The sequence below is a fragment of the Rhizobium sp. FKL33 genome, from assembly GCF_005222915.1.
Taxonomy (GTDB): Bacteria; Pseudomonadota; Alphaproteobacteria; order Rhizobiales; family Rhizobiaceae; genus Rhizobium_E.
In genome coordinates, this window is sequence record NZ_STFX01000016.1 from 1 (window position 1) to 56,468 (window position 56,468).

54 protein-coding genes (1 of these 54 running past the window's edge) are annotated in these 56,468 nt (G+C 62.4%); 29 read left to right on the forward strand and 25 right to left on the reverse strand.

Annotated elements, in window-relative coordinates:
* Positions 1-82: 82 nt before the first annotated feature.
* Together E8Q41_RS09690 and E8Q41_RS09695 are read left to right on the forward strand one after the other, a co-directional pair.
* Complete coding sequence (locus E8Q41_RS09690) at positions 83-2,284, forward strand: type ISP restriction/modification enzyme (protein WP_137155336.1); 2,202 nt, start codon at positions 83-85, stop codon at positions 2,282-2,284.
* A gap of 3 nt (positions 2,285-2,287) precedes the next feature.
* Positions 2,288-2,548, forward strand: a complete 261-nt coding sequence (locus E8Q41_RS09695) for a hypothetical protein (protein ID WP_137155337.1) — start codon at positions 2,288-2,290, stop codon at positions 2,546-2,548.
* 24 nt (positions 2,549-2,572) lie between these two features.
* On the opposite strand, the gene E8Q41_RS09700 is transcribed toward E8Q41_RS09695, so the two are convergent.
* The gene (locus tag E8Q41_RS09700) at positions 2,573-3,172 is read right to left on the reverse strand and encodes a hypothetical protein (RefSeq protein ID WP_137155338.1); all 600 of its coding nucleotides are present in this window, start codon (positions 3,170-3,172) and stop codon (positions 2,573-2,575) included.
* A gap of 165 nt (positions 3,173-3,337) precedes the next feature.
* On the opposite strand from E8Q41_RS09700, the gene ade reads away from it, so the two are divergent.
* A complete protein-coding gene (gene ade / locus E8Q41_RS09705; protein ID WP_137155339.1) occupies positions 3,338-5,035 on the forward strand; it encodes an adenine deaminase in 1,698 nt (565 codons plus the stop codon).
* Between the two features lie 58 nt (positions 5,036-5,093).
* On the opposite strand, the gene E8Q41_RS09710 is transcribed toward ade, so the two are convergent.
* Both E8Q41_RS09710 and E8Q41_RS26110 read right to left on the reverse strand, forming a co-directional pair.
* Positions 5,094-5,462, reverse strand: coding sequence for an Atu4866 domain-containing protein (locus E8Q41_RS09710; RefSeq protein ID WP_170976431.1), 369 nt, complete (start codon positions 5,460-5,462; stop codon positions 5,094-5,096).
* Positions 5,455-5,589 carry a hypothetical protein gene (locus tag E8Q41_RS26110; protein WP_281405303.1) on the reverse strand — a complete coding sequence of 45 codons (135 nt, stop codon included), beginning with the start codon at positions 5,587-5,589 and terminating at the stop codon, positions 5,455-5,457. Before E8Q41_RS26110 ends, E8Q41_RS09710 begins: the two co-directional genes overlap by 8 nt.
* A 202-nt stretch (positions 5,590-5,791) precedes the next feature.
* Here E8Q41_RS26110 and E8Q41_RS09715 point away from each other — a divergent pair, with 202 nt between their 5' ends.
* From E8Q41_RS09715 to E8Q41_RS09725, 3 genes are all read left to right on the forward strand, one after another.
* The gene (locus E8Q41_RS09715; RefSeq protein ID WP_137155341.1) at positions 5,792-6,691 is read left to right on the forward strand and encodes an AraC family transcriptional regulator; all 900 of its coding nucleotides are present in this window, start codon (positions 5,792-5,794) and stop codon (positions 6,689-6,691) included.
* 74 nt (positions 6,692-6,765) lie between these two features.
* Positions 6,766-7,122: a hypothetical protein gene (locus tag E8Q41_RS09720; protein WP_137155342.1), complete on the forward strand. Its 357-nt coding sequence runs from the start codon at positions 6,766-6,768 to the stop codon at positions 7,120-7,122.
* A gap of 59 nt (positions 7,123-7,181) precedes the next feature.
* Positions 7,182-8,567, forward strand: a complete 1,386-nt coding sequence (locus E8Q41_RS09725) for a multicopper oxidase domain-containing protein (protein WP_137155343.1) — start codon at positions 7,182-7,184, stop codon at positions 8,565-8,567.
* Positions 8,568-8,658: 91 nt separating this feature from the next.
* Here E8Q41_RS09725 and E8Q41_RS09730 read toward each other — a convergent pair whose 3' ends face one another.
* Positions 8,659-9,051 (reverse strand): PIN domain-containing protein, encoded by a 393-nt coding sequence (locus tag E8Q41_RS09730; RefSeq protein WP_137155344.1) that lies wholly within the window; start codon positions 9,049-9,051, stop codon positions 8,659-8,661.
* A complete protein-coding gene (locus E8Q41_RS09735) occupies positions 9,048-9,278 on the reverse strand; it encodes a type II toxin-antitoxin system VapB family antitoxin (protein WP_170976432.1) in 231 nt (76 codons plus the stop codon). The genes E8Q41_RS09730 and E8Q41_RS09735 overlap by 4 nt, the downstream gene beginning before the upstream one ends.
* Positions 9,279-9,406: 128 nt before the next feature.
* Between E8Q41_RS09735 and E8Q41_RS09740 the strand changes: the two genes are divergently transcribed.
* The 3 genes from E8Q41_RS09740 (at position 9,407) to E8Q41_RS09750 (ending at position 11,151) form a co-directional block, all read left to right on the forward strand.
* A complete protein-coding gene (locus E8Q41_RS09740; RefSeq protein WP_205910383.1) occupies positions 9,407-9,757 on the forward strand; it encodes a cupredoxin domain-containing protein in 351 nt (116 codons plus the stop codon).
* 4 nt (positions 9,758-9,761) lie between these two features.
* On the forward strand, positions 9,762-10,586 hold the full coding sequence (locus E8Q41_RS09745) for an FTR1 family protein (RefSeq protein WP_137155346.1): 825 nt from the start codon (positions 9,762-9,764) through the stop codon (positions 10,584-10,586).
* Positions 10,587-10,695: 109 nt separating this feature from the next.
* Entirely contained in the window at positions 10,696-11,151 is a 456-nt protein-coding gene (locus tag E8Q41_RS09750; protein ID WP_137155398.1) for a GNAT family N-acetyltransferase, read from the forward strand.
* A gap of 2 nt (positions 11,152-11,153) precedes the next feature.
* Here the strand turns inward: E8Q41_RS09750 and E8Q41_RS09755 are convergent, their stop codons facing one another.
* From E8Q41_RS09755 to E8Q41_RS09770, 4 genes are all read right to left on the reverse strand, one after another.
* Positions 11,154-11,585 (reverse strand): potassium channel family protein, encoded by a 432-nt coding sequence (locus tag E8Q41_RS09755; RefSeq protein WP_137155347.1) that lies wholly within the window; start codon positions 11,583-11,585, stop codon positions 11,154-11,156.
* Between the two features lie 44 nt (positions 11,586-11,629).
* Positions 11,630-12,943 (reverse strand): guanine deaminase, encoded by a 1,314-nt coding sequence (guaD, locus tag E8Q41_RS09760; RefSeq protein WP_137155348.1) that lies wholly within the window; start codon positions 12,941-12,943, stop codon positions 11,630-11,632.
* A 110-nt stretch (positions 12,944-13,053) separates the two neighbouring features.
* A complete protein-coding gene (locus tag E8Q41_RS09765) occupies positions 13,054-14,115 on the reverse strand; it encodes a hypothetical protein (protein ID WP_137155349.1) in 1,062 nt (353 codons plus the stop codon).
* A gap of 123 nt (positions 14,116-14,238) precedes the next feature.
* Positions 14,239-15,474, reverse strand: a complete 1,236-nt coding sequence (locus E8Q41_RS09770) for a urate hydroxylase PuuD (RefSeq protein ID WP_137155350.1) — start codon at positions 15,472-15,474, stop codon at positions 14,239-14,241.
* A gap of 244 nt (positions 15,475-15,718) precedes the next feature.
* Here E8Q41_RS09770 and E8Q41_RS09775 point away from each other — a divergent pair, with 244 nt between their 5' ends.
* Positions 15,719-16,804 carry a DUF1176 domain-containing protein gene (locus E8Q41_RS09775; protein WP_137155351.1) on the forward strand — a complete coding sequence of 362 codons (1,086 nt, stop codon included), beginning with the start codon at positions 15,719-15,721 and terminating at the stop codon, positions 16,802-16,804.
* 9 nt (positions 16,805-16,813) lie between these two features.
* On the opposite strand, the gene E8Q41_RS09780 is transcribed toward E8Q41_RS09775, so the two are convergent.
* The 4 genes from E8Q41_RS09780 to xdhA are packed head-to-tail and all read right to left on the reverse strand — an operon-like array spanning position 16,814 to position 22,081.
* Positions 16,814-17,401 carry a tetratricopeptide repeat protein gene (locus E8Q41_RS09780; protein ID WP_170976433.1) on the reverse strand — a complete coding sequence of 196 codons (588 nt, stop codon included), beginning with the start codon at positions 17,399-17,401 and terminating at the stop codon, positions 16,814-16,816.
* Positions 17,402-17,456: 55 nt separating this feature from the next.
* A complete protein-coding gene (gene xdhC / locus E8Q41_RS09785; protein ID WP_137155353.1) occupies positions 17,457-18,263 on the reverse strand; it encodes a xanthine dehydrogenase accessory protein XdhC in 807 nt (268 codons plus the stop codon).
* A 6-nt stretch (positions 18,264-18,269) separates the two neighbouring features.
* Positions 18,270-20,606, reverse strand: coding sequence for a xanthine dehydrogenase molybdopterin binding subunit (gene xdhB, locus E8Q41_RS09790; protein WP_137155354.1), 2,337 nt, complete (start codon positions 20,604-20,606; stop codon positions 18,270-18,272).
* A complete protein-coding gene (gene xdhA / locus E8Q41_RS09795; RefSeq protein WP_137155355.1) occupies positions 20,603-22,081 on the reverse strand; it encodes a xanthine dehydrogenase small subunit in 1,479 nt (492 codons plus the stop codon). The genes xdhB and xdhA overlap by 4 nt, the downstream gene beginning before the upstream one ends.
* Before the next feature lie 195 nt (positions 22,082-22,276).
* On the opposite strand from xdhA, the gene glpK reads away from it, so the two are divergent.
* The 9 genes from glpK to sbmA all read left to right on the forward strand — a co-directional run bounded on the left by glpK (position 22,277) and on the right by sbmA (position 30,089).
* Entirely contained in the window at positions 22,277-23,767 is a 1,491-nt protein-coding gene (gene glpK, locus E8Q41_RS09800; RefSeq protein ID WP_137155356.1) for a glycerol kinase GlpK, read from the forward strand.
* 94 nt (positions 23,768-23,861) lie between these two features.
* Positions 23,862-24,113 carry a prevent-host-death protein gene (locus E8Q41_RS09805; RefSeq protein WP_137155357.1) on the forward strand — a complete coding sequence of 84 codons (252 nt, stop codon included), beginning with the start codon at positions 23,862-23,864 and terminating at the stop codon, positions 24,111-24,113.
* Positions 24,113-24,535 carry a type II toxin-antitoxin system VapC family toxin gene (locus E8Q41_RS09810; RefSeq protein ID WP_137155358.1) on the forward strand — a complete coding sequence of 141 codons (423 nt, stop codon included), beginning with the start codon at positions 24,113-24,115 and terminating at the stop codon, positions 24,533-24,535. The genes E8Q41_RS09805 and E8Q41_RS09810 overlap by 1 nt, the downstream gene beginning before the upstream one ends.
* 84 nt (positions 24,536-24,619) lie before the next feature.
* Positions 24,620-25,660 (forward strand): LLM class flavin-dependent oxidoreductase, encoded by a 1,041-nt coding sequence (locus tag E8Q41_RS09815; RefSeq protein ID WP_137155359.1) that lies wholly within the window; start codon positions 24,620-24,622, stop codon positions 25,658-25,660.
* A 48-nt stretch (positions 25,661-25,708) separates the two neighbouring features.
* Complete coding sequence (gene map / locus E8Q41_RS09820) at positions 25,709-26,458, forward strand: type I methionyl aminopeptidase (protein WP_137155360.1); 750 nt, start codon at positions 25,709-25,711, stop codon at positions 26,456-26,458.
* A 71-nt stretch (positions 26,459-26,529) separates the two neighbouring features.
* Positions 26,530-26,859 carry a hypothetical protein gene (locus E8Q41_RS09825; RefSeq protein ID WP_246660147.1) on the forward strand — a complete coding sequence of 110 codons (330 nt, stop codon included), beginning with the start codon at positions 26,530-26,532 and terminating at the stop codon, positions 26,857-26,859.
* 30 nt (positions 26,860-26,889) lie between these two features.
* Positions 26,890-27,372 carry a hypothetical protein gene (locus E8Q41_RS09830; RefSeq protein ID WP_137155361.1) on the forward strand — a complete coding sequence of 161 codons (483 nt, stop codon included), beginning with the start codon at positions 26,890-26,892 and terminating at the stop codon, positions 27,370-27,372.
* A gap of 145 nt (positions 27,373-27,517) precedes the next feature.
* Entirely contained in the window at positions 27,518-28,708 is a 1,191-nt protein-coding gene (locus E8Q41_RS09835; RefSeq protein WP_137155362.1) for a YbfB/YjiJ family MFS transporter, read from the forward strand.
* A 115-nt stretch (positions 28,709-28,823) separates the two neighbouring features.
* Entirely contained in the window at positions 28,824-30,089 is a 1,266-nt protein-coding gene (gene sbmA, locus E8Q41_RS09840; RefSeq protein WP_137155400.1) for a peptide antibiotic transporter SbmA, read from the forward strand.
* Here the strand turns inward: sbmA and E8Q41_RS09845 are convergent.
* The 3 genes from E8Q41_RS09845 to E8Q41_RS09855 form a co-directional block, all read right to left on the reverse strand.
* Positions 30,086-31,063 carry a polysaccharide deacetylase gene (locus tag E8Q41_RS09845; protein ID WP_137155363.1) on the reverse strand — a complete coding sequence of 326 codons (978 nt, stop codon included), beginning with the start codon at positions 31,061-31,063 and terminating at the stop codon, positions 30,086-30,088. The genes sbmA and E8Q41_RS09845 overlap by 4 nt on opposite strands.
* Before the next feature lie 82 nt (positions 31,064-31,145).
* Positions 31,146-31,361, reverse strand: coding sequence for a hypothetical protein (locus E8Q41_RS09850; RefSeq protein WP_137155364.1), 216 nt, complete (start codon positions 31,359-31,361; stop codon positions 31,146-31,148).
* Positions 31,362-31,787: 426 nt separating this feature from the next.
* Entirely contained in the window at positions 31,788-33,443 is a 1,656-nt protein-coding gene (locus E8Q41_RS09855; RefSeq protein ID WP_137155365.1) for an alpha-glucosidase, read from the reverse strand.
* Positions 33,444-33,546: 103 nt separating this feature from the next.
* On the opposite strand from E8Q41_RS09855, the gene E8Q41_RS09860 reads away from it, so the two are divergent.
* Together E8Q41_RS09860 and E8Q41_RS09865 are read left to right on the forward strand one after the other, a co-directional pair.
* The gene (locus E8Q41_RS09860) at positions 33,547-34,455 is read left to right on the forward strand and encodes a sugar kinase (RefSeq protein WP_137155366.1); all 909 of its coding nucleotides are present in this window, start codon (positions 33,547-33,549) and stop codon (positions 34,453-34,455) included.
* 87 nt (positions 34,456-34,542) lie between these two features.
* Complete coding sequence (locus tag E8Q41_RS09865) at positions 34,543-35,613, forward strand: glycosyltransferase family 1 protein (protein WP_137155367.1); 1,071 nt, start codon at positions 34,543-34,545, stop codon at positions 35,611-35,613.
* Here E8Q41_RS09865 and E8Q41_RS09870 read toward each other — a convergent pair.
* The 5 genes from E8Q41_RS09870 to E8Q41_RS09890 form a co-directional block, all read right to left on the reverse strand.
* The gene (locus E8Q41_RS09870) at positions 35,595-36,842 is read right to left on the reverse strand and encodes an aminotransferase class I/II-fold pyridoxal phosphate-dependent enzyme (RefSeq protein WP_246660148.1); all 1,248 of its coding nucleotides are present in this window, start codon (positions 36,840-36,842) and stop codon (positions 35,595-35,597) included. The two genes, E8Q41_RS09865 and E8Q41_RS09870, sit on opposite strands and share 19 nt — an antisense overlap.
* A gap of 46 nt (positions 36,843-36,888) precedes the next feature.
* Complete coding sequence (gene der / locus E8Q41_RS09875; RefSeq protein ID WP_137155369.1) at positions 36,889-38,316, reverse strand: ribosome biogenesis GTPase Der; 1,428 nt, start codon at positions 38,314-38,316, stop codon at positions 36,889-36,891.
* Positions 38,317-38,347: 31 nt separating this feature from the next.
* Positions 38,348-39,019 (reverse strand): tetratricopeptide repeat protein, encoded by a 672-nt coding sequence (locus tag E8Q41_RS09880; protein WP_137155401.1) that lies wholly within the window; start codon positions 39,017-39,019, stop codon positions 38,348-38,350.
* 101 nt (positions 39,020-39,120) lie between these two features.
* Positions 39,121-39,708, reverse strand: coding sequence for an NnrU family protein (locus tag E8Q41_RS09885; protein WP_137155370.1), 588 nt, complete (start codon positions 39,706-39,708; stop codon positions 39,121-39,123).
* A gap of 91 nt (positions 39,709-39,799) precedes the next feature.
* Positions 39,800-43,417 carry a response regulator gene (locus E8Q41_RS09890; protein WP_137155371.1) on the reverse strand — a complete coding sequence of 1,206 codons (3,618 nt, stop codon included), beginning with the start codon at positions 43,415-43,417 and terminating at the stop codon, positions 39,800-39,802.
* 306 nt (positions 43,418-43,723) lie between these two features.
* Here E8Q41_RS09890 and E8Q41_RS09895 point away from each other — a divergent pair, with 306 nt between their 5' ends.
* The 6 genes from E8Q41_RS09895 (at position 43,724) to E8Q41_RS09920 (ending at position 49,931) form a co-directional block, all read left to right on the forward strand.
* A complete protein-coding gene (locus tag E8Q41_RS09895; RefSeq protein ID WP_137155372.1) occupies positions 43,724-45,307 on the forward strand; it encodes a trimethylamine methyltransferase family protein in 1,584 nt (527 codons plus the stop codon).
* Between the two features lie 371 nt (positions 45,308-45,678).
* Positions 45,679-47,538 carry a DEAD/DEAH box helicase gene (locus E8Q41_RS09900; RefSeq protein WP_137155373.1) on the forward strand — a complete coding sequence of 620 codons (1,860 nt, stop codon included), beginning with the start codon at positions 45,679-45,681 and terminating at the stop codon, positions 47,536-47,538.
* A 210-nt stretch (positions 47,539-47,748) separates the two neighbouring features.
* Positions 47,749-48,054: a hypothetical protein gene (locus E8Q41_RS09905; RefSeq protein ID WP_137155374.1), complete on the forward strand. Its 306-nt coding sequence runs from the start codon at positions 47,749-47,751 to the stop codon at positions 48,052-48,054.
* 148 nt (positions 48,055-48,202) lie between these two features.
* A complete protein-coding gene (locus E8Q41_RS09910) occupies positions 48,203-49,180 on the forward strand; it encodes a calcium-binding protein (RefSeq protein WP_137155375.1) in 978 nt (325 codons plus the stop codon).
* Positions 49,181-49,257: 77 nt separating this feature from the next.
* Complete coding sequence (locus tag E8Q41_RS09915) at positions 49,258-49,530, forward strand: antitoxin (protein WP_137155376.1); 273 nt, start codon at positions 49,258-49,260, stop codon at positions 49,528-49,530.
* Positions 49,527-49,931 (forward strand): type II toxin-antitoxin system VapC family toxin, encoded by a 405-nt coding sequence (locus tag E8Q41_RS09920; RefSeq protein ID WP_137155377.1) that lies wholly within the window; start codon positions 49,527-49,529, stop codon positions 49,929-49,931. The genes E8Q41_RS09915 and E8Q41_RS09920 overlap by 4 nt, the downstream gene beginning before the upstream one ends.
* A gap of 67 nt (positions 49,932-49,998) precedes the next feature.
* Here the strand turns inward: E8Q41_RS09920 and adh are convergent, their stop codons facing one another.
* The 4 genes from adh to E8Q41_RS09940 all read right to left on the reverse strand — a co-directional run bounded on the left by adh (position 49,999) and on the right by E8Q41_RS09940 (position 54,950).
* A complete protein-coding gene (adh, locus tag E8Q41_RS09925) occupies positions 49,999-51,507 on the reverse strand; it encodes an aldehyde dehydrogenase (RefSeq protein WP_137155378.1) in 1,509 nt (502 codons plus the stop codon).
* 285 nt (positions 51,508-51,792) lie between these two features.
* On the reverse strand, positions 51,793-52,584 hold the full coding sequence (locus E8Q41_RS09930) for a transglutaminase family protein (protein WP_137155379.1): 792 nt from the start codon (positions 52,582-52,584) through the stop codon (positions 51,793-51,795).
* Between the two features lie 8 nt (positions 52,585-52,592).
* A complete protein-coding gene (locus E8Q41_RS09935; protein ID WP_137155402.1) occupies positions 52,593-53,534 on the reverse strand; it encodes an alpha-E domain-containing protein in 942 nt (313 codons plus the stop codon).
* Positions 53,535-53,540: 6 nt separating this feature from the next.
* Positions 53,541-54,950 carry a circularly permuted type 2 ATP-grasp protein gene (locus E8Q41_RS09940; protein ID WP_137155380.1) on the reverse strand — a complete coding sequence of 470 codons (1,410 nt, stop codon included), beginning with the start codon at positions 54,948-54,950 and terminating at the stop codon, positions 53,541-53,543.
* Between the two features lie 330 nt (positions 54,951-55,280).
* Here E8Q41_RS09940 and E8Q41_RS09945 point away from each other — a divergent pair, with 330 nt between their 5' ends.
* Positions 55,281-55,928, forward strand: a complete 648-nt coding sequence (locus E8Q41_RS09945) for a sigma-70 family RNA polymerase sigma factor (RefSeq protein WP_246660149.1) — start codon at positions 55,281-55,283, stop codon at positions 55,926-55,928.
* Positions 55,925-56,468 carry the 5' portion of a ChrR family anti-sigma-E factor gene (locus tag E8Q41_RS09950; RefSeq protein WP_137155381.1) on the forward strand. The gene runs 110 nt beyond the window's last position, so only the first 544 of its 654 coding nucleotides appear in the window; it begins with the start codon at positions 55,925-55,927; its stop codon lies off the right edge, out of view. Before E8Q41_RS09945 ends, E8Q41_RS09950 begins: the two co-directional genes overlap by 4 nt.

Below are 56,468 nucleotides of genomic sequence, written 5' to 3' on the forward strand. Positions count from 1 at the left end.
CAACCTCTTCAATCGAGCCGAATGCTGGAACTTCTTCAAAGCGGCAGGATGTGCCCCGGATTAATCGTACGATGCTCTAGGCGTGTTGCGCAAGATTGCCGAGACGGTGGCAGGCGACATGGGCGAAGGTGCAGTGCCAGCCGCCATTGCCGCCGCTGCAAATCGTCTGATCGGCTTCGAGCTGCAATTCGGCCCCTTTGCGGTGGCGCAGCTTCGGCTCATCGCCGAGTTTCAGGAATTGATGGTGGTAGGCGAAGGCAAATCGGCCAAACTGCCGGCGCTCAGACTCTTCATCACCGATACGCTGGGTAACCCCTACGTAGAGGATGAGTGGCTGCCGCAGGTCATGCAGCCCATCGCGACCTCGCGCAAAGAGGCCAACGCTATCAAGAAGGGGCAGCCGATTACGGTGGTCATCGGCAATCCGCCGTACAAGGAAAAGGCCGACGGGCGCGGCGGCTGGATCGAAGCGGGCTCAAAGGGACATGCCGCACCAATGGAATGGTGGCGTCCACCAGTCGAATGGGGCGTCTCCGCCCATACCAAACATCTGAAGAACCTTTATGTCTATTTCTGGCGCTGGGCGACCTGGAAGGTGTTCGGGACGGGCAACAATGCGGCCACCGGCGCGCCGGACAAGGATGATGAAGGGGTAATCTGCTACATCACGGTCGCCGGCTTTCTCAATGGCCCCGGCTTCCAGAAGATGCGCGAGGATCTGCGCCGAACTGCCAGTCGGATCTGGGTCATCGACTGTTCGCCGGAGGGCCACCAGCCGGAAGTGGCGACCCGCATTTTCCAGGGCGTGCAGCAACCCGTCTGTATCGTGATCGCAGCCAAAAAGCTCGGTAAGAATGCAGTCCACCCCGCAGACGTGCGCTATCTGCCGCTGCCGGCGGGACGCCGGGAAGACAAGTTCAAGGCGCTCGAAACGCTGTCTTTGGACAGTGCGGATTGGGTGGAATGTCCGGATGGCTGGCGCGACGCCTTCCTGCCCGAAGCCACCGGCGCCTGGGCCGACATGCCGCCGCTGAAGAGCTTCTTTGTCTATGACGGCTCAGGGGTGATGCCGGGGCGGACTTGGACGATCTCCCCAGATGTCTCAACGTTAACAAAGCGCTGGAGCAGACTGAGGCTGGAACAAGATCTCACTAGAAAGGAGTCGCTATTTCATCCTCAACTTAGAAAAGGTGCCGTGGCGAGTCGTCACATTCGTAAAATAGTAAACCAAGATCTGGGCGCTATTCGAACAAGGCAATTATCCATCGCGGAGGACGATGGAGAGATGCCCGAAGCAGTTCGGTATGCTTTTAGGAGCTTTGATCGTCAATGGTTGATAGGCGATGCACGCTTGCTGAATGATTCTCGTCCTCAACTTTGGGATGCATTGTCTAACCACCAAGTGTTTGTGACAGCGTTGGAGGCTTCTTCTCCGGGTGACGGACCTGCCATCACATTTACGGAATTGATACCTGATCAAGACCATTTTAAGGGCTCGTTTGGCGGTCGTGTAATGCCGCTCTGGCGCGATGCCGCCGCCAGTCAGTCGAATATCCGCCCGGAGCTTTTGACCCTCCTCGCCGACGCCTATGGACAGGAAATCGCGCCTGCCGATGTCATGGCCTATATCGCCGCCACACTCGCCCATCCGGCGTTTACGGCGCGTTTCAAGGACGATCTCGTCCAGCCGGGCCTTCGCGTGCCGCTGACGGCGGATGCTGGCTTGTTTTTCGAGGCGGTCGCGCTGGGGCGAGAGGTGATCTGGCTGCATTGCTATGGCGAGCGCTTCACCGACCCCGCAAGCGGTCGCCCCAAGGGACCGCCGCGTTTGCCGCCGGCTGACGCGCCGCGCATTCCAGCCGATGGCGCCATTCCCGGCGCGCCGGAACCGCTGCCGGATGTGATCGACTACCAGCCGGAAAACCGCAGGCTGATCATCGGCAAGGGTTTTGTCGACAATGTGCCGAAAGAAGTCTGGGATTACGAGGTGTCCGGCAAGCAGGTGCTGCGGCAATGGTTCAGCTATCGCAAACTGGATCGCTCCCGCCCCATCATCGGCGACCGCCGCCCGCCGTCGCCGCTGGATAGAATCCAGCCAGATCATTGGCTTGCGGAGTACACCAGCGACCTGATGAACCTTCTGCACGTGCTCGGTCGCCTGGTTCGACTCGAACCGGCTCAAGCCAACCTCCTGCAACGCATCTTGGATAAGCCGATGCTTAGCCTTGAAAAGGCCGGAACAGACGGGGACAATGCGCCTCAGGCAGATTCTGAGACGATGTAAGACATGAGCAGAGCCCAACTCGACTTGTTCGCCCAGCAGGCGGACATGTTTCCCAAGGAGCCGGCCTCCTACAAGCCGAACCCTGATCGGGTGCGCGGCAAGCTCAACGCGGTCTTGACCGAGATGCGTGCCGCGCAATCCATGCCCTGGAACCGCAAGACCCAGGCCTTTCATCAGCTCGTCTTTCCCCAGATGACCCGCTCCCTGCCCGAGGACGAAGCGGCGGCGCTCCGCTTCGCCTCGAAGCCGAATGGCAAAGGCTAACCGGCGACTAACGGTTTCGTCTACTCACTTCATCACCATGTCCCGCCCGGCGTGGTCGCGCAGGCTTTCACGCACCGGCATCGCCTCGATCAGGCTGTAGCCCCGATGATCGTGTGAGAAATAGGCGGTGATCTCGTAGATCCCGCTGTTCAGGCCGCCGATATAGCGGCAGATGGCGACCAGACGCGGGCCGGCGGACAAACCGGTGACGGCGATGTCGCTCCTCGTCTGCACGCTGCCGGAGCGGAGATCGGCAAGCGCGCCGGCATGGACGCGCGGGGCGAGCAGTCGCGCGACATCGGAGGGTTTAGGGCAGATCACCGCCGAGGCGTCGACCAGCCGATAGGCGCGGTTCGGCCCCGCCTTGCGCTCCACCGAGACGGTAAAAGGCCGGGCTTTCGGTCCCTCGGCGCGGCCGACGCATGCCCAGCGCTGCGCCTCCGTGGGGCTGGCAACCGGCAGGCAGCCATAGAGGCGGCTCATGGTGCGGCTCGCGGGTCCGGCTTCGGCGGCGATCGTGCGGTTGATCTCATCGGCCTGGGGCGCGCCGTGACGCGGGGGCATGGCGTCCGCAGCGGTGGCGGCAAGCGTGGCGACGGCAGTCAATGCGAGCAGTTTCAACATCATGGCCTCCTGTTTGGGTGTTGATGACGCCAGTATCGTCAGAGTGCGCGCCCGCGTCTGTCACCCCGGGGACAAGGTTGTGTGGACGCAGATTTCGGATGCGGGGACGTGACCCCCGGCCTCGCCCCCGCTACACTCGCCGAAACAACGGAATCGGAGCAGGCTATGAGCGAACTCGAACGGATGATCGATGCGGGAACGGGCCGCACACCGGCGGACATCGTGCTCAAGGGCGGACGCTTCTATGATCTGGTGACCGGAGACCTGGTCGCCTCGGACATCGCCATCACCGGCGACCGCATCGTCGGGACCTATGGCGACTACAAGGGTGCCGTCGAGATCGACATCACGGGCCGCATCGTCGTGCCCGGCTTCATCGACACGCATCTGCACATCGAGAGTTCGCTGGTCACCCCGCATGAATTCGACCGCTGCGTGCTGCCTTACGGCGTGACCACGGTCATCTGCGATCCGCATGAGATCGCCAATGTGCTGGGCACCGAAGGGCTGCAGTTTTTCCTCGATTCGGCAGCGGAAACCATCATGGACATCCGCGTCCAGCTCTCCTCCTGCGTGCCGGCCACGCATCTGGAGACGGCAGGAGCGGATCTGCCGATCGAGCGGCTGCTGCCCTTCCGCAAGCATCCCAAGGTGATCGGCCTGGCCGAATTCATGAATTTTCCGGGCGTGATCCACAAGGATCCCATCGCCATGGCCAAGCTCGAAGCCTTCCAGGGCGGCCATATCGATGGGCATGCGCCGCTGCTCTCGGGCTATGGGCTGAATGGCTATATCTCAGCCGGTATCCGCACCGAGCATGAGGCGACCTCGGCAGAGGAAGCCATGGAGAAGATCCGCAAGGGCATGCATATCCTGATCCGCGAAGGCTCGGTGTCGAAGGATCTCAAGGCGCTGACGCCGCTGTTCACCGAACGCCTGTCGCCCTTCATCGCGCTCTGCACCGATGACCGCAATCCGCTCGATATCGCCGAGCAGGGCCATCTCGATTATCTCATCCGCACGGCGATCGCCGATGGCGCAGATATCCTCGCCGTCTATCGCGCCGCCTCGATTTCGGCGGCCCGCGCTTTCGGCCTGATGGATCGCGGCCTGGTGGCGCCCGGTCGCCGCGCCGATCTCGTCGTCATCGACAGTCTGGAAAACTGCAAGGCCGATATGGTGTTCTCCGGCGGTCGCAAGGTCACGGAAGCGCTGTTCGCCAGCCGCAAGCCGGTCGCGCCCGTCGGAACCGACAGCGTGCGCGCGCCCGAAATCACGGCGGCCGATTTCGCGGTCCCGGCGCGGCAGGGCGAAAGCTCCGTGCTCGGCGTCATCCCCGGCAAGATCATCACCGAACACCGCCGGCATCGCCTGCCATCTCGAGGGAATCAGGCAAGCGTGGACCTCGAAAACGACATCCTGAAAGTCTCGGTGATCGAACGGCACGGCAAGAACGGCAATCGCGCCGTCGGCTTCGTCCAGGGTTTCGGCCTCAAGAAAGGCGCAATCGCCTCCACCGTCGGCCATGACAGCCACAATATCTGCGTGGTCGGAGCAGACGATGAGGACATGGCGGTTGCGGTCAGGCGCCTCAGCGAAATCCGCGGCGGCTTCGTGGTGGTCGAGGGCGGCAAGGTAACCGGCGAAATCGCCCTCCCCGTCGCGGGTCTGATGAGCCTTGAGCCCTATGAAAGCGTCCGAGACACGCTGCATCACCTGCGCGAGGCGGCTTACGCGCTGGGCTCGACGCTGCAAGAGCCTTTCCTGCAACTCGCCTTCCTGCCGCTGCCGGTGATCCCGCATCTAAAAATCTCGGATAAGGGGCTGGTCGACGTCGACAAATTCGAACTGATCGACGGATGAGGCATGAAAAAAGGCGGGCGCCCCTCGGCCCCGCCTTTTTTCGTCTCTTCGCTTCCATTCAGCGCCGGTAGAAGATCATGCCGGCGTGATAAAGAATGCCATCCTTGTAAGCGCCTTCGCTGCGCAAGCCGGAGTCGTCGTAATAGGCGACCTTGTCGCCGTCGATTTCATAGCGGCCCTGGCGGGTCGGCCTGTCGATCACGGCGTTGCGCTCCACGAAGCGGCCATCCGCGCGCACTTCGCGCTGCACCTGGCCGTCGCCGGTGATCCACATGCCCACCAGACGATTGAGCGTGTCGACCTCCTCGGCGCGAACCTCCTGCTTGCGCTTGACCGTATCGCCGAACGCCTTGCCGAAGATTCCGAATGCCGCGATCATCGAAAACACCACCGCCATTGCATTGATCAAAAATCCACCGTCACCCATTGATCCACCTCGCTTCCGCCTGCCGCTCGCGCTCCTCGTTGAACGCAATGATTTTGTCGCGCAACATCTTGAACATCCTGAGCGGGACATCCCATCTAATGGCGATGTGAAGCTGGTCGTTTTTCATGGTTCTCGCTCCTTCCATCTCAGGTTCGTCGTTTTGTGCAACACGGCCAATATGGGGGAAGAGGCAGCCGCAGCGGTAGACCGATCCTCCGGAAGGATTGCACATTCCTACAAAGGTTAGCATGCAACCATTTCCTGCCCCGATCGGACATGCTAGTAATAAGCCATGAAATCAGGCGAAAAGTGGTTCCCAAGGTGACAAGATGAAGAAATCTCAGGAGCTTGCGTTTCTTATTGCACATTACGCCAAGGAGGACGGCGTCGTCGCCACCAAGGTTCCCAGGCTTTTCACGGCGCGGATCTCCTCGCCGTCCGAGCCGGCGCATGGCGTTCACTCGGCCTCAATCTGCTTTATTGCGCAAGGCCGCAAGCAGGTGGCGATGGGCGATCAGCTGTTTACCTATGGCGCGGGCCAGCATCTGGTGGTGTCGATGGACCTGCCGGTGGTGGGCCAGGTCATCGAGGCGAGCGCGGACCGACCCTATCTTTGCCTAAAACTCGATCTCGATATGGAACTCTGCGCCGAGATGCTGCTCAAATATCCCGGCGGCCCCAAGAACGACGCCAAGCTCGGCGCGGCCTTGGGCGAGACGCCGGAACCGCTGATGGATGCGGCGATCCGCCTGCTGAAGCTGAATGAAACGCCCGATGACATCGCCGAACTCGCGCCGTTGATCGAACACGAGATCATCTATCGGCTGCTGCAGGGGCCGCAGGGTTGCTGCATCCGCCGGGCGCTGACGCCGGAAAATCATCATCGCCACATCGGCCGCGCGATCAACTGGATCAAGGAGCATTACGACCGGCCGATTCGCATCGAGGATGTCGCCTCGGTCTCCGGCATGAGCCCGTCGTCGCTGCACCAGCATTTCCGCGAAGCGACCACGCTGAGCCCGCTGCAATATCAGAAGCGCCTGAGGCTGCAGGAGGCGCGACGGCTGATCCTCACGCAGTCGCTCGACGCCGCCAGCGCCGGCCATACGGTCGGCTATGACAGTCCCTCGCAGTTCAGCCGCGAATATAAGCGCCTGTTCGGCGCGCCGCCGGCCCGCGATATCGAACGTCTCCGGCGCTCGCCGGTCGCGGCGCAGGCCGAGGCGTGACCGCCCGCGACGTCGAAGCGCTTGGCGAATTGGCCATACGGGTCTATGATCGACATCTAAACGAAGGACGAGCCATGCCGCGTCTGCCTCTCCTGCTGATGTTGATAGGCCTGCTGGCGGGGTTGATGTCCCTACCGGGCGCTGGGCGCGCGTCCGGTGTTTCGGCGGCGGCTCCGTCCCATCATGCGATGATGCAGCATGACCACGCGGCTATGGCCGATCCTATCGGCGACCACCAGGCCAACCACGACAGCGCCGCGCAGAAATGCGCCGCCTGGTGCCTGGCGTCGCTCCTGTCGCTGCCGGCTGAACCCTATGTCGACGCAGCGCATGAAGAGAGCGACGCGACACTGTCGCCCGCCCTGCAGGCGCGGCTGACCGGCCGCGATCTCGCGCCGGGGCTCGAGCCGCCGATCCCCTCTTTCGCCTGACATGCCGCTGCGGCGCGGACCGCGCCGTCACGAAAAGCACAAGTCGAAAGAGACACATCATGAAACGCAGAGATTTTCTCGCGGGCGCCGTCGCGCTCGCCGGCGGCGCGGCCCTCGGCCTGCCCGCTCCCGCCCGGGCTGCGGCCCGCGCCCTGACGATTTCCACCCGAACGCTTGAGGTCAGCGGCCGCCCCGCGACCGTCTATGGCCTGACTGGCCCGGACGGGCGCCCGGGCCTGACATTTACGCCCGGCGACGCTTTCCGCGTCGACCTCGCCAACAGGCTCGAGGAAGACACGATCGTGCATTGGCACGGGCTGACGCCGCCGATCGATCAGGACGGCGTCGCCCATACCGGCGGCATGCTGAAGCCGGGCGAGACAAGAGCCTATGACTTCCTGCTCGACCGGCCCGGCACATACTGGATGCATGCCCATACGTTGCAGGAACAGAACCTGCTCGCCGCGCCGCTGATCATCCATTCGAAGCAGGATCTGGCCGCCGATCGCCAGGAGGTCGTCATGCTGCTGCACGACTTCTCCTTCACGCCGGCAGAGGAACTGCTGGGACGCCTGACCTCCGGACAGGGGCATGGCGGCATGACGCATGGCTCCATGGACGACGCCTCCGGCATGAGCGGCTCGATGATGACGATGGACCTCAACGACATCGAATACGACGCCTATCTCGCCAATGACCGCACGCTGGACGACCCCGAAATCATCACTGTCGAGCGCGCGGGCCGCGTCCTTCTGCGCATCATAAACGGCGCGACATCGACCGGCTTCACCATCGACACCGGCGCCCTGACAACTCAAGCGGTCGCGATCGATGGCCAGCCGATCACGCCGATCGAGGGAAAGCTCTTCCCGCTCACCATGGGCCAGCGCATCGACCTCCACGTCGACATCCCCAAAGACGGCGGCGCTTTCCCGATCATCGCCCGCCGCGAAGGGACCCCGCACCGAACGGGACTGGTTCTCGCCACCAAGGGTGCGGCGATCCGGAAAATCGCGTCGATGGGCGAAACCGCCGGGCCGGTTCTCGATCTCGCCTTCGAAGCAAAACTGCAGGCCACCGCGCCGCTTGCGGCCCGCCCCGCCGCAAAGCGCTTCATGGTTCATCTGACCGGCGACATGGCGAGCTACCAGTGGGGCATGGCGGGCGCGGAGGACATCACGACGACTTCAGGTGAAAGGATCGAGATCGCGATGATGAACATGTCGATGATGGCCCACCCCATGCATCTGCACGGCCATCATTTCCAGGTGACCGCCATCGACGGCGCGCCCCTGTCCGGCGCGCTGCGCGACACGGTGCTGGTCCCGCCGATGAAGACCGTGACCATCGCCTTCGACGCCGGAACACAAGGCGACTGGGCCTTTCACTGCCACCATCTCTATCACATGGTTCAGGGCATGATGGCGCATGTGAAGGTGGGCTGATGGCCCTGCCGATGACAGGAACGAGGGCTACCTGACGCCAGCCAACGGAGCGCCGCCGAAGATCGCCAATCATCGGCGGCGCCGACATTTGTCACCATTGCCTTAGGCCGAGATGCTCCACCATCGGCTGATAGTCACGGTCGGAATGGAGAAGAGCGCATCCCTGATCCAGACAATAAGCGCCAATGATCAGATCAGGCGTTTTGCGGACGGTCACGCCTCTGCTCCTCAGAAAGCGAAAACAAGCCGCCGCCGCGACAGCGATATCGACGTTGAGCATGTTGACGACCGTGAAGCGCCGCAACAATCGCTCAAGCTTGGCGGCATGCGCGTTGTCCCGCGCGCCTTGGAGGATCTCCAAGAGAACCAGATCCCCAAGCAACAGCTCATCTTTGTCGACGATGCCGCTGAGCCGCGCCGTCTCTTCCGTGCGCAGATCTCTCAGCCAGTCAATCCAGACGGATGTGTCGACGACGACCTTCACCCATTCCAGCCTTCTCTGATCTCGTCGAGATTTCCGTTCCAGCCGGCTCCGCGAAGCGCCTCAAGCGCCTTTTGCCGCTCGCCACGATCGATGGCCGCACGCAAGGCTTGTTCGACGGTGTCTCTTTCCGATTTTCCGCCTGTCGCCTTCATCGCGCGCTCAAGCAGCGATGCTTCCACATCCACTTTTGTTTGCATGCTCGCCTCGCCTGTACGTACCGCCATCATATGTCCGCCGCAGCTCCACGCGCAAGCGCCTCCCCCATCCCGCTGACGCCATGTTTCAGCCATATTCGAGGCGAAGGAAACCAGACAACGGTCATCCACTTTGATGTTGACCGCACATGGAGAACGCCATGAACCTTCCCATCCTCACGTCCCTCCTTCTCATGACTTCAGCCGCCGGCGTCGCCCATGCCGCCGGCATGACGCCGACCAATTCGTCTGGCCAGATCGAACTGACGCTGGACGAACACGAATTCGATCCGGCCGAAATCCATGTGCCGGCGGGAAAGCCGGTGCAGATCCTGATGAAGAACGAGGACGGCACGCCGGAAGAATTCGACTCGCATGATCTCAAGACCGAGAAGGTCGTCGCCGGTCATGCGACGGGGATCATCCGGCTCCGTCCGCTGGCCAAGGGCGACTATCATTTCATGGGCGAGTATCACTCCGACACCGCCCAGGGCGTGATCGTGGCGGAATGATCCCATGCTTTCCGCGCTGATCATCGTTTTCCGGGAAATGCTGGAGGCCGGGTTGATCCTCGGCGTCGTTCTCGCCGCCACGCGCGGTCTCAGCCACAGGCTGCCCTGGCTTGCGGGCGGCGTGGCTCTCGGCATCGCCGGCGCGCTTCTCGTGGCGGTGTTCGCCGAGGCGATCGCCGGCCTGTTCGATGGCGCCGGCCAGGAACTGGTCAACGCCGCCATCCTGCTTCTCGCCGTGGGCATGCTCGCCTGGCACAATGCCTGGATGGCGAGCCATGGCCGGGAGATGGCCCGCGATCTCAAGACGCTCGGCGCCGAGGTGGCCCAGGGCGCGCGGCCGCTGCGGGCGCTGGCCGTGGTCTGCGGCGTCGCCGTCATGCGCGAGGGGTCGGAAGTGGTGCTGTTTCTCTATGGCGTGGCCTCCGCCGGCGGCGATAGCGCGAGCGACATCCTCATCGGCGGTCTTCTCGGTCTCGCGGGCGGCGCGGCGGTGTCGGCGCTCCTCTATCTCGGCCTGATCTCCATCCCCATGCGCTATTTGTTCGGGTCGCTGTCCCTGCTGATCTCGCTGCTCGCGGCCGGCCTCGCCGCCCAAGCCGTGACCTTCCTGCAAAGCGCCGGCTATCTGATGGAATGGACCGATCCGCTCTGGGACACGTCGTGGATCCTGTCGCAGGATTCCATGGTCGGCCGCGTGCTGCACACGCTGATCGGCTATTTCGACCGACCAGACGGCATGGAGCTGGCCGCCTATATCGCCGCGCTCCTGGCGATGCTCGCGCTCAAGCAGATTGCCTCGCCAAGGCCCGGCGCGGTCGCGGCGCGCTGACTTTTCAACAGAGGATCGACCCGCGGCGCGCTTCAGACGAAGCCCGCGGGTTTATCTTTGTCCAAAGGATTGCTACCCAGCCGCCATGATGACAGCTCTCGTGACACCCATGACCTTCCACATTTCGCTTGAAGACCCCGGCCAGCCCGAGGTGCTGAAACTGCTCGCAGACGGCGAAGCCTATGGGGCGGCGCTCTATCCGGCGGAAAGCAACCACTATCTTCCGATCGACGCCCTGCGCGCCGCCCATGTCCGTTTCGTAGTCGCCCGCGATGACCACGGGCAGGCGGTGGGCACCGGCGCGATCGCCCTCAATGACGGCTGGGCGGAGCTCAAGCGCATGTGGGTGGCGCCCGCCGCGCGCGGACGGGGCCTCTCGAAGATGCTGCTCGCCAATCTCGAAGCCCGCGCCACAAGCGCCGGCATTTTCGTGATCCGGCTGGAAACCGGCATCGAGAACCACGAAGCGCTCGGTCTTTACGAGCGCTCCGGCTATGTCAGGCGCGAGGCTTTCGCCGATTACCTGCCCGATCCGCTCAGCGTCTTCATGGAAAAGAGCTTCTGAACCTAGAAGTGTTCGCCGGAGCGGAAAGGGCCGACCCGGATGCCGGCGGCGATGAGATAGGCGGTCGACCAGCCTATCAGCAGAAAGCCGTTCACGCCTTCCAGCGCGGCGAACAACCGCCACCCATGCGCCGGCACCACATCGCCATAGCCGACGGTGGAAAAGGTGATGGTGGAGAAATAGAGCGCAGTCGGAAAATCCGGAACGACGCCCAGGAGCGTGTAGCAAGCGGCCCAGAGCCAGACCTGCACCGTCAACACGGCGAAGATGCCGATCACGACGGTGTTCATCGCCAGCACGCGGCTGCGATGGCCATGCAGCCGGAAGCGCCCCGTGAGCCAGGTCATCACATGGGTGACCGCCATCAGCCCCCAGGTGTGAATGAGGACCGTCAGCGAGATGACCAGCGCGCCCAGGCCGAGATTGACGATCATCGATGTCCCCTTGATTGTCGCATGTCGACAATAGGGAGCGCAAATCAGCCGGGCAACCGTGATTTTGCCGGCTGGCCTGCGACATAGGTCTCGGCGATGGCGCGATCGTCGCCCAGCGTCTGCAGAAGGAACAGTTCCTCGGCCAGCGTCGTGACGACTTCCATCTTCAGCGCCATGGCGGGCGTCGCCTGCGCGTTCAGCAACACGAAATCGGCGTCATGGCCGATCTCCAGCGCCCCGATGCGATCGGAAAGCCCAAGCGCCTCGGCATTGCCGCGCGTCATGCGATAGAAGCTTTCGAAGGGCGTCATGCGCTCGCCCTGCAACTGCAGCACCTTGTAGCCTTCATCCAGCGTCCTCAGCATCGAGTAGGAGGTGCCGCCGCCGATATCGGTGGCGACAGCCACGCGCACCGGCTTCTCCCGCTTGGTCAGGCGCTTCAGGCCGAACAGGCCGGACCCGAGAAACAGGTTGGAGGTCGGGCAGAACACGGCGACCGAACCGCTCTCGCTCATGGCGTCCGCCTCGCGGTCGGAGAGATGGATGCAATGGCCGAACAGGCTCTTGGGGCCCAACAGGTCATAATGCGCGTAGACATCCGTATAATCTTTCGCCGCCGGATAAAGCTCCTGCGTGAAGCGGATCTCGTCGTGATTTTCCGACAGATGCGTCTGGATATGCAGATCGGGATATTCCCGCGCCAAGGCCTGCGAGGCCTCCATCTGCTCGGGCGTCGAGGTGATGGCGAAGCGCGGGGTGATGGCGACATGGTTGCGCCCCTTGCCATGCCAGTCGGCGATCACCTGCTTGGTCTCGTCATAGCCTTGCTGGGCGGTGTCGCGCAGCCCTTCCGGCGCATTGCGGTCCATCATCACCTTGCCGCCGACCATCAGCATGTTCCGCCTGAGGCTCTCGGCGAAGAACATGTCGGCGGAGACTTTGTGGACCGAACAATAGGCCACCGCCGTCGTCGTGCCATGGCGGATCAACTCGTCGAAGAAGCGGATGGCGATGCGCGCGGCATGCGCCTGATCGGCGAAACGCTGCTCCTCGACGAAGGTGTAGGTGTTCAGCCATTCCAAGAGATTGGCGGCGTAGGAGCCGATGACCTGCATCTGCGGGAAATGCAGGTGCATGTCGATGAATCCGGGCGTCAGGAGATAGGGCCGATGATCGGCCGTCTCGACATCCGCGGGCGCGCGCCCGGCGACTTCGGCGAAATCGCCGAGATCGGCGATCATTCCATCCGAAACCAGCACGCCGCCATCCTCGACATAGCGATAGGCCGAGACGTCACTGATGCCCTCGGGCTCGCGATGGAAGGAGAGAAGGCGCGCGCGGATCAGGAGCGGTTTCATGAAAACCCTTGTGTCGAACAGAAGATGGGGAAGCCTAGCGAAAGGGGATGATAGGCTCAAGCAGGATCGCTGTCAGAGACGAACACTTCAGCCGTTCATTCAGGCGGCGGTCAATCGATCAGGTCGGAAAAGTCGACCTCGTCGCGGAACAGGTCGACATAATCGCGCACCATATCGCGGTTGGCGTCCGACATGCGCTGACCGCGTCCGACAACGCCCTTGTTAAACTTCAGCGTCGGCTTGCCGGTATTCGCCACGATGGCGGCGGCGATGCGATCGACGCCCGCCGGAGCGCCGATATAGGTGGCGAGCTTTTCGGCGAAACCGACAGGCTCGCCCTTGATGTCCTCTTCATAGGAGATCCACAGCGGTGCAACCTGCCCCATAGCCTCGCATTTCCGCCAGGAGGCGTAGAATGACAGGTACCAGGGCAAATACAGCCGGATCAGCGTCGCCATCCGCTTGTCGTCCGACATGTCCCTATAGGCATGCGGCAGATGGGTGAAAAAGTAGAATCTGTCTGCGGAATGAGAGCGCGCCGCTTCAAGGCACATGTCGTCGAGGCTGACCAAGGAATCGAGCAGGTTGCGCTTCAGCAGGATTGGCTTGACCTGATAGAGAGCAAGCTGAGCAGCCAGATAGGGCGTGCAGCGGACATGCTGCTGCGACACGAAGCCTGTCGGAATGAAGCAGGCGCGCAGTAGCGCCAATTCATCCATCTCATGTTCGCGCATGGCCGCGCCTAGAACGCCTGCATTCTGCAACCGCGCCACCGGCAAGGTCAGCAGCGATTCCTGTGCGCCGAGCGCGTGCACCAAGACTGCGGACAGGAAGGTCGACGCCGTCTTGCGGGGGCAGGCCAGCAGGATGCGCGGCGCACGCACAGTCTGGACAGCCTTTTTCATGCGCAGGACGATGTCGGCGAATTCGGTCAACCCGATTTGCGGACCCCGCCACATGCGGGCGGCGTAACCGTCGTCAGGGACATAAAGGGGATTGGACAGTCCGACGGAGCAGGCGATCTGCCGTTGCACTGGATCGGGAAGCCCGGTCATCAATTCCTGGACCAGAGCGGCCAGCTTGGCGGGATCCGTGGTGTTGACCACCTTGGCGACCATCTGCTGGACGATCGCCTGGGCATCGACGCCGGATTGCGGGCTGGGAGAGGTCATGGCTGGGTCGCGCTTTCCTGTTGGTCATCGCCGGATCGCAGCGCGGGAAGCCGCGCACGGAACGACGGATGCCCGAGAGCTAAAGCGACAAGCTGGCGCGGACCTGTTCCGAGGCTCTGCTCGTCAATTCGTCCGCGCGGCGATCGCGCTTTCATACCAGGCCGTCAGCAGCTTGCGCTCTTCGGGCGAGATTTCGGTCACGTTTCCGGGCGGCATGGCGTGACTGCGGCCGGCCTGCAGATAGATCTCGCGGGCATGCATGGCGATGCGGGTCTCGGTGTCCAGCATCACCTGCTTGGGCGGAAACACCACGCCGTCCCAGACCGGTTCGGCCGCATGGCACATCGAACAGCGCGACGAGACGGTTTCCACCACCTGGGCGAAATGCGCGTCGTTGCGGAATTTCTCGAACACCGGCGACAGCTTGGCGTCTTCTTCCCCGGTCAGGACCTTGGGAACGGTCGACAGCCACATGATCAGCACGAAGAGCAGGATCGTCACCAGCCAGGTCCAGTGCGGATGACCCTTGCGGGCATGCACCGTGTTGAACCAGTGGCGGATCGACACGCCCATCAGGAAGACGAGGCCGGCGATGATCCAGCTATACTGCGTGGCGAACGCCAGCGGATAGTGGTTCGACAGCATGAAGAAGATCACAGGCAGCGTCAGATAATTGTTGTGCAGCGAGCGCTGCTTGGCGATCACGCCATATTTCGGATCCGGCGTGCGGCCCGCCTTGAGATCCGCCACCACGATCTTCTGATTGGGGATGATGATGAAGAAGACGTTGGCCGACATGATGGTGGCGGTGAAAGCGCCGAGATGCAGGAAGGCGGCGCGGCCGGAGAAGATCTGCATATAGCCCCAGGCCATCGCCACCAGGAGCACGAACAGGATCGCCATCAGGCCCCAGGTGTTCTTGCCCAGCGGCGACTTGCAGAGCGCGTCGTAACAGATCCAGCCGATCGACAGCGAGCCCATCGAGATCAGGATCGCGACCCAGTTGGGCACGTCGAGAAGATGCCGGTCGATGAGGAAGAGATCGGCGCCGCCGTAATAGACCACCGCCAGCATGGCGAAGCCGGAGAGCCAGGTCGTATAGCTCTCCCATTTGTGCCAGGTGAGATGCTCGGGCATTTCCTTGGGCGCGACCAGATATTTCTGCATCTGGTAGAAGCCGCCGCCATGCACCTGCCATTCCTCGCCATAGACGCCCGCCGGCAGGCCAGGCCGCTTGACCAGGCCAAGATCGACGGCGATGTAGAAGAAAGACGAGCCGATCCAGGCGATCGCCGCGACCACATGCAGCCAGCGCACGGCAAATGCCAACCATTCCCAGGCCATGGCGTAATCGTACATTCCAATCCCCTCTTTTTATTCGACTCGCAACTTTGCAGAAGAGCAGGCCCCCTGAAAAGGGCCGATGATGCAGCGCACAGAAATTAGCGTGATCACATCCGCATTGGTCTGTGGTATGGAACGACTTCGCCTGCGGATTTTCGAGCGGCAAAGCCGCTTGTGGGCGCCGTTCTATAAGGCTAGCCTGAAATTGGAGAACGGCCCGGTCGTGGGGACGAATGGCCGCTGACGATCCGGGGGAACCATGAAGGCATTTGCGAGAGCGTGCGCAGCGCTGCTGATGATATCGGCGGCCGCTCAAACGGGACGGGCGGAAGAGCCGTCGATCGATTTGAAGCTGTTCGGCAAGCAGGAGATCGAGGGCGGCCTGAGCGCCTGCCATCTCGCCTTCTGGCAACGCAACAAGGACCCGGACGCCGACCAATACGCCTATATCCTCTACATGCCCTATGACGGCGAGGGCAAACCGACCCAGGCGCGGATCGAGATCGGCAAGGAGAAGATCGCGCTCAAGGAAACGGCGCGCGGCGACATCGACCTGCCGTCGCGCCTCGGCTATCGTCTCTATTCGAGCGACGATGAAGCCACCCATGTGATCCTGCACATCATGGAGGCGTCGGAAGAAGGGTCGCTCGTGACCGTCGACAGGGCGCGGATCACGGTGGTGCGGGAGAATCTGCCGCCATTCGTGGCGGGCGCCAAGGGCGTGATCGGCTGTCCTGGATCGTCGACCGCCGCGGCGACGGCCACACAGGATGCGCCGGGCGCGGAAAGTGCGCCGACCACGGCCGCCGCCCTGCCCTATGCCGGGCCTGATGGCCTGCCGATCGGCGCGCCGAAAGTGCTAGCCTCGACCAAGGACGTGCCGGCTGCCATCCGCAAGGAGATCGCCGCTTACGCGCCCGACCAATGCAGCGACCCCGAAACGCTCGCTTATCCCGGCCAGCGCTATCAGCTATCGGAAAGCTCGATACTCTGGGAAGTTCCCTGCTTCCTCGGCGCCTATCAGGGATCGAGCGTCTTCGCCATCACCCAGGATCCGCCCGGCGACTGGGCGACGCTGCTGAGCCTGCCCAATCCGCCGGCGCTGGAAGGCGAAAACAATGTCCAGATGATGAGCGCCGAGGTGAAGCCGGAGCGCGGCCTGTTCATATCGACCGATCTCGGCAGCGGCGGCGGCGATTGCGGCGTCTATCGCGTCTTCCGCCTGATGGATGCGCCGGGCGAAACCCTCGAATTGCAGTTGATGGAATATCGCGAAAAGGTGAATTGCGACGGCGTGGTGAGCGAGCCCCCGTCCTGGCCGCTTCAGTTCAGCGCGGCGAACTGAGCGTGTCCGTCACGCCTCGACCAGATCGAGCAGGCGCAGCGCCTCGGCATTGCCGGGATCGAGGGTGAGCGCTCGTTGTCCGAGATCGGCGGCGCGCTGTTCGTCGCGGCATGCGATGCAGATCGACCCGAGTTCGGTGAGCGCCACGATATTGTCGGGCTCCAGCGCCAGCGCCGCCTCGAGCGCTTCGCGCGCTTTCCAGATCTTGCCGGCGCGGAACAGGGCCAGTCCGAGCTGGATCGCATGCTCCGCAACGCCGGGCTCCAGCCGCGCGGCGTTTTCGAAATGCGCGGCGGCGGCGACATAATTCTGGTTGCGGAGATGGATCGCGCCGATGCGCGCGTTGAGCAGCCCGACCTCTACGCCGAGGCTCAGCGTCTGGGAAAAGAGATCGGCGGCCTCGTTGACATGGCCGAGCCGCAGGAAGAGTTCGGCGATGTTGAAAGAAGCCTGGTGGGCGGTCGCCACGAGTTGATCGCCCCGGGCGCGGTCCTCGGCCAGCATCGGCGCGTCGCGACGCTTGGCGAAGGCAAGGGCCGCCTCGACGAGCGGCGCAAGCTTGTCGCGCTGTGCGCGGACCGCGTCGATATGGTTCATTCCGTTTTCCTGCATGGCCATCCGCCGAGCTTTGCCGTCCGAGACTTGCCCGAGCCTATTGCCCTCTGTTGGAGTGCGTGGGCGAAAGCAGCTTTTCCAGGAGCTCCGCCGCAACCAGCGCCGCAATCACTTCCGGCCGCTTGTCGCGCAACCGTTCGCCGCCGATCGGCAGGATGAGCCGCTCCAAGAGATCGGGGCCATAGCCTGAGTCGCGCAGATAGGAGGCGAAGACGCCGCGTTTGGTCTTGGAGCCGATCATGCCGACATAGGCAAGATCATCGCGCAACAATGCTTCCGAGGCGATCAGGAAATCCAGCGCGTGGTCATGGGTGAGAATGACCGCCGCGCCGCCCGGCCGGATCGCCGCCGCCGCCTCTTCCGGCATGGCCAGCAAGCGCCTGTTGATCTGAGGATCGAGAAGATCGAGCTCCTCGGGCCGGTTCTCGATGACCGTCAGCCGAAACGGCAAGGGCTCGAGCGCCCGCGCCAGCGCCCGGCCGACATGGCCCGCCCCAAACAGATAAACATCCGGCGCGCCTGCAGCCTGGCGGGTGAGCCGCGCTTCGATCTCATCCCGAAGCGCCTGATCCAGCCGTCTAAGCCTCAGCGACACGCGTCCGCCGCAGCATTGTCCGGTGTCGGGGCCGAGGGTGAAATCCATGCGCTGCTCGATGCGAGCGTCATTCAGCATCGCGCGGGCGAGATCGATGGCCTCGAATTCCAGATGCCCGCCGCCGACAGTGCCGTGAATGGACGCTGCGCCCACAAGCATGAAAGCCCCCGCCTCGCGCGGCGTCGAGCCCTTGGCGGAGACGACCTCGACCAGAACGAGGTCGCCGGCGGGTAGATGGGCGTCAGGCATCGACGATCAGGCCTTCCGCATCCGCTCCACCGCCATCAGCACGCGCTCCGGCGTCGCCGGCGCGTCGAGCTGCGGGCAACGCTTGTAATCGCCGACCGAAGCCACCGCCATCGACAGCGCTTCCAGCACGGAGACCCCGAGCATGAAGGGCGGTTCGCCGACCGCCTTGGAGCGGCCAATGGTCATTTCGCGGTTTTCCGACCATTCGGCCAGATTGACGTTGAAGATGGCGGGACGGTCGGAGGCGAGCGGGATCTTGTAGGTCGAGGGCGCATGCGTCCTGAGCCGGCCTTTGCCATCCCACCACAATTCTTCGGTGGTCAGCCAGCCCATGCCCTGCACGAAAGCGCCTTCCACCTGGCCTTTGTCGATGGCCGGGTTCAGCGACTTGCCGACATCGTGGAGAATGTCGGTGCGGTCGATGATATATTCGCCGGTCAGCGTGTCGATCGACACTTCCGAGCAGGACGCGCCATAGGCGTAGTAGAAGAACGGCCGGCCCATGCCCTTGGCGCGATCCCAATGGATCTTCGGCGTCTTGTAAAAGCCCGCCGCCGACAGATGCACCCGCGCCATATAGGCCTGCTTGATGAAGGTCGGGAACGGGATCTCCTCGTCGCCCACCCGCACGCGATTGGGCAGAAACTCGACCGACGCCGCCGGCACGCCCCATTTTTCCGCCGCGAAAGAATAAAGCCGGTCCTTCAACTGGCGCGCCGCGTCATAGGCGGCCATGCCGTTGAGATCGGACCCCGAAGACGCCGCAGTGGCCGAGGTGTTCGGCACCTTGCCGGTGGTGGTGGCGGTGATCTTGACCCGTTCGATATCGATCTGGAATTCGTCGGCGATCACCTGGGCGACTTTGGTGTAAAGGCCCTGCCCCATTTCCGTGCCGCCGTGGTTGAGATGAACAGAGCCATCCTGATAGATATGCACCAGCGCGCCGGCCTGATTATAGGGCGTGAAGGTGAAGGAGATGCCGAATTTCACCGGCGTTAGCGCAATCCCCTTGCGGATGATCCGCGAAGTCTTGTTGAACTCGATGATCGCGGCGCGGCGCGCCTGATAGTCTGCGCTCGTCTCCAACTCATCCACGATGCGGTGGATGACATTGTCCTCGACCTTCTGGTGATAGGGCGTCAGGCAGCGCTCATCACCCTCGATCGCGTAGAAATTCTTCTTGCGGATTTCGAGCGGGTCCTTGCCGAGCGCATAGGCGACTTCCTCGATGAGACGTTCGGCGCCCACCAGTCCTTGCGGGCCTCCAAAGCCGCGAAAGGCGGTGTTCGAGACGGTGTTGGTCTTGATCGGCTCCGAAGTGAGCAGCACGTCGGGATAGAAATAGGCGTTGTCGGCGTGAAACAGCGCCCGGTCTGTCACCGGTCCCGACAGGTCGGCGGCGAACCCGCAGCGGGCGGCGTAATTGGCTTTCACGGCGAGGATATTGCCGTCGTCGTCGAAGCCGGTTTCATACTCGACGAGGAAGTCATGCCGCTTGCCGGTCATGGTCATGTCTTCATCGCGGTCGGGGCGGAATTTCACGGCGCGCTTGAGCTTGCGGGCGGCGATCGCCGCAAGCGCGGCGAACTGGTTGCCCTGCGTTTCCTTGCCGCCGAAGCCGCCGCCCATGCGCCGGGTCATCACGGTGATGGCGTGGTTCGGCACATGCAGGATGGTCGCCACCATATGCTGCACTTCCGACGGATGCTGGGTGGACGACCAAATGGTCATCTCGTCGTCTTCGCCGGGAATGGCGAGCGCGATATGGCTTTCGAGATAGAAATGCTCCTGTCCGCCGATGCGCATCTGGCCCTTGAGGCGTCGCGGCGCCTTTTCGAGGCTTGATACGGCGTCGCCGCGCTTCAGCGTCATCGGCTTGGTCACCATGGGATAGTCGAGCGCGCGGGCGTCGACGATATCGGTGGCGTGCGGCAGGTCGCGATAGGTGAAACGGGCCTTGCGGGCCGCCGCGCGGGCGATCTCACGCGTCTCGGCCACCACGGCGAAGGCCATCTGGCCGTGGAATTCGACTTTCTTTTCGGCCAGCAGCGGCTCATCGCCGGTATGCCCGGGGCCAATGTCGTTATGGCCGGGAATATCCTTATGGGTCAGCACGAGCTTGACGCCCGGCGTCGCCTCGACCTCGGACAGATCCATCTCAAGGATTTCGGCATGGGCGCGGTCGGTGAGACCAGCCGCCATATGCAGCGTGCCCTCGGGCGCCTGCATGTCGTCGATATAATCGGCCTCACCGGTTACATGCTTGTGGGCGCTGTCATGTCGGCGATCCCGATGCATCGAGCCGGAGATTTCGGATTTGAAGGTCATGTCGATCTTGTTCATCGGGAGCCTCCCGCGACGCGGCGAACAAGCTCGGCTTCCTCGCCCTGCGTTTCCAGATAAAAGCGCGTCAAAAGATTGCGCGCCGTGGTCATGCGATAGTCCGCGCTCGCGCGCCAATCGCTGAGCGGCGAAAAATCTTCAGCCATCAACTCAGCGGCGGCGAGCACATTGGCTTCGGCCCATTCTTGACCCGACAACGCCGCCTCGACCGCCGCCGCCCGCTTGGGCGTGCCGGCCATGCCGCCAAAGGCGAGCCTGATCTCGGCTACCTTGCCATCGCCGTCGAGCCGCAGGAAAAACGCCCCGAGCACCGCGGTGATGTCCTCGTCGCGGCGCTTGGAGAGTTTGTAGACCGAGAAATGCGCGTCCTCTGGCAGATCGGGAACGCTGACGCTCTCGACGAATTCGTGCCGCTGCCGGTCCTGCTTGCCATAGTCGATGAAGAAGTCTTCGAGCGCCAGCGTTCGCGGCCCCTCTCGCGAGGCGAGCGTCAGGCTGGCGCCGAGCGCGATCAGCGCCGGAGGCGTGTCGCCGATCGGCGAGCCATTGGCGATATTGCCGCCGATCGTGCCCATATTGCGCACCTGTTCACCGCCAATGCGCGGCAGCAGCTTGCCAAAGGCAGGATGCGATGTGGAGAGAGCCGAAAGCGCCTGCGCATAGGTAACGCCCGCGCCGATGCGTGTTGCGCCATCCTTGTGTTCGATGGTCTGCAGCGCGTCAAGCCCGCCGATGAACACCACCGGATTGATGGGCCGCATATGCTTGGTCACCCAGAGCCCGACATCGGTGGAGCCGGCGACGATCGTGGCGTGCGGGTGCCGGGCGAGATAATCTGCGAGTTCAGCCGTGGTCGAGGGAATGAAGAAGGCGTCGTCGCCGGTAACGACCTCGACCGAACCCGACGCCTTGTTGGAGGTCAGTTCCTCCGTCACCCGATGACGCGTCGCCTCGATGGGATCGAAGACGTCGGCGGGTCGCAAACGCGCCACCTGCTCAGCCGCCTTCACAATCGGCTCGTAACCGGTGCAGCGACAGAGATTGCCCTGCAGCGCCTGCTCGATGCGGGCGCGAGACGGATTGTCCTCGGACAGCCACAGGCCATAGAGCGACATCACGAAACCGGGCGTGCAGAAGCCGCATTGCGAGCCGTGACAATCGACCAGCGCCTGCTGGATCGGATTGAGCATGCCCTCTGGGCTCTTGAGATGTTCGACCGTCACCACATGCGTCGCGTCGAGCGATCCCATGAAGCGGATGCAGGCATTGACGCTTTCATACACGAGACGCCCCTGCGAGAGACGTCCGACCAGCACGGTGCAGGCGCCGCAATCGCCTTCGGCGCAGCCTTCCTTGCTTCCGGTCAACCGCCGGTCCAGTCTCAGCCAGTCAAGCAGCGTCAAACGCGGCGAGATTGCGCCGAGTTCGACTGTTTCGCCATTCAGAATAAAGCGGATTGTGGAACGTGAAGTCATGATGCCGCCAGTCGCGATTTGAACCTAACATGACAGCCTGTGCGCAGATGCACAAAAGCGCAAGAGTCAATTTTGATCGCATTTACCTTTTGGTCAAACTCTCGCGGGCGCGCGGATGTGGAAGGCGCGTTTGTTTTCCTTTGACTTTCGTTTTGAGTTCAGATTGAAAATTGGAAAAACGGATGGGAGGATCCAATGAGCGGATACATTCTGGCGATCGACCAGGGCACCACGTCGAGCCGCGCGATCGTCTTTGACGGCGCCATGAAGGCTGTGGCGCGCGGCCAGAAGGAATTCACCCAGTTTTTCCCGCAATCGGGCTGGGTCGAGCATGATCCCGAGGAAATCTGGGAATCTACGCTCTGGTCGGTGCGCACCGCACTCACTGAGAGCGGCCTCGGGGCCTCCGACATCTCAGCCATCGGCATCACCAATCAGCGCGAGACGGTGGTGGTCTGGGATCGCGCCACCGGCAAGGCAATCCACAACGCCATCGTCTGGCAGGACCGCCGCAGCGCGAAATTCTGCGAGGACCTGAAGGCATCGGGCCACGAGCCGCTGTTTACCGAAAAGACCGGCCTGCTGCTCGACCCCTATTTCTCCGGCACCAAGCTTTCCTGGCTGCTCAGCCATGTCGAGGGCGCGCGCGAGCGGGCGAAAAAGGGCGAACTCTGCTTCGGCACCGTCGACGCTTTCCTGCTCTGGCGGCTGACCGGCGGCAAGAGCTTCCTGACTGACGCCACCAACGCCTCGCGCACACTGATCTACAACATCGCCGACAATGCCTGGGATGATGAATTGCTCGGCCTGCTCGACATTCCCGCCGCCATGCTGCCGGAAGTCCGCGACTGCGCCAGCGATTTCGGCGTCACGACGCCGGATCTCTTCGGCGCGGAAATCCCCGTTCTCGGCATGGCGGGCGACCAGCAGGCGGCGACCATAGGCCAGGCCTGCTTCAAACCGGGCATGCTGAAATCCACCTATGGCACCGGCTGCTTCGCGCTGCTCAACACCGGCGCCGACCGCGTGCCGTCCAAGAACCGCCTCCTCACCACCATCGCCTATCGCCTCGATGGCGAGACCACCTATGCGCTGGAAGGTTCGATCTTCATCGCCGGCGCCGCTGTACAATGGCTGCGCGACGGACTGAAGATCATCAAATCCGCCGGCGAAACCGCCGAACTCGCCGAAAGCGCCGATCCCAACCAGCAGGTCTATCTGGTGCCTGCCTTTACCGGACTCGGCGCGCCCTGGTGGGACGCCGAAGCCCGCGGCGCGATCTATGGCCTGACGCGCAATTCAGGCCCCGCCGAATTCGCCCGCGCCGCGCTCGAAAGCGTCTGCTACCAGACGCTGGACCTGCTCGACGCCATGCACAAGGACTGGCAGACCGACGGCAAGGAAACGGTGTTGCGCGTCGACGGCGGCATGGTGGCTTCGGACTGGACCATGCAGGCGCTCGCCGACATTCTCGACGCGCCCGTCGACCGGCCGCAGATCCTCGAAACCACCGCCCTCGGCGCCGCCTGGCTCGCCGGCTCCCGCGCCGGCGTCTGGCCCGACATGGCCGGCTTCTCCTCCAGCTGGGCGCTCGACCGCCAGTTCACGCCTGAGATGGACGATGCGACCCGCAAGGCCAAGGTCGAGGGATGGAACAAGGCGGTAAAGAAGACGCTGGAGGGGTAACGCTTAACCACATTATCGAGCGACACCGCAAAAGCCTCAGGGACTTTGCGACAGGCTCGGAGCCTGATAGATTGTCAGGCTATCGGAGGCTGTCATGACGGTGATGTCTGCTCGCGAGTTCACACGGGATTTGAAGAAGGCGCGCGAACTGGCCTCCGCGGGGCCGGTTTTCGTGTTCGACGAAGGAAAGCAGGCCGGTGTGTGGATTTCGCCGGAAGAATACGAACTTCTTTTAAAGCGCGGACTCAAGAATTCGGAACGGCTTTCCAGACATGGCGGCGCAGTCGAGGATTTCGAGCCGGTTATTTTGAATGACAGCATTCTTCGTCCAGCGGAATTCGATTGATGTTCTTGCTCGACACCAATGTGCTGTCCGAGCTTCGAAAGATCAAAATTAATAAGGCTGACCAGCGGGTCGTTGACTTCATTGACGCGGTCGATGCCGAGGAACTCTGCATCTCGGCGATCACAATATTCGAAATTGAGATGGGCATTCTCAAGATCGACAAGCAGCGCCCGGATGAAGCCGCAATGCTCTCCGAGTGGATGAGCCACGATATTCTTCCTTTCTTCGACACTCGCATCCTGGCCTTGGATCACAGGTCGGCCAAGATCTTCGCGCACCTCATGCATCCCCGCACCCGCCCTTATCGCGACGCGATGATCGCCGCCACCGCCATGGCGCATGGCTGCACCATCGTCACCCGCAACATCAGGGATTTCCAGGATCTCCCCCTCCCCCTGATCGACCCCTGGCTGCCGCGCTGAGCCGCGTCTGACACAGTGTTCGCTTCCCCGCCCCTTTCCTCGCCGCGCGAAAATCGCCATATCCATTGCAAACAGGAGTTTACGATGGAACTGGGCCTCTACACTTTCGCCGACGTCAATCCTGATCCCGCCCCGGGCGAGCGTGGGCGGGATGCGGAGCGGCGCATTCGGGAACTGATCGCGGAAATCGAACTCGCCGATCAGGTTGGCATTGACGTTTTCGGCCTCGGCGAACATCACCGCCGCGATTACGCGGCGTCTGCGCCCGCCGTCATCCTCGCGGCCATCGCCGCCCGCACGACCAAGATCCGGCTGACCAGCGCCGTTTCCGTGCTGAGTTCGGATGATCCGGTGCGCGTCTACCAGCAATACGCCACGCTCGACCTGATCGCCATGGGTCGCGCCGAGCTGATGGTGGGCCGCGGCTCCTTCATCGAAAGTTTCCCGCTGTTCGGCCAGAGCCTCGACGATTACGACCAGTTGTTCGAGGAAAAGCTCGATCTGCTGTTGACCGTGCGCGACCACGAGATCGTCACCTGGCAGGGCGGCGAGACGCGCGCGCCGATCAATGGCCGCGGCGTCTATCCGCGCGCGCTGCAGGACAAGCTGCCGATCTGGATCGCGGTCGGCGGCACGCCGCAATCGGTGGCGCGCGCCGGCTATCTCGGCCTGCCCATGGGGCTCGCCATCATCGGCGGCGAGCCGGCGCGCTTTGCGCCGCTCTTCGATCTCTACCGGCAGGCGGCGGAAAAAGGCGGCCATGATCCCGCTCAGTTGAAGACCTCGATCAACGTCCATGGCTTCGTCGCCGATACGACTGAGGCCGCTATCGACCAGTTCTACGGTCCCTCGAGCGCGGTGATGAACCGCATCGGCCGCGAACGCGGCTGGGGTCCGTCGAGCCGGACGCAATATGACCGTTCCACGGGGCCAGAAGGCGCGCTGTTCATCGGCGATCCGGAAACGCTGGCGCGCAAGATCATCGCGCATCATAAGATCTTCCGCAACGATCGTTTCCTGCTGCAGATGGCGATCGGCCTGATGCCGCATGACCAGCTGATGCGCGGGATCGAGCTTTTCGGGACAAAGGTCGCCCCCATCGTGCGCGACGCGATCGGCGGTTGACCTTTTTCTCCGAAGCGTCGATAGGCTCAGGGGCGAAAGGACCCCCGCATGGTTGTCGAAACGGATCAGGAACTGCAGAAGCTGAAAGAGATCGGCCGCATTTGCGGACTGACCCTCAAGAAGATGTCGGAGGCCATCGAGCCCGGCATGACGACGGCGGAACTCGACGCGATCGGCCGCCGGCTTCTGCAGCAGGAGGGCGCGCAATCCGCGCCCGAAACCTGTTACCAGTTTCCCGGCGCCACCTGCATCAGCGTCAATGAAGAGGTTGCCCACGGCATTCCGGGAGAGCGGGTGCTCAAGCCGGGCGATCTCGTCAATATCGACGTTTCCGCCGTCAAGGACGGTTTCTTCGCCGACACCGGCGCCTCCTTCGTCATGGCGCCGATCGCCTCACGCACGGAAAAGCTCTGCCGCGACGGCAAGCGCGCCATGTGGACCGGCATCAACCAGGTCCGCGCCGGCCAGCCCTATGCGAAGATCGGCAACGCCATCGGCGAGTTCGCCCGCAAGAACCGCTATACGCTGATCCAGAACCTCGCCAGCCACGGCGTCGGCCGCTCGCTGCATGAGGAGCCTTCGGAACTGTCCACCTGGCCAGACCCCTCGGAGCGCCGCCTGATCGACAATGGCCAGGTCTTCACCGTCGAACCCTTTCTGTCGCTCGGCGCCAATTGGGCCGAAGGCGGCAACGATCCCTGGACGCTCTACAGCGAACCGCGCGCGCTGACGGTGCAATTCGAGCACACCATCGTCGCCACACGCGCCGGCCCCGTGATTCTCACGCTGGTCGATTGACGGGCTCCCGATCTGGAACCACTCCCCGCTGCGCGCGTTAGCCCCGAGGGTGAAAAGGGAGCTTGGTTTTCATGACGATAGAATCAATTCTCCGTGCGCCGCTTGCGCTCGCCCTTTTGTCGTTGCTACTCTTCGGTGGGGCGAATGCTCAGGCGCTCGCCCCGAGAGAAGAAACCACCGGATCGATCCCGGCGTCTGGCTTGCAACAAGGGACACGTTCATACACGCAAGCGCAGGCGCGCGCCCGCCTGGAAGCCATGGGTTTCCTGGCCATCGGTGAGCTCCGGCTCGACGCAAAAGGCGTGTGGAGGGGAGTGGCGACATCGGGCGCAAGACGCGTCGATGTCAGCCTGGACAAACAAGGAAAGGTAGCCGCGAGACCACGGATCGATCTCAACTGAAGCCTCGTGAACAGGACGAAAGGAACGCCGATGAAGACCGTGATTGGACTTTTTGACGCCTACGCCCAAGCACAGGACACCGTGACGGCGCTGAAGATGACCGGCATCGCCTCGGACGATATTTCCGTCATCACCAGCCAGAGCGAGGCCGAACGCCTCGACCAGACAAGATCCGCAGAAGCGGGAGAACTGACTGGCTTCAACTATGTGTTCAACAGCGCCAAGGGCCTTTTGAGCGGCCTGATGGGCGCAGATGTGGTCGAAGACCACGCGCATGTTTATGCCGAAAGCGTCAAGCGCGGCGGCGTGTTGGTTTCCGTCCGCATCCATGACGATCGCGAAGGCGAAGTGAAGCGCATCCTGGCGCGCCACGACGCGATCGACGCCGAAGACCGCCGCCGGCTGTTTCTCGACGAAGGCTGGCGCGGCGTGGAAGCGGCTTTCCCGCTCGATGGCGCCCCGGTGATCCGCCCGGATCGCAGCACCTACCGCGCCCAGGTGGCGCGTCCCTGATCAAGGCTCGACGGAATGAGGATGGCGGCTTCGGCCGCCATCTGCGTTTTGAGGCGTCGAAATTGTTATGCATGCTTCACAAATTGTCATTTGTCAGGCTGGGCGATGGGCCCCATATCCGCTGCACTGCAACAGGTCCGCCCTCATGTCCTCCACGTCTTTCGCCGCTGGCGACCCTTATGCCCGCGCAGCCGCCCTCTCCGGCGCGGTCGCGATGGCCGCGGCCATGGGATTCGGACGCTTTTCCTTCACGCCCATCCTGCCCGGCATGATCTCGGAGCTTGGCCTCAGCGCCAGCGCTTCGGGCCTGATCGCGGCGGGCAATTTCACAGGCTACCTCGCCGGCGCGCTTCTCGCCTCGCTCAACTGGGCAACTGGTCGGGAGCGGCGGACGGCGCTTGCGGCGCTCGCCGCCAACGCCGCGCTGCTGGGGCTGATGGCCGCAACCGATGACATCCTGATCTTCACGCTGATCCGCTTTCTCTCCGGCGTCGCCAGCGCCTTTGCGATGATCTTCACAAGCTCTGTCGTGCTGGGGCATGCCGCCCGCACCGGCGGCGAACGCATCCAGTCCGCCCATTTCGGCGGCGTCGGTCTCGGCATCGCCGCCTCATCGGCGCTGGTCTTCGCGCTCGGCCAGATCGCGCCCGGAGCCTGGCGGCTGGATTGGATGGCAGGCGGGTTCGTGAGCCTCGCGGCTTTCGCTCTGGTCTTCACGTATCTGCCGCCGATGGCGTTTGGACCCGCGGCGCAGACGCGGGAACCTCGCCTCGCCTGGACGCCGACGTTCTCCCGCCTGATCCTGTCCTACGGCCTGTTCGGCTTCGGCTATGTCGTCACCGCCACCTTCATCGTCGCCATGGTCAGGCAGGCCCAGATGGGCGCCGGCATCGAATTCCTGAGCTGGTTTCTGGCCGGCTGTGCTGCGGCGCTGTCGCTGATCGTCTGGCGACCGCTGATGCAGCGCCAAGGCCTCGGCGGCGCCTATCTCGCAGCGCTCACGCTCGAAGCCCTGGGCGTGGCGGCCTCCGTACTGCTGCACGGACCGATCGCGCCCCTGCTGGGCGGATTGCTCCTGGGGGCGACCTTCATGGTCATCACCGCCTATGGCCTGAGGTTCGCCCGCGATCTCGCCCCCGAAAGCCCCCGCCGCGCCTTCTCGCTGATGACCGCCGCCTTCGGTCTCGGCCAGATCGCCGGCCCGCTGGCGGCCGGAACCCTCGCCGAATGGACCGGCGGCTTCACGATCCCGAGCCTGATGGCCGCGGGCGCACTGACGCTTGCGGCGCTGATCGCGTTTCCGCTTCGGCGCGCGCCGATCATGACCGGAACCTGACCGGGAAATTACATTCTCGTTAGGCGGCTTTGACGCCATTGCGAGCGGAATCGAACTGAACTAGGGTCGCGCGAAAATGACGTCCGGCAAAGCCGGCAAGCGGAGTATCGCAACCGTGTTCCATTCGTTTTTCCCAGCCCCCAAAAAATTCTTCGGCAGTCTCGTCATATGGACACTAGTCTGTGTCGCGATTTGGTTCGGGTTTGCCAACAACATCGCCACATCTATTGGGTTGCCCTTATCACCACCCAACTCTGAACCAGTAATTGGCGTAGGATACTTCTTCACCAATGACGCCATTGTTTTTTATGGATACTTTATCTTATCCATCGTCTTGTTTTGCGGATTTTGGCAAATCGTCGACAAAAACAATCCGTGGCGATTTTGGTCAATATGGGTGTCATCATTAATTGTTTTTATGGTCTATTTTGTCGTAGACCTCAATGTTGCTTTAACGTACTGGCGCGGACCGCAATATAATCTGATCGTACAAGCACTGACTAAACCAAACGTTAGCACCGTAAGCGAAACCACGCTCTATGCCAGCACACTAATATTTTTCCACCTTGCCACAATTTATGTCGTTGTAGTTGTTTTCAATAATTTTGTGACAAGTCATTACTTGTTTAGATGGCGCAACGCCATGAATGACTATTATTATGCAAATTGGGATCGGGTCCGGAACATTGAGGGAGCTTCCCAACGCATTCAAGAAGACACGATGCGTTTTTCTCGCACGGTTGAATCATTGGGCACTAGCTTGATTGATGCATTCATGACGATGATTGCCTATCTGCCACTCCTTAATGCGCTGTCCACGCCAGTGAAGGCGCTTCCTGTTTTGGGGGAAATTCCTTATCCGCTCGTTACCGCGGCGCTCGCTTGGGCGGTTTTTGGGACACTGCTTATGGTGATCACCGGAATAAAACTTCCTGGTCTTGAATTTCAGAACCAGCGTGTTGAAGCAGCATTCAGAAAGGAGCTTGTTTACGGCGAAGACGATCCACTTCGCGCCAAACCAGCCACTGTCACCGAATTGTTCAGCAATATCCGCCGGAACAATTTCCGGATGTTCTGGCACTACGGATACTTCAACTTCGTTAGATTTTTCTACATCCAGACAGACGCCGTGTTTCCAGTGTTAATACTAGTACCATCAATCAGCGCAGCGGTAATTACTTATGGACTTTTTGAACAATTGAGAACTGCTTTTGCACAGGTGACCAACTCGCTTCAATATCTTGTCAACTCATGGCCGACAATGGTGGAATTGATATCGATTCAGAAGCGTTTGGCCGCCTTCGAAGCCGCCATGAACGACGAGCCTCTGCCCTCACTCGATCAGAAATTCATCGAATCCGGCGGAGAGGAGAAGGTTTAAAGCCCGCTCGCCCCGACCATCCCCCGCATCTCCATCGCCTGCGTGTAGCTCACGCAGGCGACGTCTTTTCTGGAGCAGGTCTCGCCGAGGAAGGTTTCGAGCGCATCCCAATAGGCGCCGCCATTCATCTCGACGAAATGGAAGCCGAGTTGCAGCGGAATGCGCTTGCCTTGATATTGCGTCTCGAAGGCGTTGCGGAAGGCGGCGAGCGTCCGCGCCTCGAATTGCTTGGCGCGGCGGGGCGAATTCAACCCGCCGGAATGGCGGACATAGAGATTGTAGTCCATGCCGATGATCAGCCGTCCCTCCGGCCCCTCGGGAATACGCGGCAGCGCGAAGCGCATCAGGCGGCCTTCGCGCTCCGGCTCCGCCGGCCCCTTGGACACGAGGCTCGCGTCGAAGCGGAAGCCGTGATCGGAGAGCGCCGGCGCGAGACCCGGGCTGGCCGAGAGATAGGGCGCCCGAAAGCCGGTGATGTCAGTGCGGACGAAATCTGCCCAACCCTCCGGCTCCTTGTCCTTGACGCCGTTGCGGGCCCAGGCGTTGAGAAGCGCATCGTCGAAGGCGTCAAACTCGGCCGACCAGTCGGCCCGCGTCCAATCCTTGCCGTCGAAATGCCCGCAGGCGTGTGAGCCGATATCGTGGCCGTCGAGATGCGCCTGCCAGATATGTCCGAGCCGCGCCTGGATCTCAGGCACGGTCAGCGCCCACCCCGTCGCCGATTTGCCGGCGGCGTGATGCGGGGCGCGATAGTTCATCCGATCGGCCGGATTGATGAGATAGGTGCAGGACAGGAAGTAAGTGAACTTCGCCCCTGTCCGTTTCCCCAGCGCCAGCGACCGTTCCCACAGCCTGTTGTCATGCGCGCCATCGAAGGAAATCAGCACCAGCTGCTTGGGCCGATGCGGCGGATCGGCAAGCGCCGGGGCGGCAGAAAGAGCAACAGCGATAGCGAGGCAGGTGTTCAGTCGCATGGGAATTCCGGGCAGTTCAGGGGAAATGCCGATTGCGCCGGAAATGGGGTGATTTGATGTTAGGCAGTGGATTGGAGGTTGATCAGTTCAGATGAGCGCTCGACCAAACGCCGCGCTCGACCCGACCCAGTTCAATGCCGCCATCCATCAGCTTAACAATGCCTCCCCTCGCTGCGGCGAAACAAGCGGCAGCCATCGCAATGTCCTTGTACTGCGCCGGCCCCAGAAAGGCGGCCACTTTTCTCGGTCGAACAACCCGGACGATAATGCCGTTCGGCGCCTCCTCCACCTCGATCATATTCTGCCCCTTCCAGGACGCCAAAAGAAATCCCTCGTTGCGGCAGGGCGCATCCTTTGGAACGCTTTCGTCGATGCGAAGGGTCAAAGCATAGATCAAGCCGCAAAAGGAAACGACGACGAGGGCAAAAAGGATTGTGATTCGCCGCATATTCCGTCCTGTTGAAAAACTGACTTAACAATATTGCTTCAATAAATTTATGAACGCCACGTCGGTTATACAAGGCGCCCTCAGCCCTGCCGGGCACCTCCCCCTCAAGGGAGGAGATTGATGCGCGGCGATGCCTCGCCCTCTACCGACCTCGGACTATGCGGCAAACACGTCGGTTGATGTGGCGGAAGACGATCCGGCCAGCCAATCTCCCCCCCTTTGAGGGGGAGATGGCCGGCAGGCCAGAGGGGGGTGGCCCCACCCTCAGCGCCCACCTCACCCGATCGTCGCGCAGAAGGCGTCGAACCCGTCGAGCTTGACCACACCGCCGTCGAAGCCGGGCTTGAAGCCGGGCAGCGCCAGTTGCTCCTTCACCGACACGGTGTCGGGCACGATGAAGCTCTGGCCCTCGCGCGTCAGGTTGAAGACGAACAGCAGCGCCTGGTCGCCCTGGCGGCGGGTGAAAGCGAGCAGATCCTGATTGACCTGCAGGAAGTGGAAATCCCCTTCGGTCATCGCTGGATGGCTCGCGCGGAAGGCGAGCGTGTCGCGGTAGTGGCTCAGCACCGAGCCGGCAAGCCCCTGCTGGACGTCGACGGCGCGAATGCGGTGTTCTTCCGGGACGGGCAACCAGGGTTTGACGGTCGAGAAGCCGCCATAAAGCTGGCCCGCTTCCCACACCATCGGCGTGCGGCATCCGTCGCGACCCTTGAAGGCCGGCCAGAAGCGCATGCCATAGGGGTCCTGCAGATCCTCATAGGCGATATCGGCTTCGGTCAGGCCAAGTTCCTCGCCCTGATACAGGCAGACCGAGCCGCGCAGCGACAAAAGCGTGGTCAGCGCGATCTTGGCGACGCGGTCCTGGCTGTCGCCGGGCTGCATGAAGCGGGTGACATGCCGTTGAACGTCGTGGTTGGAGAAGGCCCAGCAGATCCAGCCATTGGAGGCCTGGGTCTCGACCGCCGTCACGCATTTGCGGATATGGGCGGCGGAAAAGTCGGGCGACAGAAGGTCGAACGTGTAGCACATATGCAGCTTGTCGTCGCCGGCGGTATAGGCCGCCACCGTCTCCAGCGAACGATAGCCGTCGCCGACTTCGCCCACCGTGGCGCGATCCTCATACTGGTCGAGCAGCGCCCGGAGACGCTTCAGGAAGGCGATGTTCTCGGGCTGGGTCTTGTCGTAGAGATGGTTCTGATAGGTGTAGGGATTGGTGTCGGGCGCATCCTGCGCCGCCCCTTCCACCTGGATCTGCATCGGCGGGTTGTCGCGCAGCAGTTTGTCGTGGAAATAATAGTTGACGGTGTCGAGGCGGAAGCCGTCGACGCCGCGCTCGAGCCAGAATTTCACCGTGTCGAGCAGCGCGTCCTGGACGTCCGGGTTGTGGAAGTTGAGGTCTGGCTGCGAGGTGAGGAAATTGTGCATGTAATATTGCCGGCGCACGCCATCCCATTCCCAGGCCGGACCGCCGAAGATCGACAGCCAGTTGTTGGGCGCGGTGCCGTCGGGCTTGGGATCGGCCCAGATATACCAATCGGCCTTGGGATTGTCGCGGCTCGTGCGGCTTTCCTTGAACCAGGGATGCTGGTCCGACGAATGCGAGATCACCTGGTCGACCATCACCTTGAGGCCGAGCCGATGGGCTTCGGCCACCATCTCGTCGAAATCGGAAAGCGTGCCGAACAGCGGATCGACATCGCAGTAATCGGAGACGTCATAGCCCATATCGGCCATCGGCGACTTGAAGAACGGCGACAGCCAGATGGCGTCGACGCCGAGCGAGGCGACATGCGGCAGCCGCCGCGTAATGCCCTTCAGCGTGCCGCTGCCGGATCCGTCCGGCGCCTGGTAGGAACGCGGATAGATCTGGTAGATGACCGCGCCGCGCCACCAGTCTGCGCCGCTCTTCTTGATTGGACCGGATGTCGCCATGCAAAGTCTCCGTCTCTCTATCCAACTTGAACCGATTTAACGCTTTACCGGCTGCCGCCGCTTCCGTAAACCGCGATCGGGACTAGTGGAGGATTTTGTCAAAATGGCGCGACTGCTGTGCATCGGCGAATGCATGATCGAACTTGCGAGCCTCGGCGGCGACACATTCCGCAAGGGCTTCGCCGGCGACACCTTCAACACCGCCTGGTATGCCCGCGCGTTTTTGCCGGGAGACTGGTCAGTCGCCTATTTCACCGCGCTCGGCGACGATGAAGCCTCCAGCGACATGGAGGGCTTCATGCAAGGCGCCGGCATCGAGACCGGCTTCATCCGGCGCTTACCAGGCCTCAGCCCCGGCCTCTACATGATCCATCTGAAGGATGGCGAACGCTCTTTTTCCTACTGGCGATCGAACTCCGCCGCCAAGCGGCTGGCCGATGACGACGCGGCGCTCGACGCCGCCATATCCGCCTCCGACATCGTCTATTTCTCCGGCATCACGCTGGCGATCCTTGCGCCTGACGCCCGCGCGCGCCTGATGACCAGCGTCGCGAAAGCCCGCGCCGCCGGCAAGCTGGTGGCTTTCGACCCCAATCTCCGCCCCCGCCTCTGGGCCTCGCTCGACGAGATGCGTGAGAGCATCACGGACGGCGCCCGGGTCGCCTCGCTGGTCCTGCCGGGCTTCGACGACGAAGCCGTGTATTTCGGCGACGCGGATGTCGCGGCGACCGTGGCGCGCTACCGGTCGCTCGGCGTCGACACGGTGCTGGTCAAGGACGGCGCGAAAGGCGCGACCATCGCCACAGGGGATCATCAGATTCATGTCCCCGCAGCGCCCGTCGAGACGGTCATCGACACCACCTCCGCCGGCGACAGCTTCAATGGCGGCTATCTCGCCCGGCTCGCCGTAGGCTGCGCCCCGGAAGAGGCGGCTCGCTTCGCCGCGCGCGTCGCGGCCGAGGTTATTCACCATCGCGGCGCGCTGATCCCGCGGCAAACTCTGGGTCTCTAACACGCCCGTCACACGCCTGTAACACGCCCGTCGCACAAGGCCCGGAGAACTCGGGCGACGCCGGATTCTCCCGGCCTGTGAGGCGAAATGGCCAAGATAACGATTGTGACGGATGCCTGGCATCCGCAGGTGAATGGAGTTGTCCGCTCGCTGGACAACACGATCGACGAAATGCGACGGCTGGGCCATGAGATCATGCTGGTCACGCCCGACCGCTTCCGCAACATTCCCCTGCCCTCCTATCCCGAGATCCGCATCGCACTGACGTGGTACCGCACGGTCGAGAAGGAAATCGACAAGTTCCAGCCCTCCTATGTTCATATCGCCACCGAGGGGCCGCTGGGCTTCTATGCCCGCAAATGGTGCCTGAAGAACAAGATGCCCTTCTCCACCAGCTATCACACGCGCTTTCCCGAATATGTCACGGCGCGCATCCCCATCCCCGCCAGCATTCTCTATGGCATGGTGCGCAATTTCCACAATGCGGGGAATGTCTGCATGGTGGCGACGGCCAGCCTGGAAGCGGAACTGACGGCGCGCGGGTTCAAGAATCTCAAGCGCTGGTCGCGCGGCATCGACCATAGCCTCTACCAGCCGCAGCCGCTCGTCGACCGGCCATTCGGCCTGCCCCGCCCCATCTTCATGCAGGTGGGCCGCATCGCAGTGGAGAAGAATATCGAAGCCTTCCTTGAGCTCGACCTGCCCGGCTCGAAAGTCGTGGTCGGCGACGGCCCGGCGCGCGAAAAGCTGCAGAAGGCCTATCCGGATACGCTGTTCACCGGCGCAAAATTCGGCCAGGAGCTCGCCGAACACTATGCGCAGGCCGACGTCTTCGTCTTTCCATCCAAGACAGACACATTCGGCAATGTCATTCTGGAGGCGCTGGCCGCCGGCGCGCCGGTGGCCGCCTATCCGGTGACCGGTCCGGCCGACATTCTCGGCGGGCATCCGAAAGCTGGCGCGCTCGATTCCGATCTGCGCGAAGCCTGCCTCAAGGCGCTCGACTGCTCACGCGAAGCGGCCCGCGCGCTGGCCGAAACCTACACCTGGGAGGCGGCCACACGGCAGTTCCTGGAAAATGTCATGCGCGCCAACGGCGTGCCGCCGGATGAGATCGAAAAGGCCTATGCGCCGGCGCATCAGATGATGAGCGCCTGATCGAAATCCGCGATCAGGTCATCGGGCGATTCAAGCCCGATCGACAGGCGGAAGATCCCGTCGCCGGCGAAACGCCTGTAGTCTTCGAGCTGGGCGCCTTGGAGACGGAAGGTCGAGGTCATCATCGCCTCGGTGTCGAGCAGCACCACGATGGAACGCTGATGGCCGAGCGAAAAGGCGTAGTGGGCGATCTTCAACCGGGTAGCGAGCGCCATGGCCTGCGCCTGCCGATCCTTCTTGACCCGGAAGCCGATCATGCCGCCGGCCAGATCCAACTGGCTGTCGGCCAGCGCCTTTTGCGGATGGCTGTCGAGACCGGGATAGATCACCCGCTCGATGGCGGGATGGCTTTCAAGATAGGCGGCCACCTTGGCGGCGCTTTCGGAAATCATCCGCATGCGGGCGTAAAGCGTATCGACGCCGCGCAGGATCAGCCAGGCGTTTTGCGCCGACAGCGTCGCGCCGAGATAGACGCCAGCGCGGGCGCGGATGCGGGCGATATCGGCCTTGGAGCCCGCCACCGCGCCGCCGAGCGCATCGCCATGACCGTTCATGAATTTGGTCAGCGAGTGTATGACGAGGTCGACGCCGAGATCAAGCGGCCGGGTCGCGGCGGGCGTCGCGAAGGTCGAATCGACGGAGACCTTGATCCCCCGTTCTCTGGCGAGCGCCGACACGCCGCGGAGATCGGTGAGCCGCAGAATAGGATTACAGGGGCTTTCGCAATGGATGAGGCGCGTATGGGGCCGGATCGCCGCCTCGACCTCGTCGAGCCGCGACATGTTTACCGGCGTCACCTCGATGCCGTAGTCCGGCAGGATGCGCTGGGCGAGTTCGGTCGCGCCGGCATAGCAGACATCGGACACCACCAGATGGTCGCCCGCTTTCAGGAAGGTGAAGAACACACCGGCGATGGCCGCCATGCCGGTGGCCGAGCAGAGGGCGGCCTCGGCGTTCTCCAGCGCCGCCACCCGCATTTCCAGCTGCCGCACGGTGGGATTGGTCCAACGGGCATAGAGATAGGGGAGATCAGCCAGATCCTCAACGCCATCGGCCGAAAAAGCGCCCTCGCCCGGCAGTAGCGCATTGTTGACCGATGCAGAGAGATTGGGCGCGATAGCGCCCGTCGATGGGTCGATCGCAAGCCCTGCATCGACGGCCCGTGTCTCAGGCCGCCAGCTGCGGATGTCCTCGGGGGACGGCGCGGTGAATTTGCCGGTTTCGGTCACGCCAGAGCCTCCCATGCCTCGCGCCGAAGACGTCGGGTCGACGTCTTTAGTCCCTCTTGTTCTTCTTACCCTCGAAGGGGTTCACGGAGCTCCGGTAGAAGATCCGGATGGGCACGCCGGCCAGGCCGAAATCCTGGCGCAACCCGTTGATCAGATAGCGCGTATAGCTTTCCGGCAGGGCTTCGGGACGCGAGCAGGAGATCATGAAGCCAGGCGGACGCGACTTCACCTGCGTCATATATTTCAGGCGAATGCGACGACCCGACACCGCCGGTGGCGGATGTCCCTGCGTCTGATAATCGAGCCAGCGATTGAGCTTGGCGGTGGAAACGCGCTTGTTCCAGATCTTGTCGGTGTCGACCACCGCCTGCATCAGCCGGTCGAGCCCGTCGCCGGTCTGGCCGGAAACGGTGATGGCCCGGATGCCGCGCGCCTGCGGCAAGAGCCGCTCGGTCTTTTCGCGCAGATCGGCAAGCACCGCCTGGCGATCCTCGATCAGATCCCATTTGTTGAAGGCGAGCACCGCGGCGCGGCCTTCCTTGATCACGAAGTCGACGATATGCAGATCCTGCTTCTCGAACGGGATCGTGGCGTCGAAGACGATGATCACGGTTTCGGCGAAGCGCACGGCGCGCAGCGTGTCGGCGACCGACAGCTTTTCGAGCTTTTCGGTGATGCGCGAGCGGCGGCGCATGCCGGCGGTGTCGAACATCTTGATCTTGCGGCCGCGCCAGTCCCATTCCACCGAAATGGAATCGCGGGTGATGCCGGCTTCCGGGCCGGTCAACAGGCGGTCCTCGCCGAGAAAACGATTGATCAGCGTCGACTTGCCGGCGTTCGGACGACCGACGACCGCAATGCGCAGCGGCTTCGTGTCGTCATATTCGGGTTCGTAGTCATCGTCCTCGATGTCGTCGATATCTTCCCTCGGCACGACAACGTCGGTTTCGGCGACATCGTCCTCTTCGAAGGCCCGCTCTTCGCCGATCGCCGCGACGATGGCGTCGCGCAGATCGAGCATGCCTTCGCCATGTTCGGCCGAAATCGGGCAGGGCTCGCCCAAGCCGAGGCCATAGGCGTCATAAAAGCCGGCGTCGGAGCCGCGGGCTTCGGACTTGTTGGCGACCAGCACCACCGGCTTGCCGCGACGGCGCAGCATTTCGGCGAGCGTACTGTCGACAGGCGTCAGGCCCATCTTGGCGTCGACCACGAACAGCGTGAGATCGGCCTCATCGATGGCGAGTTCCGTCTGCTGGCGCATGCGGCCTTCGAGGGACTCCTCATCGGCTTCTTCGAGACCGGCCGTATCGATGATCCGGAAGCGCAGATCCATCAATTTGGCGTCGCCCGGCCGGCGGTCGCGGGTCACCCCGGGCGTGTCGTCGACGAGCGCCAGCTTCTTGCCCACCAGCCGATTGAACAGGGTGGATTTGCCGACATTCGGACGTCCGACGATAGCCACTGTGAAACTCATGAACCGCTCCGGACAAGTAAAATAGTTGGGATCAGGACAGCTTGCCGCTGGCCGTGATCAAAGCAAGAAGCGTGCGCGCGCGGCTTGCCGCGCCCGCCGGCGCATTCGCGTCGTCGACGATCAGCTGCAGCCAGTCGCGCGCCTTGGCGTAGTCACCGGACTTGTATGCGGCGAGACCCAGCGCCTCGCGGGCGCCATGACGCATGGCCGAAGCCGGCGTCGCCAGCTCTTCGACTTCAGCTGCGACCTTGGCGTAATCGCCGCTGTCGATCAGAAGCCACGCGGCGCGCAGCCGCGCCACATGCCGCATCGGCTCCGGAATGGAGGTGTCCTTGCCGATCGCCGAGAAATCGGCGACCGCGCCTGCGACATCGCTCTTTTCCGCCTTCAGCGTGGCCAGACGCATGCGCGCCAGCACCGGATAGGCGCCGAAGCCGTCCTTGGAAAGGGCGGCCAATTCCTTTTCGGCGTCCGCCGCGCGGTTGTCGCCAGCGTCCTTGAGCGCGGTCAGGAAGCGGTCGCCCGAGGCGGAGGACTGCTTGCTCTGCCACCACTGCCAGGTCGTGCTGCCCGCGACCCCGAGAACGATGATTGCCGCGCCGCCAATGATGAAGGGCGCGAAACGCTTCCAGACGCTGCGCATCTGTTCAGAGCGCAACTCCTCGTTCACTTCGCGAATGAAACTCTCATTGTCGTTCATCATGGTCATCGTGGATTTCCGTCTTGGCGCGGGTTTCGCATCAAACGCCGCTTCTATCCGATTTCGGCGTCAATGTAAGGGGGCGACGCCGAGAATCTCGGCGCTTATCCCATCGCCATCACGGGAACGCCGATCAGCAAGGCATGGAGCTTCATCACGATCGCGCCATAGACGACGAGGCCGATGGCGACGGCGGCGATGTCATAGGTCCAGGACTTGTAGGGGCGCGGCAGCGCTTCGCCCCGCGCCATGCGCTTCTTATAAGAAATGCGGACGATAACCGCCCAGGCGAGGAAGGCGGCGAACAGGATGACCTGCACAGTCTCGCCATTGGCGAGAAGATGGGCCAGAGCCCAGATCTTCACCGAGGTCACCATGGGATGCTTGGTCTTCGCCGCGATATAGCCGGCCGGCAGGAAGCTGGACACGAGCACGATCACCGCAATCAGCATCAGGGTCAGCGTGATATGGCTGAAGAAGACCGGCGGATAATAGAGCACGCCCGTTTCCAGCCGCGCCTGGCCAAAGCCGTAGATCAGCAGACAGAGCGTTGCGATCGACAGCAATGAATGCACGGCGCGGTAGGTCGGTCGACCCAACGAGGCCACCGCCGCGTCCCGCACGCCGGGCGCGATGGCCTGCAGCAGGTGCAGACCGAGAAACAGGACGAGTCCGAGAAGAAAAACAAGCATGATCAATCCCCTTCGACAGGCCGACGTCCTCGGCGCTCGCGAGGACTCCTAGATCATTTTGCCGCCGGGGGCAAAAGCCGAAAACGTCGCGTCAGCCGGTGGCGGCGTCCTTCTCGATCGGCGCCAGCAGATCGGGCGAATACTGGCGGATTTTCTCGATCACGCGGTCGGGCGTCATCGGCTTGGCGATGCTGTCGACCATGCCGTCGGCCATGCAGGCGCTGAGGCAGGCGTCGTCGCCCCTGCTCACCACGCCGATGATCGGCGGGACGTCACCGCCATAGAGGGCCGCGTCAAGCGCGCGCAGAAGCAGCAGCAGAGTCTGGCCGCTGGCGTCAGGCAAGGTCAGGTCCATCAGCACCAGCGCAGGGCGTTTTTCGCGCCAGGCCGCTTCGGCCGAAGCCGCATCTCCGACGATCCGCCGCTTCAGCCCGGCTTCGGAAAGGATCTGATCGAAAAAGATCTGATTGATGTCGTTGTCCTCGATCACCAGCACATCCGGCCCGCAATCTCCGTCATCACCCGGCTCGTCGGCCTCGACGGCGAAGGACGGAGATCCGGCGTCGCTGCGCCGCGCCCTGATCACGTCGATCAGCGTAGCGCGCAGGATGGGCATGCGCACAGGCTTGGTGAGATAGGCGTCGACCGGAATCGATGCGGCGGGCGCATCGCTGGCGAGTTCGCCCGAGGCCAGCATGATGACCGGCAATCCGGCATAGGCAGGTTCGGCCCGCAGCCGTTCGACGAGGTCGCAGCCGCTTTCGCCGGGCATGGTTTCGTCGACCACGATCGCATCGACGGGCAGACTGCTTTCGGACGCGGCCCGGATGATGGAATAACCGGTCAACGCATCGGCCGCGCCGACGCATTCAAAACCCCAATTGGCGATGTTGTCGCAGAGAATGGTGCGGGTCTGCTCGTGATCGTCGATGACGACGATGCGGGCCTGGGCGAGATCGGCCGACAGCGGCTCCGGACGCCGGCTTTCTGCGGCGACCTGCGCCGGGAGCGCAAAGGAAAATTCCGTCCCCATCCCCTCGACGCTGTGCACCGTGATCACGCCGCCCTGGATCTGCGCGAGACGCTGGGCGATGGCGAGACCCAAGCCGGAGCCTGCGCTTCGGGAGATCGACAGGTCGATCTGGGAGAATTTGTCGAAGATCGTATCGAGCTTGTCGGCCGGAATGCCGACGCCGGTGTCTTCGACGCGCACCTGCAGGATGACATTGCCGGCAGTGTCCGGCGTCGCCTGCACAGAGGCGAGCACATAGCCGCGCTCGGTGAACTGAATGGCGTTGGAGATGAGATTGGTGAGCACCTGCCGGAAGCGCCCTGCGTCGCCCATCACCTTGGCCGGCAATTCGCCCTTACGCTCGACGATGAGTTCGAGATCCTTCTCGGCGGCGCGGCTCGCAAACAGGGTCGCGACATCGTCCAGAGCTTCGGCCGGGTTGAAAGCGGCATATTTGAGCTGGATATGCCCCGAATCCAGCTTGGAGAACTCGATAATGTCGTTGATGATCGCCATCAACGCCTTGCCGGATTTCTGGATGATTTCGATGAAGGCGCGCTGCCGGGTGTCCAGCGGCGACTTGCCGAGCAATTCGGCCATGCCTAGAATGCCGTTGAGCGGCGTGCGGAATTCCACCCCGATATTGGCGAGGAATTCAGACTTCACCTTGTCGGCGGTTTCGGCCTTGGCAACCAGCCGCTGCAATTCGTTCTCGCGCTCTACGGTGCCGGTCTGATCGGAGACGAGCACCACGCCCTGACCGTCGCCGCTCCAGCGCAGCTCGGTCTTGAACCAGCGGCCATTTTCCAACTGGTACCGGCGGGTGAGGTCGCGGTGATTGGCGACTGCGTCTTCCGCTTCAGCCCGCAATAGATCTAGATTCTCGCCGGAGCTACGGAACGGAATCGCGTCGTAGCTGACACGCCAGTCGTTGCCGACTGCGGCCACCTCCGGCGGCACGCCGAATATCTGGGCGAGCGCGCTGTTGGCGAAAACGATTTTTCCATTTTCGATCACGCACACGCCTTGGGGCATTGTGTCGGTGGCGTTCTTGATGAGCCTGTAGGCATTGTCGACTTCGGCCCGTGCCTCGGTCACTTCGCGATCGCGTCGGCGCAGGTCCGTCACATCGAAGTAACACAGCATGATCCGGCCGCGCGACAGATTGATGCTGGAGTATAGATAACGCATGCCGTCATGCAGCACGATTTCGCGCGGCGTGATGGGCGACGCCTGGATTTCCTCCATGCGCTGCCGACGATAATCCGCCCAAGACGTCTCCATGCCCAGACGACGATGGCTTTCCTCCAGCAGAACGGTGAAGGGCAGGCCGACCATGTCTTCAAGCCATTCCGCCGGCATATCCTTCCACAAATGCCGGTGATAGGCGTCGTTCATCATCTGGATGTTGAGCGACGAATCTAACACCAGAATGCCGACATCGACGTTGGAGATGATGTCTTCAATGTCCTTGAGGAGATCGGCGGTCTTACGCGAGGCCTCCTCCAACATCAATTCGCGCTGGCGCACACCGGTGATGTCGGTGATTGCGCCGACAAGATAGGTCAGGCCGCGTTCAGTGCGGATCCGGTCGGTGCGGGCCATGCCGCGGATGGTTCCATCCGGGGCCGGGATATCGATTTCATGCTGTATCGTCTCGCATTCGACCAGCGTCCGTTCATTGCATGCGGCAAGATAATCGGCCCGATCGGGCGGAAACATCTCGTGCTCGGTCAGACCGATGAGGTCGCCGGGCTCCGAGCCCCACAATTCGCTGAACCGTCGGTTCGCGTAGACGAGCTTGTGCTCGATATCACGGGCAAAGGTCGCAACGGGCAGACGATCGAGAAGCTCGCGATAGAGGCTTATCTCCTGAACATGCTTGTCCAGAAGCTCTTCGCGACGCTTCATATCCGTCACGTCGATCCGCATTCCGAGTACGGAACCGTCCGCGAGGCGACGATTCATGAACTGGATATGCCGGCCATTGGGAAGCAGAACCTGATCGGCGGCGACGTCGCGCGAATGCCATTCGACCCGCGTTTCAATCCAAGCCTGCTTGGCCTTGTTGTCGGGTGGATAGGCGTCCGGCCAGATGCAAGCGAAATAGTCATACATCCGCCCGCTGAATTCACGGAAGCTGATGCCGGTTTTGAGCCCTTCGATGCCTGCATAGAAGGCCCAGAGCCGTTCGTTGGCATAGGCGAGCCGGCCATCCGGCGACCAGAGCACCACGCCGACATCGAGGATGTCGAGGATCGAGTCGATCTGCCCCATGTCCATCCCGAGCGACAGGGCCGCGGCGCGGGCTTGAAACTCGACTTTCTTGTCAATCTGCGGCGCAAGCGCCTTCGGCGCGAACCGACAATAAAGAAAGAACCGGCCGTCATTCAGCTCGAAGCGTTCGAGTTCGACATTGAAGAAACCCTTGCCGGCGGGATCGAGATAGTGGCTGGTCTGTTCGTCACCGAACACGACGCAGGAGCGCTCCTTGTCATGCAGGTCAAGACCGGCGTCGAGACCGACATCGCGGCCTGTGCGCCCGATCAGCTCTTCCGTCTTGACGTCGAAAAGGCGGCCAAAGGCCTCGTTGACCACGACATATCTGAGTTCGCTGTCCTTCACGAAGGCAGGCGCGTCGAGTTGGAGAACCCGATCGCAGACCGTCCTCAGCAATGGATCCTCAGAATGCCGCACACAGTTCTCCGGCCCAGGCGCAAATCATGGCCAATTTCTATCAGTCTGCCGTTTAATAAGAGATGAACCATATTGGTTTTTCGCGCCGATGACGGAAATTTGCGGTTCCACGCCGCCGGCAATACTGCCGCAAGCAGAACAGGCGCTGGCCTTATCGCGGCAGGCCGCCCGTTGTTTCTGTCGCTTTTACAAGCGGGTCGGAAAGCCGCCTTTGACATGATGGACGTTAGCCGGCGGGGCTCGATCAAGCCGGCGGGAGCGGCGCCTTTCGCGCCCGGTGAGGCAATGAGAACAAGCGAGAACGACATGAGCGCGGAAGGCACACAGGCAGTCATCATGCAAGAGGAAGCAGCCAGCGAAGGCCGCCGCCGCCGCGCCGGCGGCCGGGGCGCCGATCGCTCGCGCCGTTCCGCAGGCCCCTCCTATCTCAACCTCGTCAACGACAGGCCGCGCACCGAACTTCTCTCCGCCGACCAGCTGGAAGCCATCCACAACGCCTCGCTGACGGTTCTCGAAGAGATCGGCATGGACATCATGCTGCCCGAAGCGCGCGAGATCATGAAGGCGCATGGCGCGCATGTGACCGAAGGTTCCGAACGCGTCCGCTTCGATCGCGGCCTGATCATGGACATGATCGCCACCGTGCCGAAGGAGTTCACGCTGCATGCCCGCAATCCGCAGCGTCATGTGAAGATGGGCGGCAACAATCTCGTCTTCGCCCAGATCGCATCGGCGCCTTTCGTCTCCGACATGGATGGCGGTCGCCGCACCGGCAACCAGGCCGACTACCGCAATCTCGTCAAGCTCGCCCAGTGCTACGACATCATCCACACCACCGGCGGCTATCCCGTCGAACCCGTTGATATCCATGCTTCCGTCCGCCATCTCGACTGCCTGTCCGACATGGTGAAGCTGACCGACAAGCCCTTCCACGCCTATTCGCTCGGCAAGCAGCGCAACGAAGACGCGCTGGAGATCGCCCGCATCGGTCGCGGCGTAAGCTGGGAACAGATGGAGCGCGAGCCGTCGCTTTTCACCATCATCAATTCCTCTTCGCCGCTGCGTCTGGACGGCCCCATGCTGCAGGGCATCATCGAAATGTCGTCGCGCAATCAGGTGGTCGTGCTCACGCCGTTCACACTCGCCGGCGCCATGGCTCCGGTGACGATCGCCGGCGCCGTCGTTCAGCAGAACGCCGAGGCGCTCTGCGGCATCGCCTTTACCCAGATGGTCCGCCGCGGCGCGCCCGCCGTCTATGGCGGCTTCACCTCCAATGTCGACATGAAAACAGGAGCGCCCGCCTTCGGCACGCCGGAATATATGAAGGCCGTGATCGCCGGCGGCCAGCTCGCCCGTCGCTACGGCTTCCCCTATCGCACCTCCAACACCAATGCGGCAAACACGCTCGATGCGCAGGCCGCCTATGAATCGGTGTTCTCGCTCTGGGGCGTGGTGGAAGGCGGCGGCAATTTCATCATGCATTCGGCCGGCTGGACCGAAGGCGGTCTGACGGCCTCCTATGAGAAATTCATTCTCGACGTCGATCTCCTGCAGATGGTCGCCGAATTCCTGAAACCGCTCGACGTTTCCGACGATGCGCTGGGCCTCGACGCCATCCGCGACGTCGGACCGGGCGGCCACTATTTCGGCACGCAGCACACGCTGTCACGCTATGAAACCGCCTTCTATTCGCCGATCCTGTCGGACTGGCGCAACAACGAGACCTGGGTCGAGGCCGGCAGCCCGACCACGTTCCAGCATGCCAACCGCGTCTGGAAGGAAAAGCTCGCAGCTTACGAACAGCCCGCGCTTGATCCGGCGATCGAGGAGGAACTCGACGCCTTCGTCGCCCGCCGCAAGGCCGAAGGCGGCGTGCCGACCGACTTCTGATAGACAAGACTACAACCGGGATCGCGGCGGAGAACGCCGCGATCTGCGCCGCGCGCATATCGCATCTGCGAAACAGTCCTTGACTTTGCCCGCGAAATACACGACATGCAGGCCAGCTTTCCCCTGAAGGGTGCCGCGTGAGCAGCCCGCACGACCACGGATGAAAGCCCTCGTTACGGGGGAACCGGTGAGCGTCGATCAATAAAGGCAAAGCGCGGTCTCGAACGCCCTCGCGTTCGATGCGCCGGAAAGCGAATTTCAGAAACGAACAACAAGTTCCCATGTCACGCGGGGTTCTTGAGCCAGACGCACCGGATGGGCAATGATGTCTATCCGGCGGAGCTGTTTGGCCCCCGAAAGGTAGACTGACTGTGACCACTACGACCAGCTTCGAAACGCTTGGCCTCTCGCAATATCTTCTCAACACCCTGACTGAGACCGGCTTCACGGTCCCCACGCCGATCCAGGCGAAAGCCATTCCGCTGGCGCTCGAAGGCCGCGACATCATCGGCCTCGCCCAGACCGGCACCGGCAAGACGCTCGGCTTCGGCCTGCCCATCATCGCCCGCCTGATCAAGGAAGGCGTCAAGGCCGAACCCAAGGCCTGCCGCGCCCTCATCCTCGCTCCCACCCGCGAACTCGTGAACCAGATCGGCGAAAGCCTGAAGGTGTTCACCCGCAAGTCGCCGCTCAAGCAGACCTCGGTCGTCGGCGGTGCCTCGATCAATGTGCAGTCGAAGATCCTGGAAAAGGGCGTCGACATCCTGATCGCCACGCCGGGCCGCCTGCTCGATCTCTGCAATCGCCGCGCGCTCAACCTGTCCGCCGTTCGCTATCTCGTTCTCGATGAAGCCGACCAGATGATGGACCTCGGCTTTGTCCATGACCTCAAGAAGATCGTGAAGCTGGTGCCCAAGCGTCGCCAGACCATGCTGTTCTCGGCCACCATGCCGCAGGCCATTGCCGAACTCGCCGGCGATTACCTGCATGATCCGGAAGAAGTGTCCGTCACCCCGCCCGGCAAGGCCGCCGACAAGGTGGTGCAGAAGGTCCATTTCGTGCTCGGCCGCGATCACAAGACCGCCCTTCTGAAGGAAGAACTCCGCGCCAACGGCAAGGATGCCCTGAACCTGGTATTCTGCAAGACCAAGCATGGCGCCGAGAAGCTGATGAAGCATCTCGACCAGACGGGCTTCTCCGTCGCTTCCATTCACGGCAACAAGAGCCAGGGCCAGCGCGACCGCGCGCTCAAGGGCTTCCGTGACGGCGACATCCGCACGCTGGTCGCCACCGACGTCGCCGCCCGCGGCATCGACGTGCCCGGCGTCAGCCATGTCTACAATTACGATCTTCCGACCGTGCCGGACACCTATGTCCACCGCATCGGCCGCACGGCTCGCGCCGGCCGCGAAGGCATCGCCATCGCCTTCTGCGCGCCCGATGAACTCAAGATGCTCTATGACATCGAAAAACTGATGGGCCAGCCGGTGCCGGTCGCCTCGGGCGAACGCCCGGAATGGCAGGGCAAGAAGAAGGGCGGCGGCGAAAGCCATCGCGGTCGCCGGCCGGAAAGCCGTGGTCCGCGCGAAGCCCGCGAGCAGGCCGCCGAACGCCGTGAGCAGGCGATCGCCCGCGGCGGTTTCGCCGAAGTCGCCGAGATCGATCTGAACGACGAGAGCGACCGTCCCGCCCGCAAGCCGCGCAGCCCGGAAGGCCAGCGCAACGATCGCGGCCCGCGTCGTGATCGTCCGCAGCGCCAGCCGCGCTCCAGCTTCTCCGAGGTCGAGGAATTGAACGGCGGCGAATTCCGCCCCGTGCGCGACCGCAGCGAAGTCGCCGGCGACCGCCCGGCCCGCGGCGACCGCCGTCCGGAAGGCAAGCGCGATCATGACGGACGTCCCGCCCGCAATGGCCAGAACGGCGAACGCCGCCCCGAGAGCCGTGGCCCTCGCCCGGAAGGACGCGGCCCGCGTCCCGACGGCGACAATCGCGGCCCGCGCCGCGACGCCGCCAAGCCGGCTCCGGGCGCATCGCGCCATAGCCCTGCGCGCTTCGCCGGCTATGCCGAAGACGCCAACCTTCTTTCCGAAGATCGCCCGCAGCAGCGCGACCGTCGCCCGCATGGCGACGCCCGCCCCGAAGGCGCAAAGCCGCATCAGGGCGCAAAGCGCGACGGTGGCAGACCGAACGGCGGTCGCCCGAACCGCGCCAAAGGCCAGTTCCGCGGCTGAGGCTTGAATTTACGACGAGGACTGTGAATGGGGGCGGCGACGCCCCCGTTTTCGTTTGCGCGCCAGACGATGTTCGTGACTGCCCATAACGTGCTTGAACCCATATGAAACCAAATGCTCTACGCTGAATGGCCGTAGCCGCATTCGCCTGCGTCATGATAGACCTCGCTCATCAGAGGCGCGAGCCAGTTGAGGGAGCAAAGAATAGACATGAAGAGGCTGATTATGGCCGTGATCGCGGCTGCGCTGGGAAGCGGCTCCGCCGAAGCGGCAGTTTCCGGCTATTACGACAGCGTCGAACAGATCGGCGTCATTCTCGGCAGCAGCGAGGTGGCAGACGCAGTTCATCAGGCCCCGATCGGAGCGATTTCCAATACGGGAACGCGGAAAGACGGCGCGAAGGAATGGACCATCCGCGTGCAGGAGTGCGATCTCAAGGTCTATCTGATCCCGGTCCTACCCGATGGTCCCGGCAAGACGACCTATCGGCTCGACATTCCAGGCTCATGCGAGTGAGGGACTGGTTCGAGAGGAACTTTATGGTCGAATGGACCTTCGTCGGACACGACACGCCGTTTTCTCAGAATGTTTCCTTGGGAACTTTTGGCTTTGTAAAATCTGCTAAATCAGCTCATACGCAAACGCCAAACAAGGGGAAGGCGCTATGGGAAAGACGATCAACGGCACCAACAAAGCCGACCGCATTGAGCAGGGCGCCGATATCGGTATCCGCGTTTTCGCCAAGGGTGGCAACGACACGATCATTCTCGACCTGAGCGACGGTCGCGGCGGCGGCAATTTCGTCGACGCCGGCGCGGGCAATGACGGCGTGGTCAATCACAAGGAAGACGGCAACGACATCCGGCTGGGCGCGGGCGCCGACACCTATGTCGGCCTTGGTTTCGCGTCCCTCGCCAGCGAAGCCGGCGATCTGGTCCGCGCGGGCGACGGAGCCGACGAGATCGCCGTCTCGACCTTCAAGAGCCGCTATTTCGGCGACGCCGGCAACGACACCTTCTTCTCCGAAGGCTGGTCCAATGTCTTCAATGGCGGGACTGGAACAGACACGATCAGCTACAAGCCGAGGTCGGACGATCCCAGTCTCGGCGGCATTGCGCTCAGCCTCGCCGAAGGCATTGCCCTGACCGGCGCGAACCGCCAGGAAACCCTTGTCGGCATCGAGAATGCCGAGGGGACCAATTCCAGCGACACGCTGATCGGTTCGGGCGGCGCCAATGTTCTCAGGGGCCTCGGCGACGGCGATAGTCTCAACGGTCTCGCCGGCAATGATATGCTCATTGGCGGGGGCGGCTCAGACTTCCTTATGGGCGGATCAGGCGAAGATCGCTTCGTCTTCGTCTCGGTGACCGACAGCAGGAACACGCGCGATTTCGACGTGATCGGCGATTTCACCCATAGTGGGGGCGACGAAATCGATCTTTCCGGCATCGACGCGAAAACGGGACAATCCGGCAACCAATCCTTCCGCTTCATCGGCGGCGGAGATTTCAGCGGCGTCGCCGGTCAGTTGCGCTTCGAAGAAGGCTTTGTTCTGGGCGACGTCAATGGCGACCGCATTCTCGACCTCGCGATCGAACTGGACGGCGTCGCCGAAATGAATGCGGGCGATTTCATTCTCTGACAGGCCTCTCGACATAGGAGAAATTGCCAGAGACGGAGCGATGGGATATACAATACGGCATATGCAAGGAGCTGCCGATGTCCCTCCCCTCTTCGTCGTCGAAGACCAAGGAAGCCAAGCTGTTTCGCAACAATCGCAGTCAGGCGGTCAGGATTCCTGTCGAATTTGAACTTCCGGGAGACCGGGTTCTGATCCGCAAGGAAGGCCAGAGACTGATCATCGAACCCGTGACGGGCCCGACCAACATCGTTGAACTGTTGAACGTCTGGAAGAAAAACGCGCCGCTGGGGCCCGGTGATGAGTTTCCTGATATCGAGGACATGCCGTCGAAGTCCGAGGACATCTTTTGAACGGCTATCTCCTCGACACGAACATCATCAGCGACATCATGCGCAACCCTGCGGGCAGCGCCGCACAACATGTCGAGCGTGTCGGACATCAGGCGATTTTCACGAGCATCGTCGTGGCCGCAGAATTGCGCTATGGCGCCGCCAAGAAGGGCTCGGCCCGACTGACGGCGACCGTTGAAGCCATTCTGCGCACAATCCCTGTTCTGCCTTTGGAGTGTCCGTCGGACACACGGTATGGAGTGATCCGCGCCGAACTGGAAGCTGCTGGACTGAGCATCGGCTTGAATGATCTGCTGATCGGGGCGCAAGCGCTGACGTCCGATCTCGTGCTGGTGACGGACAATGTTCGTGAATTTTCGCGCATCGGCGGCCTGGTTGTCGAGAACTGGCTCGACCGCTGAGGCAAGGCCATAAACAGAACTCCCGGCGTTTCGCCGGGAGCCCGTGGTCAGCCATACGTTCGGAGGATCAGAAGAAACCGAGCGCCTTGGGAGAATAGCTGACCAGCATGTTCTTGGTCTGCTGATAGTGGTCGAGCATCATCTTGTGGGTTTCGCGGCCGATGCCCGATTGCTTGTAGCCGCCGAAGGCCGCATGCGCCGGATAGGCGTGGTAATTGTTGACCCAGACGCGCCCGGCCTGGATGTTGCGGCCGAACTGGTAGCAGCGATTGGCGTCGCGGCTCCAGACGCCCGCGCCGAGGCCGTAAAGCGTGTCATTGGCGATTTCGAGCGCTTCCTCGTCGTCCTTGAAGGTGGTCACGGAGACGACGGGGCCGAAGATTTCTTCCTGGAAGATCCGCATCTTGTTGTGGCCTTCGAACACGGTCGGCTTGACGTAGAAGCCGTGTTCGAGGTCGCCGTCGAGCAGGTTGCGTTCGCCGCCGGTCAAGACTTTCGCGCCCTCCTGCGTGCCGATCTCGATATAGGAGAGGATCTTGTGCAGTTGTTCGGACGACGCCTGCGCGCCGATCATCGTTTCGAGATCCAGCGGATTGCCCTGCTTGATCTTCTCGACGCGGGCGACGGCCTTTTCCATGAAACGATCATAGATCTTTTCATGCACGAGCGCGCGGGACGGGCAGGTGCACACCTCGCCCTGATTGAGCGCGAACATCGCAAAACCTTCGAGCGCCTTGTCGAAGTAATCGTCGTCTTCGGCCATCACGTCGGCGAAGAAGATGTTCGGCGATTTGCCGCCGAGCTCCAGCGTCACCGGGATGAGGTTCTGGCTGGCGTATTGCATGATCAGCCGGCCGGTCGAGGTCTCGCCGGTAAAGGCGATCTTGGCGATGCGCGGGCTGGAGGCGAGCGGCTTGCCGGCTTCAAGGCCGAAACCGTTGACGATGTTGAGCACGCCCGGCGGCAGGATGTCGGCGATGAGATCGGCGAGCACGAGAATGGAGGCAGGCGTCTGTTCGGCCGGCTTCAGCACCACGCAATTGCCGGCGGCGAGCGCCGGCGCGACTTTCCAGGCAGCCATCAGGATCGGGAAGTTCCAGGGAATGATCTGGCCGACCACGCCGAGCGGCTCATGGAAGTGATAAGCGATCGTGTCGTGATCGACTTCGCCGATCGAGCCTTCCTGCGAGCGGACGCAAGCGGCGAAATAGCGGAAATGATCGATGGCCAGCGGAATGTCGGCCGCCATGGTTTCGCGCAGCGGCTTGCCGTTGTCCCAGGTCTCGGCCTGGGCGAGCAGTTCGAGATTGCTCTCCATGCGGTCGGCGATGCGGTTGAGGATCAACGCGCGCTGGGCGACCGGCGTGCGGCCCCATTTGTCCTTGGCGGCATGGGCGGCGTCCAGCGCCAGCTCTACGTCCTTCTCGTTCGAACGGGCGATTTCGCAGAGCTTGCCGCCGGTTACGGGCGTCGTGTCGTCGAAATAGCGGCCGTCGACCGGCTCTACCCACTGACCGCCGATGAAGTTGCCGTAACGCGTCTTGAACGGCGTGGTGGTGATTTTCTGATGCAGCATGGTTTCCTCCCTGATGCGGCGAGGTCCGGCATGGACCCGTGGGAGGGAGGATCGAGGAATTCGTTATATTCGTCCAGATATCACGCAACGATGATAGCGAAGCGGTGTCGCGCGGCTGCGACAGAAGACCCGCACTCTATAGCGATCCCGATCACGAAAGAGCAGATAGGTGAAAGTCCCCATCCCGACGGACCGTCGCAAGGCTGCGCCACTCCCCACCTGCAAACGAAACCGCCCGGCAGAGAGCCGGGCGGAAGCTATAAGCCGGTTTTTTGACGGGTCGCTTTACTGTTCGACCGTGACATTGACGATGATCATCTCCGGCGACGCGCCCAGCCGCATGCCGGAGACCGGCGCGGTGTCGGTGTAATCGAGACCGGTTGCGATGCGGACATAGCGTTCGTCGGGGCAGATCTTGTTGGCGGCGTCGAAGCCGACCCAGCCGAGCCCATCGATATGCGCTTCCGCCCAGGCATGGCTGGCGGCGGCCATGTCGGAACCATCGAGCATATAGCCGGAGACATAGCGGGCCGGCAGACCGAGGAGCCGCGCCGCAGCGATGAAGATATGGGCGTGGTCCTGGCAGACGCCGGCTTTCAATTCCAGCGCCTGCTCGGCGGTGGTTTCTGAACTGGTCACACCCTTCTTGTAGTCGACCGCCTCATGGATGGCCGCCATCAGCGCATGCATGCGGGCGAGATCGCCCTCGCCTTCGATGCCCTTGCCGAGATCGCGGATGAGTTTCCCCGGCTTGGCGAGCGGCGTTTCGCGACGGAACAGCCACAGCGGCGCATGCCCGACATGCGGGCCGAACACGCCGTTGCGCTCCTCTGTCTCGACTTCGCCCTGCGCCATGATGCGGATGGACGTCTGACCTTCAATCACGCTGACCAGTTCGACGCGATTGCCGAAATGATCGTCGTAAAAGGCCTGATGCCCCGCCCCGGTCACCAGCGTCTGCCAGGACAGGACCCTCTGCCCCGGCCAATCCCGGGGCGTCAGCCTCAATCTTTGCAGCGCGAATTCCACCGGTTCGTCATAGTTGTATTCCGTCATGTGGCTGATTTTCAGGCGCATGTCTCAACTCACTTGTAGAACCGATAACCGTCGCTGATCTCGCTGGCGAGCGTGTCGTTGGACAGGATGAAGCCCTCGAGAAACTCGTGCAGCCCCTTGTCCATGATCTCGTCTATCGAGGTCGTCAGCAGCATGTTGCGCGTGCGCGCCGCCGTCTCATGCGCCGAAATCTGGCTGCCGTAATCACGGGCGAGATGAGCGAGATTGGACGCGATCTGCTCATAGCAGAAGGCGAGAGAGCGCGGCATGCGGCGATTGAGGATCAGGAAATGGGCGATGTTGGCCGGCTTGTATTCCGCGTCATAGACCCAGGAATAGGAACGGAAGGCCGACACCGATCTCAGGATCGACTGCCAATGGAAATTGTCCATCGAACCGCCGACATGCAGAAGCGACGGCAGCAGCACGTAGTATTTCACATCGAGGATGCGCGCCGTGTTGTCGGCCCGCTCGATGAAGGAGCCGAGCATGGCGAAGTTATAGAGCTCGTCCCGAAGCTGCGTGCCGGAGAAAGCGCCGCGCATATGCGCGACCCGGCGCTTGATGGCGTCGATGACGTCGGGCAGCGTGGCGTGCGTCACCTTCTTGGCGAGCACGGTCTTCAGTTCGAGCCAGGTTTCGTTGATGCTTTCCCAGGCTTCGCGGGTGAGCGCGGTGCGCACCATGCGGGCGTTGTTGCGGCCGAATTCCAGGCAGTTGATCACCGAGGACGGATTGGTCTTGTCGCGCATGAGAAAGTCCATCGCATCCGCGCCGGCCAGTTTCTCATATTTCGCGGCGTAGAGTTCGCGCACGCCGGCGCTCTGCAACACGCCGTCCCAATCGTCTTCGCTTTCAGTGGAGCGCGTCAGCGACATGCGGAAACCGGCGTCGATGAGGCGGGCGGTGTTTTCGGCGCGTTCCAGATAGCGGGACATCCAGAACAGGCCGTTAGCGGTTCTTCCGAGCATCATCGATCAGTCCTCCAGCACCCAGGTGTCTTTCGTGCCGCCGCCCTGACTGGAATTGACCACCAGCGAGCCTTTCTTGAGCGCGACGCGGGTCAACCCGCCGGGGATGATATGCACCTTGTCGGACACCAGCACATAAGGCCGGAGGTCGACATGTCGGGGCGCGATGCCCTTCTTGACCATGATTGGAACGGTCGACAGCGACAGCGTCGGCTGGGCGATGTAATTGCCCGGCTTGGTTTTCAGCTTCTCGGCGAACAGCGCGATTTCCTTGCGGGTCGCGGTGGGGCCGACCAGCATGCCGTAGCCGCCCGAACCATGCACTTCCTTGACCACGAGTTCGGGCAGGTGCTCCATCACATATTTGAAGCTGTCTGCCTCCGAACAGCGCCAGGTCGGCACGTTTTCCAGCATCGCCTTGCGGCCGGTGTAGAATTCGACGATTTCGGGCATATAGGAATAGATGGCCTTGTCGTCGGAAATGCCGGTACCGGGGGCGTTGGCGATGGTGACGTTGCCGGCGCGATAGACATCCATGATGCCGGCGACCCCAAGAGCCGAATCCGGCCGGAAGGTCAGGGGATCGAGGAAGTCGTCATCGACGCGGCGATAGATCACGTCCACCGATTCATAGCCCTGCGTGGTGCGCATGCAGACCTTGCCGTCGATGACGCGCAGGTCGGAGCCTTCCACGAGTTCGGCGCCCATCTGGTCGGCGAGGAAGGCGTGTTCGTAATAGGCGGAGTTGAAGATGCCAGGCGTCAGCACCACCACCCGCGGCTTGCCCTTGCAGCCGGGAGGCGCGAGCGCATCGAGGCTCTGGCGGAGCTGCGTCGGATAGTCCTCAACGGGACGCACCCGGACCTTGTGGAACAGATCCGGGAACATCTGCATCATGGTTTCCCGGTCTTCCAGCATATAGGACACGCCAGACGGCGTGCGCGCATTGTCTTCCAGCACATAGAACTGGTCTTCGCCGGTGCGGACGATGTCGGTGCCGATGATATGGGTGTAGACGCCGCCCGGCGGCTTCATACCGATCATCTGCGGCAGGAAAGCCGAATTCTTCTCGATCAACTCGCGGGGAATGCGGCCCGCCTTGATGATTTCCTGCTTGTGATAGATGTCTTCGAGAAAGGCGTTGAGCGCCAGCACGCGCTGTTCGATGCCCTGGGCCAGCTTGCGCCATTCCTTGCCGGAAATGATGCGCGGGATGAGATCGAAGGGGATCAGCTTTTCTGTGGCGTCTTCGTGGCCATAGACCGCGAAGGTGATGCCTGTCCTCCGGAAGATGTTCTCAGCGTCCCTCGCCTTCGCCGCCAGATAGGCCGGGTCCTGCTCGTTGAACCATTCAAAATATTTGCGGTAAGGCTCTCGCGGATTGCCCTCCGCGTCGATCATTTCGTCGAACGCCAAATCTTAATTCCCCGTTTATTCTTCAGGCATTTGAAACCAATGTCGGAAGCAATGCAAGAAGCATGCGCAGTCCTATCTGCGTATTTTTGCGTCCTTTCTCGCCACATTCTCGACCATGCTTATTCCGCAGGCATGAAACCGGAGCGAGAATTAGGCATATGCGCAAATGGGAAGCAAATCGATTCAATCAGCTTCGCCCGAGGCGGCGCACCACGGCGACGCTTCCGGTGAACAATCAGCCGGCATCGTTTGCCTGCCAGCCGAAGATGAATTAATTAACCTTGATATAGCGACCGTGATCCGCGCTTACGGCTCCGGCGTAAGAGAGGCATGAATGAGATCAGGACCATCCCGGCCAACCGGGCCGACCAACGCGCATCCAAGGCCTCCTATATGGTAGCCGCCGGGGATCGAGACGCCATGTCGCCGCCCCAGGAACTCGCCGCACTGATGCGGCGGGTTGCGGAGAACAGGGACATGCAGGCTTTCGCCGCGCTGTTCCGGTTTTACGCGCCGCGACTGAAATCCTTCCTCATGCGGCAGGGTTTCACGGACTCGGAAAGCGAAGATCTGATCCAGGAGACGATGCTCAATCTTTGGCGTCGGGCGGAAAGCTTCGATTCGTCGAAAGCCGGCGTGTCGACCTGGATCTTCACGATCGCCCGCAACTGCGGCATCGATCGGCGCAGACGCACGTCGCGCATCGTCTCGACGCCGGCAGAGCCGGACGTCAACGAACCCGACACCGATCCCTCCGCCGAAGAGCGGCTGATCGGTTGGCAGGACGAGACGGCCGTGCGCGCGGCGATCGCCCGGCTGCCGGAGGAACAGGCGACGGTGATCCGCATGTCGTTTTATTCAGAGAATCCCCAGGCCGAGATCGCGCAGATTCTCGGCATTCCCCTGGGCACGGTTAAATCAAGGGTGCGGCTTGCCTTGCAGCGCCTGCGCCAGATGATGATGGAAGACGCACGATGACGATTACGCATCACGCCAGTGATGATCTGTTGCTGAGCTACGCAGCGGGCAAACTCAGCCCAGCGCCCGCGCTGGTGCTGCAGAGCCACCTGGCTATGTCGCGCGACAGCAACAAGCGGCTCGCCCAGTTCGAAAAGCTCGGCGGCGCGCTTCTCGACGAACAGCCGATGACCGACGTGTCGCCCGATCTCTTCGAGCGCATGCTGGGAAAACTCGCTGGCCCGTCGTCGGCCGAACCTATCTCGGTAAGGCATGATCATCGCGGGCTCGACATGGGCGTCGACATTCCGGCTCCCCTGAGCGAGCGAAAGATCGGCAAATGGAAATGGGTCGCGCCGGGCATGCGCTTCGCCAAGGTCGAAGTGCCCGAGGATCCCTCCTACAATGTCGTGCTTCTGCGCATCGGCGCCGGCAAGGCGCTGCCCAAGCACGGCCATACCGGCACCGAACTCACCCTCGTCCTCAAGGGCGCCTTCAGCGATGAAAACGGTCGTTATGGCCGGGGCGATCTCGAAGAAGAGGACGACGACGGCGATCATC

Excerpts from the sequence above, each read along its gene's own strand:
- E8Q41_RS09710 (WP_170976431.1), bottom strand. The coding sequence starts at position 5,462 with ATGGGTGACGGTGGATTTTTGATCAATGCAATGGCGGTGGTGTTTTCG.
- E8Q41_RS09815 (WP_137155359.1), top strand. The coding sequence starts at position 24,620 with ATGGAACTGGGCCTCTACACTTTCGCCGACGTCAATCCTGATCCCGCC.
- E8Q41_RS09715 (WP_137155341.1), top strand. The coding sequence starts at position 5,792 with ATGAAGAAATCTCAGGAGCTTGCGTTTCTTATTGCACATTACGCCAAG.
- E8Q41_RS09720 (WP_137155342.1), top strand. The coding sequence starts at position 6,766 with ATGCCGCGTCTGCCTCTCCTGCTGATGTTGATAGGCCTGCTGGCGGGG.
- E8Q41_RS09765 (WP_137155349.1), bottom strand. The coding sequence starts at position 14,115 with ATGACCTCTCCCAGCCCGCAATCCGGCGTCGATGCCCAGGCGATCGTC.
- E8Q41_RS09780 (WP_170976433.1), bottom strand. The coding sequence starts at position 17,401 with ATGAACCATATCGACGCGGTCCGCGCACAGCGCGACAAGCTTGCGCCG.
- E8Q41_RS09880 (WP_137155401.1), bottom strand. The coding sequence starts at position 39,019 with ATGATGAACGACAATGAGAGTTTCATTCGCGAAGTGAACGAGGAGTTG.
- map (WP_137155360.1), top strand. The coding sequence starts at position 25,709 with ATGGTTGTCGAAACGGATCAGGAACTGCAGAAGCTGAAAGAGATCGGC.
- E8Q41_RS09905 (WP_137155374.1), top strand. The coding sequence starts at position 47,749 with ATGAAGAGGCTGATTATGGCCGTGATCGCGGCTGCGCTGGGAAGCGGC.
- E8Q41_RS09850 (WP_137155364.1), bottom strand. The coding sequence starts at position 31,361 with ATGATCGAGGTGGAGGAGGCGCCGAACGGCATTATCGTCCGGGTTGTT.
- E8Q41_RS09725 (WP_137155343.1), top strand. The coding sequence starts at position 7,182 with ATGAAACGCAGAGATTTTCTCGCGGGCGCCGTCGCGCTCGCCGGCGGC.
- E8Q41_RS09930 (WP_137155379.1), bottom strand. The coding sequence starts at position 52,584 with ATGCGCCTGAAAATCAGCCACATGACGGAATACAACTATGACGAACCG.
- E8Q41_RS09865 (WP_137155367.1), top strand. The coding sequence starts at position 34,543 with ATGGCCAAGATAACGATTGTGACGGATGCCTGGCATCCGCAGGTGAAT.
- xdhB (WP_137155354.1), bottom strand. The coding sequence starts at position 20,606 with ATGAACAAGATCGACATGACCTTCAAATCCGAAATCTCCGGCTCGATG.
- E8Q41_RS09885 (WP_137155370.1), bottom strand. The coding sequence starts at position 39,708 with ATGCTTGTTTTTCTTCTCGGACTCGTCCTGTTTCTCGGTCTGCACCTG.
- xdhA (WP_137155355.1), bottom strand. The coding sequence starts at position 22,081 with ATGACTTCACGTTCCACAATCCGCTTTATTCTGAATGGCGAAACAGTC.
- glpK (WP_137155356.1), top strand. The coding sequence starts at position 22,277 with ATGAGCGGATACATTCTGGCGATCGACCAGGGCACCACGTCGAGCCGC.
- E8Q41_RS09915 (WP_137155376.1), top strand. The coding sequence starts at position 49,258 with ATGTCCCTCCCCTCTTCGTCGTCGAAGACCAAGGAAGCCAAGCTGTTT.
- E8Q41_RS09750 (WP_137155398.1), top strand. The coding sequence starts at position 10,696 with ATGACCTTCCACATTTCGCTTGAAGACCCCGGCCAGCCCGAGGTGCTG.
- ade (WP_137155339.1), top strand. The coding sequence starts at position 3,338 with ATGAGCGAACTCGAACGGATGATCGATGCGGGAACGGGCCGCACACCG.
- E8Q41_RS09770 (WP_137155350.1), bottom strand. The coding sequence starts at position 15,474 with ATGTACGATTACGCCATGGCCTGGGAATGGTTGGCATTTGCCGTGCGC.
- E8Q41_RS26110 (WP_281405303.1), bottom strand. The coding sequence starts at position 5,589 with ATGAAAAACGACCAGCTTCACATCGCCATTAGATGGGATGTCCCGCTC.
- E8Q41_RS09755 (WP_137155347.1), bottom strand. The coding sequence starts at position 11,585 with ATGATCGTCAATCTCGGCCTGGGCGCGCTGGTCATCTCGCTGACGGTC.
- E8Q41_RS09845 (WP_137155363.1), bottom strand. The coding sequence starts at position 31,063 with ATGCGACTGAACACCTGCCTCGCTATCGCTGTTGCTCTTTCTGCCGCC.
- E8Q41_RS09830 (WP_137155361.1), top strand. The coding sequence starts at position 26,890 with ATGAAGACCGTGATTGGACTTTTTGACGCCTACGCCCAAGCACAGGAC.
- E8Q41_RS09860 (WP_137155366.1), top strand. The coding sequence starts at position 33,547 with ATGGCGCGACTGCTGTGCATCGGCGAATGCATGATCGAACTTGCGAGC.
- E8Q41_RS09810 (WP_137155358.1), top strand. The coding sequence starts at position 24,113 with ATGTTCTTGCTCGACACCAATGTGCTGTCCGAGCTTCGAAAGATCAAA.
- E8Q41_RS09910 (WP_137155375.1), top strand. The coding sequence starts at position 48,203 with ATGGGAAAGACGATCAACGGCACCAACAAAGCCGACCGCATTGAGCAG.
- guaD (WP_137155348.1), bottom strand. The coding sequence starts at position 12,943 with ATGAAACCGCTCCTGATCCGCGCGCGCCTTCTCTCCTTCCATCGCGAG.
- der (WP_137155369.1), bottom strand. The coding sequence starts at position 38,316 with ATGAGTTTCACAGTGGCTATCGTCGGACGTCCGAATGTCGGCAAATCC.
- E8Q41_RS09945 (WP_246660149.1), top strand. The coding sequence starts at position 55,281 with ATGAATGAGATCAGGACCATCCCGGCCAACCGGGCCGACCAACGCGCA.
- xdhC (WP_137155353.1), bottom strand. The coding sequence starts at position 18,263 with ATGCCTGACGCCCATCTACCCGCCGGCGACCTCGTTCTGGTCGAGGTC.
- adh (WP_137155378.1), bottom strand. The coding sequence starts at position 51,507 with ATGCTGCATCAGAAAATCACCACCACGCCGTTCAAGACGCGTTACGGC.
- E8Q41_RS09740 (WP_205910383.1), top strand. The coding sequence starts at position 9,407 with ATGAACCTTCCCATCCTCACGTCCCTCCTTCTCATGACTTCAGCCGCC.
- E8Q41_RS09775 (WP_137155351.1), top strand. The coding sequence starts at position 15,719 with ATGAAGGCATTTGCGAGAGCGTGCGCAGCGCTGCTGATGATATCGGCG.
- E8Q41_RS09935 (WP_137155402.1), bottom strand. The coding sequence starts at position 53,534 with ATGCTCGGAAGAACCGCTAACGGCCTGTTCTGGATGTCCCGCTATCTG.
- E8Q41_RS09855 (WP_137155365.1), bottom strand. The coding sequence starts at position 33,443 with ATGGCGACATCCGGTCCAATCAAGAAGAGCGGCGCAGACTGGTGGCGC.
- E8Q41_RS09700 (WP_137155338.1), bottom strand. The coding sequence starts at position 3,172 with ATGTTGAAACTGCTCGCATTGACTGCCGTCGCCACGCTTGCCGCCACC.
- E8Q41_RS09735 (WP_170976432.1), bottom strand. The coding sequence starts at position 9,278 with ATGATGGCGGTACGTACAGGCGAGGCGAGCATGCAAACAAAAGTGGAT.
- E8Q41_RS09835 (WP_137155362.1), top strand. The coding sequence starts at position 27,518 with ATGTCCTCCACGTCTTTCGCCGCTGGCGACCCTTATGCCCGCGCAGCC.
- E8Q41_RS09825 (WP_246660147.1), top strand. The coding sequence starts at position 26,530 with ATGACGATAGAATCAATTCTCCGTGCGCCGCTTGCGCTCGCCCTTTTG.
- E8Q41_RS09695 (WP_137155337.1), top strand. The coding sequence starts at position 2,288 with ATGAGCAGAGCCCAACTCGACTTGTTCGCCCAGCAGGCGGACATGTTT.
- E8Q41_RS09745 (WP_137155346.1), top strand. The coding sequence starts at position 9,762 with ATGCTTTCCGCGCTGATCATCGTTTTCCGGGAAATGCTGGAGGCCGGG.
- E8Q41_RS09805 (WP_137155357.1), top strand. The coding sequence starts at position 23,862 with ATGACGGTGATGTCTGCTCGCGAGTTCACACGGGATTTGAAGAAGGCG.
- E8Q41_RS09895 (WP_137155372.1), top strand. The coding sequence starts at position 43,724 with ATGAGCGCGGAAGGCACACAGGCAGTCATCATGCAAGAGGAAGCAGCC.